The following is a 57,671-nucleotide window of genomic DNA, read 5'->3' on the forward strand; positions in this document are numbered from 1 at the left end:
TATACTTTTTTAATAGGTCAATTTGTTGTTTTAAATAAAGATTTTCTGTTTTCAACTTCTCGTTCTCATTTTGATATTCTGGTCCTTTCCCATAGGTATACTGCTTTCCAACCGGTTGATGAAATCGGTGGATTTCACCCTCGCGATACCATTTCATCCACGTTTTCACTTGTGTTCTATTCTTAATTCCTAACTTGTCCATGATTTCTTTTATCGGAATTCCAGCTAACCTCATTTGAACAGCCTCTTCTTTTACACTAATCGGATAACTAACTCTTTTTCCCATACAAAAAACACCTCCAAATTGTTTTCAGATATGCTATACCCGATTTTCAATTTAAAGGTGTTTTTATTTGTCTCACTTTATGGGGTCAATCCCCGAGGAGGCGGGTTCTTTTTTATGATCAATCTGAAATATAGACGCTTCGTCCAGCACGCATACCGGATAAAAACATGAAAAATAGAACGATGATAAAGATGATAATGGATGGCGTCCATGTATGTGTGACATCAAAAAGGATACCGATCATGAGTGGACCAACGGCGGCCAATAAATAACCGATAGACTGCGCCATTCCAGAAAGCGCAGCGGCTTGCTCCATATTGGTTGTCCGTAATCCGATAAATGTGAGGGCAAGACTGATGCTTGCACCTTGTCCAATACCGATCAATAAAACAGAGATCACCAGAATAGGCGTCGATCCTCCGAGAAGAAGTCCGATCATCCCAAGTAAATACACAAGGACAAGCCCGAAGACAAGCGGTCTTTGTGTTTTTAATTTTTCTGCAAAAACAGGTGCTAGAAAGGTGGATGGCAGCCCAACAAACTGCATAATGGACAGCATCCAACCGGCTGTTGATAGATTCATTCCATGTGATGTTAAGATATCAGGAAACCAAGCGATGCTGCTATAGAAAAGGAATGACTGCAGCCCCATAAATAAAGTTACCTGCCATGCGACACGTGAACGCCATATTGGCTGCTCTGTGAGCGAAATGCTTTTGACAGCCGCTGTGTTCTGATGAAGAAGCTGCGGAGCCCAGACCATCATCGCAAGAAGTGCAAGGCCAGCCCATACGAGGAATGATGTATTCCAGCCGCCAGGCATTGCATGGCTAAGCGGAACACTGACACCTGATGCAAGTGCCGCAAAGACGGACATCGAGGTCGTATAGACACTTGTCATTAAACCAGCATGTGCAGGAAATTTATGCTTCACGAGCCCCGGTAAGAGCACATTACATATCGCAATCCCGACACCGATAAGTGCGGTTCCGATCATTAAGAAGGTGATTGAACCAAACGAGCGAATCACAATCCCAAACAGAAGGACAGCGAGCCCTAGCCAAAGGGTTCGTTCGTTGCCCAGACGCTTTCCGATTTTAGGTGTAATGGGAGAAAGCAATGCGAATGAGAGCAGTGGTAACGTCGTAAGAAAACCTGCAAGTCCGTTAGACAACTGCAAATCGGAACGAATGGCACCGATGAGAGGGCCAACAGACGTAATGGCAGGTCGTAGGTTAAATGCAATAAGTAAAATCCCAGCAATCAGCAGGATGGTTTGTCCTTTACTGCGGGGATGTAAGGTTGATTGTTCTAGTTGTTGTTCCATGAATGTATACTCCTTTATTCTTTAAGAAGAACGATCTTTCTTCTGTTCAAGTTCTGCTAGTTTAGCGATTAAGATATGTTGCGGCATATGCATGATTTGTTCAATGGGTACATTGAGTGATGCCGCAAGTTTTTGTGCCGTGTCGGCTGAGATTTGTAAAGGTCTCATACGCAAATCTCCCTCCTCTTTCAATCTATAAGTTCCAATATATCATAACCGCTTTATGCCTTGCAGATAAAAAATTAGCGTTCTCTTTTATAAAACCACTTTAGGGCTGATAAGAAATTTTTTTGAAATTGTTTCAGATGATGGCCTTCTCCTTGTTCGATGTGATAGTGCAGCTGCCATTCCTGCATCCCTTTGTGTAATAAAAGGTCATGTAGTTGTCTATTGAATAAAGGCATGTGCTGTTGCGCAGATGTTTTGTCTTTACCTTCTTCACTGCCTACAGACAAATAAATAAGGTGATCCACATACTGAATGCTTTGTTGTTTAGCAAAAGGTAGAAAATCTTGATACCAAAAAGACCCGGAGATCGATGCGATGTTTTTAAAGAGAGCAGGGTGCATCAATAAAGTATAAATTGTAAATAGCCCACCTAATGAAGCACCTACGTGACTATGTTCTTGACAGGTCTGTTTGACTGGATATTCTCTTTTGATATATGGGAGCAAGTCATTTGCTAAAAACGACACATACGTCTGTGCCTCGCCTTTAAAGTCAGGAAACCCAGATCGCAGTGATGACGCCTTCCATGGTGTATATTCATTAAGTCGATTGAAGGGGTGGATGCCGACAATGATGATTGGAGAGATGGTTTTGGCTTCGATCAGTCTTTCGATCTCTAGCAGGTGTGTTCTAAACAAAGAAGAGCCATCTTGTACAAAGACAGCTGGAACATTAACATAGGTGTTCTGTGGAACGTAAATATCAAGCTGACGCCCGTTAAACTCGTCATATAGAAACGTTCCGTTCATATGTATTTCACTCCTCAAAATTCTCAACTACGCTGAAAAGAAGACAAAGGGCTAAACATTAACCCTTTGTCTTCTTTTTTAGTTGTTTTTCTCTAACCATTTGACAGCCTTATCAAGGAAGGTTGTTTTGCTTAGTGCAGTTCCTCCTTGGAGCATAGGATCAACGACATTTTCATTGATGTGCCCATTTTTCACAGCTTTTAGGCTTGTCCAAATTTTATTTTCCTCTAAGTCCTTTAATGCGTTAGGATTCGATGAGTTTTCCTCTTTAGAGAACTGAACAAAAATATAGTCAGGATTGAGTTCGCCCAGTCGCTCCAATGAGATCATTGCTTGTGCTTTGGCTTTTTTGATATCACTTGGTGCTGTAAATCCTAAGTCTCCATATAAGGTGGAGTTGAAGTATACGTCTTCAGGATACACGTACAGATCGCCTTGTCTAATGCGTAAAATGACAGCTGTTTTGTTGTTGCTTTTGTCTTTCAGGGTTTCTTTCGCTTGTTTGAGATCTTTCTGATAATCGGAAATGATGTTTTTGGCTTCTTTACTCTTTCCAGTTAGTTCACCGAGCAATAAAAGATTGCTTTCCCAGTCGGAAGAGACATGGGATACTGGGATCGTCGTTTGGACTTTTTCTAGTTTTTTAATTGTTGCAGGCGGGAACTTGGTTGATCCGAGTATCACGTCTGGTTTTAGTTTTAAGATTTTTTCTAGGTTCGGTTCTGTTTTTTCACCGATGCCTTCTGTTTTTGTTGTGATGTCTTTAAATAATTCAGGGAAAGTGCCACCTACAGTAGAAGCACCAATAGGCTCGATATCAAGTAATTTTGCATCTTCCATTGATTCTAGGCTTCCAGCTATGACGATTCGTTTCACAGGTGTTTTGAGTTTATACGTTTGATCTAAGTATTTGATGTTTGTTTCTGCTGCTTCAGCTGACTTGCTTTTGGTTGTGTTTGAAGCAGGTTTATTTTCTGCGGCACCACAGGCTGCTGCGATGATCGTCATGATACAAAGGATAAGCAATGCAAACCATTTTTTCATTTGTTTTCTCCTTTAACTGATAATTGTTCTCAATTAAAGATTGTAGTAGTCTTTCGTCCTTTTATCCATAGACAATGATCTGTCATATGATGGACTTTTTACGGAAAGAAAGATAAAAGGTCCTGAATGACTCGTTGATGACTGGCTGCTGTGTATTCACGCCAAGGGTCAGAAGTGAGCGGATAGACTGCTTGCTGCGTCACAGCCTTGAGATTTTGCCAAGCGTCTTGTTGCTTTAATTTTTGATAAAAAGCAATGGTTTTTGGCTCCTTATGTAACAAGAGGAAGATGGCATCTGGGTCTAACTGTTGTATGGAGCGAATGCTGATTTTTTTTTCTAATAGCTGACCATCATTCTGAAAAGCTGGCAGAAGGCCAATGTCCTGAAAAATTACTTCTGACATGGTGCGATTTACAGACAAGTAGAGCTGATCTTGAAAGATACGAAGAGGCAGGACGGTTTTTGGTCGATGATCAATAAGGCATGCCTTTTTCGCTTGAATGACTAGTTCCTCGTAATGAAGCAGCCATTCTTCTGCTTCCCTCGTTTCGTTTAAGAACATAGCTGTTTGTTTGAATTGAGCGCGCCAATCCAATTGTGTGAATGGAACAAAGTGAACAGGACAGATCGTTTTCAACACTTGTTTTTCTTCCTCTGTCACATGATCATTGGCAATGATCAGCTCAGGTTTTGTCTCCTTTAATAGCCGTAAATTGGCTTCAGCGTGCTCGTTGATCCGATGTGCACTCAGATGAATCGGAATTTCTTCTGCATGATGTTCAAAGTCATGTGCTGTCCATTTAGGGTGAAGAGGGGCAGCATACGGGATGATATGAATGGGTGTGAGCTGACCGAGTATAGAATGGCCATAGGCTGCAATTTTCCGCTGACGGCTTTTCATATAAGTAGAAGGAGTCATGCCCGTTTTTTTCTTAAAGATGCGGCTAAAGTAATAGGGATCTTGATAGCCAGTTTCCAGTGCAATGTCTTTGAGCTTTGCGTTGCCTTTTGCCATTAACTGTTTGGCTCTAGCCATCCTTTTCTTGGTGATATAATCGGTGACACTCACATTAAAATGCTTTTTAAATAGCTCACTGTAATGGCTGGCGCTGATGCCAGCCATTTGAGATAGACTTGTCAGGCTGAGGGGTTCTTCGGAATGTTGATCGATATATTGTTTTGTTTTGAAAAGGGCATGTGCTGTGTCACAAATATCTTCTTTATGCAGTGTGAAAAGCTGCATAATAAGCTGTTGAAAAAGAGTTTGGCTTCTAAAAAAGCTAATGGCTTCAGGTCTTTTCCATTCCTCTGTCATTTCTGGCAGTAAAGAATGAATCTGTTCAATTGAGCTAATATCGATAAATTGCCATACATTCAGTAAAGAACGGGCATGTTCAGTTGATACTTCCCGTATGTTTTGATCTTGCAGCATGTAAAGCTGAAAGCGAAACAGATAAAGCTCTTGTTTTTGATAAGGCTCTGTTTTCAACATAAATGTTTCTCCAGGAAGGATCGTATAGAGTGTCAGATGTTTCAATCGCCATTTTTGATCGTTCAATATGAGTAGACCTCTGCCGCTAATGCTGAAGAGGAAGCAGAATGTATCTGATAGCTGCTGCTCCGTATGCGGAAGCTCTGTATTATTTATTTTTTCAGTATATGTTAATCGATAGATGAATTGTTCGGCATTTGCCTTTGTACGTAATTGATTGTTGTTTTCCATTTAAACCACCTGATCTCTTATTGATTGATAAACATTCTCAATTAAATTGTAGCAGAATGAGCTGAAAGATGGTGATGTTTATTCTGTCAAAAAAGCACCCTGATCTCCATCAGGGTGCGATGATTTATTCCGTTTTTCCGTGCGCTAGTGCAGGTTCCTTTGCTAAGCTTAATGGCCGCAAGTCCTGCCAGTGTGTCTGGATATAATCGATGCAGGCATTTCTAGTGTCTTCACCAAAGACCTTTTCCCATCCATCTGGCACTGGTGCAAATGATGGCCAAAGTGAATGCTGTCCTTGTTCATTGACCAGCACAAGAAATACACCGTCTTCACGATCAAAGGGATTTGTCATTTGTTATCTCTCCTTTATTCTTAGTGCTTTGTTTGACCCGATGCAGTGCGTTGTCTAAGATGACACCAATTTCTGCTAAGGGTTTAGGCTGGCACATGTCTTTGTGCCGGCAATGAATGTCGTGCTGTTCGATTGTTCCGTTGATATAAGGTGCCCATGCTTCGGGATCAATTGGTGTAAACCAATCTGAGATAATGGTAGATCTAAAGAATAATATGTCCCCCTGATAAGTTTTTGGCTGATATTCTCCGAGCAATCGAACTGAATTCACATAGGTTTCTTTTAGATTTCTAATGGCATCTTCACTTAAGCTTGCTAGTGCACTGCCATCTTTTTTCAAAATGTCGACGGCACTTTTCATTGTGAGCGGTTCACCTGTTAAGGTATCTGGATCATAACCGCCGAGCGCAAGAAGAGCGATTAGTGCTTCTTCTTCATCAGGTGCTGCTTTAATCGGTAAGAAATGGTTTGGATAGGCATCCAGCATCGCAACGAGTGCAATTTCTTCACCTTGCTGCTGGAGCTGTGTAGCCATTGCTTGTACAACGTTTCCACCTAGTGACCAGCCAAGAAGATGATAAGGGCCTTTTGGTTGAATCGTTTGGATGTGCTTGATGTAATCCGCAGCCATATCATCTATTGTGTGCGGGTAGTTATCTTTTCTTGCGATTCCCCGTGCTTGTAATCCATAAATAGGGATGTCTTTTTCTAATGTATTCAAGAGACCGGCATAGCACCAGCTAAGACCACCTGCTGGGTGAACACAGAAGAGAGGATACCTTTCTCCATTTGTTCGCAGCGGCAGCAAGATGTCTAGTGCGTTTTCATCGCTTCCTGTTTCTAGTTTCTCTGTCAAACTTGCCACATTTGGTGCTTCAAACAATGTTCCGATGCTTAGTTTGACACCAAGTGCATCACGAATGCGGCTGATTAAACGAACTGCAAGTAATGAATGCCCACCAATGTCAAAAAAACGATCGTCAATGCTGATTTTAGGCAAATCAAGAACCTCTTCAAAGAGATGACATAGGATCTCCTCTTTCGGGTTTCTTGGGCCGCGGCCATCCGCTTGCTGTAAATGCAATTGAGGGGCTGGCAGTGATTTTTGATCAAGCTTCCCATTTGCTGTAAGCGGCATGGCGTCAATCTGTACATATGCTGCGGGCACCATGTAATCAGGAAGACTGGCTGCTGCAAAATGACGAAGTGTCTCTGTATCGAAACGGATTTCTTCAGTTGGGACGATATATGCGACTAGACGTTTGTCGCCAGGCTGATCCTCTCGCATCATGACGGTCACTTGTGCAACTGCATCATGGCGTGCCAGAACGGCTTCGATTTCTCCTAATTCAATGCGGAAGCCGCGTATTTTTATTTGATGATCAGCTCTGCCAATGTAATCAAGAGCCCCTTCTTCTGTCCAGCGCGCAAGGTCGCCTGTACGATACATCCTTGTGCCAGGTGCTCCATAAGGATCGGCAGGAAATCGATCTGATGTCAGGTCAGGTCTGCCTAGATAACCTCTTGCAAGGCCAGCTCCAGCTACATACATTTCACCTGTTGTCCCAGGGGGAACAGGCTGCAGGTATTCATCTAGTACGTAAACGTGTAAATCAGGAATCGGTTCACCTATTAAACTGCTGGAGTTCTTTGTGATTATGTCTCGATTGAGTTCATTGTACGTAACGTGTACGGTGGTTTCTGTAATGCCGTACATGTTAATTAGCTTTGGCTTACAGTCTGAGTGACGGCTGTACCAATCTTCTAATCTGCTAAGCTCTAATGCTTCACCGCCAAAGATGACATAGCGGAGTGATAATGCTTGACCTAGTGTTTGTTGTTCCTTGTCTATCTGCATGAGCTGATAGAAGGCAGAAGGTGTTTGATTAAGCACAGTCACACCTTCCTCGACTAGAAGCTGCAGCATCTCTTCAGGAGAGCGAGAGATGGTATGAGGTACAATGACAAGCCTGCCGCCATATAAAAGTGGTCCCCATATTTCCCATACTGAAAAATCAAAGGCATATGAATGGAACATTGTCCAAACATCTTCTTCATCATAATGGAACCAATGTTCAGTAGATGTCAGAAGACGGATGACATTTTGATGTGGGATGACCACTCCTTTTGGTTTCCCTGTAGAACCGGATGTATAAATAATATAGGCTGGATGCAGAGAAGATAGCGGTTCGATTCTGTCTATATCAGCCGGATTATGATTTGGCATAGTCAGCAATTGATCGCTCGTTTCTTTTTCGTCTAACAAAATCAAATCGCAATCAGCAGGGAGATGCACTGCATTTATTTTTGTTGTGATGCTGCAAACTGGTTTGGCATCTTGTATCATGTATGCCAGCCTGTCTGCTGGATAGTCAGGATCAAGCGGAACATAGGCTGCGCCTGCTTTATGAACGGCTAACAAGCTTACGAGCATGTCGATTGATCTAGGCAGGGCAAGTGCAACGAACTGTTCTGGTCCAACGCCTCTTTGTATTAATAAATGAGCAAGACGATTGGATTTGTTGTTTAACTCACCATAGGTAAGTTGCCTATTGCCATACGTTACAGCCACTCGATCAGGATATTGCTGCGCTGTTTTTTCAAATAAAGCTGGGAGACTATGTGCTTGATCTAACTGAGCGAATGTCTTTTTATCAGGGAGAAATGTTTGCCGCTCTTTATCTGATAAAATGTTCACTTGACCAATCGGCACATGTGGGCGCTCAGCTACCTCTGTTAAAAAGCGCTTCATTCTGTCAGCGATTGCTCGAATGGTGCTTTGTTTAAATACATCTGTGCTGAATTCAAACAAACCTGTTAATCCTGCTGCTGATCCAGTTTCAGTTCTTTGTTCTGTCAATTCGATGGTCAGATCAAATTTAGCTGACCCTACTGGTTTCACGTAAAGATCTGAGTCAAGTTGTGTCAGCTTCATTTCCGCCTTCGGTGTATTTTGGAAGGCAAGCATGACCTGGAACAATGGATTTCGTGATCTGGAGCGTGTTGGATTTAGGATTTCGACTAATCGTTCAAATGGCAGGTCCTGATGCTCATAGGCTGCTAAGTCAACGTCTCGCACTCGCTTCAATAGCTCACTAAAGGTTGGATTGTCAGCTGTGTTGGTACGCAATACTAGTGTGTTCACAAACAAGCCCACAATGTCATCAAGTGCATCGTCATTCCGCCCAGCAATCGGACTGCCAATTGGGATATCTGTCCCCGCCCCAAGGCGTGTCATTAACGCTGCAAGTGATGCTTGAAGCACCATGAACAAACTCACCTGTTGCTGCTTTGCAAGCTCAAGGAGGTTCTGATGTAAAGCGGGTTCAATCGTAAAGTCTATCGTCGCACCATTGAAGCTTCCTTCCTGTGGACGCGGGAAGTCATAAGGCAACTCAAGTTCTTCAGGCAGGTCATGTAAGGCACCTTTCCAATAGCTGAGCTGCTTGGCAAATAGACTATCGTTCTCTTCTTCACTGCCCAACAGCTTCTGCTGCCAAATAGCATAGTCAGCATATTGAACAGGTTCTGCTGGCAAGGAGATGGATTTTCCTTGTATACGGGCTTCGTAAGCAGCAGCTAAGTCTCGCGTCAATGGTGCAAGTGACCAGCCATCACCAGCGATATGATGTAGCAATAGAAGCAGTACGGATCGGTTTGCATCAAGCGTGAATAATTCTGCTCGCAGTGCAGGTTCTTCTTCAATTTTAAAGCTATAGCGAATGGCTTCGTTTAACTGATTCTCAATATGTTGATCGGTTGAAGCTGTGACATGGAGTTCAGGCTGGACACTTTTCGGATGTAAAATGACCTGTCTTGGCATGCCGTTCTTATTTGGAAAAATGGTTCTAAGGGTTTCGTGTTTTTCAGTGATATCTGCCAAAGCACCAATGAGAGCTGTTTGATCTAGTGTACCTGTCAGTTGAATGACAAGTGGAATATTGTAAGTTGGACTGGGCCCCTCAAGGCAATGAAGGAACCAGAGCCGTTTTTGGGCAAATGATAACGGAATCTCATCTGGCTTGTCTTCAACCTGAAGTGGCGGCCGAATGTCCTTCGCTTTGTCAATGTGCTGTGCAAGCTCAGCGACTCGAGGAAATTCGAAAATGGTACTCATGCTTAGGTCTGCACCAAGTGTATCGCGTATACGTCTAAGCAGACGAGCGGCGAGTAAGGAGTGTCCTCCTAAGTCAAAGAAACTATCATCTATGCCAATTTGAGATAGGCCAAGGGTTTCTGCAAACAAACTACATAACATGTCTTCTTGTGGTGTTCTAGGGGTCCGCTCAGAACTAACTAAAGACATATTTGGTATTGGTAATGCTTTGCGATCGATTTTGCCGTTTGGTGTAAGTGGAAGTTCTGGCAAAACGACAACAGCAGAAGGCACCATGTAATCAGGAAGTAATGAAGCCACAAACTGTCTGAGCTCTGAAGGGTGCAGAGAAGAGCCGTCTGTGAGTACAACATATGCACAAAGAAGCTGCTGCCCAGGTTGATCCTCACGAACGATAACAGACGTATGCTTTATGGATTGGTGCTGCATCATCACGGTTTCGATTTCACCTAGTTCAATACGGAAGCCGCGGATTTTAATTTGATGATCGGCACGGCTGATATAATCAATTGAACCATCTTCACGCCATCTGGCTAAATCACCAGTACGATACATTCTCGTGCCTTTTGTGCCGAATGGATCAGCGACAAAACGTTCAGCCGTTAAATCATATCGCCCAAGATACCCTCTGGATACTCCTTCACCTGCAATATAAAGTTCACCGATTGATCCTGCTGGGACTGGGTTTAGTCCTTCATCTAAAATGTAAATGCTCGTATTCCAAATGGGTTTACCGATTGCCGGCCCGCTATTCTCTCGATGTGCTGTGACATTTTCCATCGTAGACCAGATCGTCGTTTCTGTAGGTCCGTACAAATTAGTAATGTCGCATTGAAGAGATTGCAATGTGTGCAAAAGGGAAGCAGGGAGTGCTTCTCCTCCAACAAGAACACGCATACCTGTTATCACGTCAGGGTATTCATCTGCCAACGCATGCCACAACGTTGGTGTTGCCTGCATGATTGTGACGTGATGAGAACGAATCATGTCTGAAAGCTTTGCTGGTTCTTGTATGGTTTCTTTTTTTGCCAATAAAATAGCAGCCCCATGTAAAAGCGGGAGGAACATTTCTAGCCCGGAAATATCAAAGGCAATGGTCGTTACCGCTAAAAGCTGGTCTTCTTGATCTAATAAAAATGAATCTTGCATGGACAATATAAAGTTGATCACATTTCGTTTTGTTACAACAACACCTTTTGGTTTTCCTGTCGATCCTGATGTGTAGAGGATGTAAGCCGGGTGATGCGGGGAGCCTTCGCTCCAGGTCGGATTGAGATGCGGACTGCCTGCTATCTCCTGATGAACAGTTGCATCATCCAGTTGAACGATGTGCGGATGGTCCAAACCGTCTGCTCTCTCTTTGATTGTGAGCAAACACGCCGGTTTCGCATCCTCTAGCATATAAGTGACACGATCGTTAGGATAATCAGGGTCTAGTGGCAGATATGCGGCTCCCGTTTTGACGACGGCTAATAGACTGACGATCATATCGATGGACCGAGGCAGAGCAATTGCGACAAATTGTTCTGGTCCAATGCCGTGTTTTTTCAAATAATGAGCTAATTGATTAGCCCGCTGATTTAGCTCTTCGTAAGTCAAAGTGATTCCTTCAAACTGTAATGCTTGTGCTTGTGGTGTATTGCTCACCTGTTTTTCAAATAGTTCCCGTAAAGATTCCTTTGGTAATTCTCGTTTTGTATCATTCCAGTGCTTGAGGATGTTCTCTTTTTCTTTAGACAAAAGAAGATTGAATTGACTGATCGTCTGATCGTGCTCTAGTCCGGTTATTTCCTCCAGCAATTGAAGAAAACGCTGCTGATGAGCGTCAACTGCTTGCTCTTTGTAAACGGCAGGGTTTGCATCAAAGTCGATTTGAAATCCGTTCCCATCCGCGCGGTCGTATATGTTGATCGATATATCATCCACGGGTCCTGCTGAGAGGTTATGGGCTTGACCCATGCTCTGATCGAACATGAGATCATAATCAAATGGCATGATATTGATCTGCGGGCCAAATAATCGCTGATTTCTTCCGATAAGTTTAAAGTCTCTCCGCATGTCCTCGTGACGATATCTTTGATGAGGGCGAATGGCTTTTAGTTCATCAGATACTTGGCGAACAAGTGATAATAGTGTCATTTCTGGTTTGCATGTTAAACGAAGCGGTACCAGATTCATAACCATTCCGGGTGTTTGTAAGGCGCACGATCCAAGGCGCATCATAACAGGTAATCCTAAAACAATATCATGTGCACCAGTCATACGATGCATATATAAAGCGGATGCAGCAAGGATCATTTCATGCCACGTACCACCGAAGGTTGAAGCATTTTTTTTCATTTTGCTTACCTTTGCGGCATCGTAGCTCGCCGTTTTTCGGATAAAATGATCCGACGTTCTTGGGGCAAGCTCAGCAAGGCTGACAATTTCCGGTTGATCAGCAAAGCGACTTTTCCAAAACGCTTGATCATCTTCATATCGATTGGACTGTTGATAGGTGAGCTCCTCTTGGACTACGTCATGTAAGGATCCAAATGTTTGAGGGGGCATAGGTGTCCCTTTCGATAGAGCTGAATAGATCTCAGCAACACGACGCGCAATGAGCGAAAAGGCGAATCCATCAATGGCAATGTGATGAATGCGCTGATACCAGATAAATCGATCGTCAGCAAGTTGAAAAAGTACTTCACGGAATAATACATCTTTCTCTAAAGAGACTGGCGTTGAAAGATCTGCCCTCATCCATGCTATAGCCGCATCAAGCGGCTGTTTTTCATTTTGTAAATTGATTGATTGGAATGGAATTTCTTTCTTAGATGTCAACCATTGCTTTGGACCGTCAGTATCCTCAACGAATCGCATATACAAAGAATCTGTTTCTAAGACAGTTTTTCTAATGGCTGCTTCAAAGTGTATGGGATCAATAGGACCTTTAATATCTATATACTCTGCTGTATTGAAAATAGGATTAGATGGATCAAGCTGCTGCGCATACCAAATGCCTGCTTGGGCACCGGTTAGTGGGAATGAATCGACTGACTGGATCGACAAGGGTCTATACCTCCTTTACAAGTAATCGATATTTGGAATAGATGGCTGTTTTTCTGGGAAAAGAAGAGTCCGCCAATGAGCGAGCGTTGGATTTGCTGCAAGCTCAACGAAATTGACTGTCGCTCCTTGCTGTCTCCACTTTTCCGCTAGGCTCATCATTCTAATAGAATCAAGTCCAAGGTAGACGAGATTCTCGTCAAGCGGTATTTCATTCGGCTGAATTTGAAGATGCTCAGCTACTTGCTGAAGAATGGCTTCAAAGGATAGATCATCACTTTCTGCTTCCAATCCTGATAAACGACGAATGAGTTGATTTGTTGTTGTGGTGACCGCACAGCGTTCAGCTGCATAGGTCATGGCCATTTTGTGATGTTTCAATGAAAAGTCAGCGACGGCATCTGCGACAAAGAAGGTTTCAATATCGAGCATGAATGCTTCTGCGGCTGTCAACATACAGCCAATATGTGCATATACGCCAGTAATGATCAATTGATCACGCCCGCCCTCTTGAAGAATATCCAAAAAATTAGATTTTTTGAATGCGCTATAACGCCATTTTGTCAGCATTGTATCTGCCTCAGATGGAGCAAGCTGATCAATGATTTTTGTCAATGCTTCATCATCACCAAGTCCAGGTCCCCAAAAATCTGTTAATAGGGCACGATCCTTCGGGTCTTGGTCACCAGGCTGAGCTGTATAAACGACTGGAATGCCAAGTTCATTGCATGTGTCACGTAATTGTTCAATATGCTGAACTAACTCTGTGATCGGTGATGTATCTTGTTGAAAAGCATTTAAAAAATATTGCTGCATGTCATGTATCAGCAGAACAGCACGTTTCGGATCCGGTATCCAGTTCACTTTATTTTCAGGTAAATCATGTGTGCTTGGCATTGGATATGCAGGAATAGTAGGGATTGCCATGGTTTTCACTCCTCTTTTTTTTATACGTTGGCAGTATGGATTGCAGCTAATTCTCTTAATGCTTTTTTACTGACTTTGCCTACACCTGTTTGTGGGAACGCATCGATCCATTCAATGCGGTCAGGAATTTTATAGGCTGCGAGCCCTCGTTCTCTTAGAAATGATTTTAAGACATGCGGTGCTGGTTTGTTGTTTCCTTTCGCGATAACAAAGGCACATGAGCGTTCGCCAAGAAATGGATCCGGCATGGATACCATGGCGGCATCATGAATGTCAGCATGCGCAAGTAAATGGTTTTCAACTTCTTCAGCAGCAACCTTTTCACCGCCACGGTTGATTTGATCCTTGTCTCTACCTTCTACAACAACATTTCCTTCTTTGGTTAATCGTACGATGTCACCTGTTCTATAAAAGCCATCGGGTGTAAATGCTTTTTTATTTTGTTCATCGGCTTTATAGTAGCCGCGAATCGTGTAAGGTCCTCTTGTTAAAAGATGTCCAGCCACTTCATGCGGGACGGGCTTGTCCTCATCATCAACCACTAGTACCTCATCATATTCAGACATCGGGCGTCCTTGTGTATGAATAATGACATGTTCAGGATCACCTAATCTGGTATAGTTGACCAGACCTTCTGCCATGCCAAAAACTTGCTGTAACTTACATCCAAGGGCAGGCATCACTCGTTTTGCTGCCTCAGCACTGAATTTAGCACCACCGACTTGTAAGACTTCAAGACTCGATAAGTCATCTGATCGATGAGGAGCGGCTTCTAGCCAAATCAATGCGATAGGTGGGACGACAGCGGTAATGGTCGCCCGTTCTTTTTCAATGAGTGGAAAGACGACATCAGGGCTTGATCCAGGTGCAAGAACGACTCTTCCGCCTGCGTATAACGTCCCAAGGACTCCAGGCGAGCTTAATGGATAGTTGTGCGCAACTGGAAGTACAGCTAGATACACACTTTCTTGTGTGAGCTCGCACACCTCATTGCTTTTCCAAAGACTATAAATATAGTCATCATGCGTGCGAGGAATAAGCTTAGAAAGGCCTGTGCTGCCTCCAGATAACTGAAGAAATGCAATATCGCTTGCCTCTACATGAATTTGGGGATCAAGTGCTGGGTCCTTGCGCAAATCATCTAAGCCAAGGAATTCCTCAGCTTCCCCTGCAACAATGACATGAGGTAATGAGGGAAGCTTTTCTTTCACTTGACGTGCGAGCGTTCGATAATCAAAGCCGCCATCGATATCTGGTATGACATATGCGTCTGCTTCGGCAAACTCAATAAAATAAGTGATTTCACTGCTTCTATGAGACGGCAGAGAGAAGACGGGTAAAGCACCGATACGAAATAAAGCGAAAATGACCTCAAAAAAAGCAGGAATGTTCGGAAGCTGCACGACAACTCGACTTCCTTTTTGAATTCCAAGCTGATGAAAACCGGCGGCAAGACTGCTGACGCGCTCATTAAGTTCTTGGTAGCTCATGTGCGTATCAGCGTATGTAATCGCTGTTTTATTTCCTAATGATGCGGCGCGTTCACGAAGCATACCGCCAAAGGTTTCCCCACGCCAACAGCCGTTTTCACGGTAGCGTTTTGCAAATTCTTTTGGCCATGTAGGTGGTTGAACAAACATGTTTTTGTCATCTCCTATGTATTTTTATAGCTGATGGATGCCCATCGCACGAAGCATCGTGTTAAATTTTGCAGATGTTTCGGCTAGCTCATCCTCTGCTTTTGATCCTTTGACCACTCCTGCACCAGCAAAGAGGCGAAGGGAGTGACCCTCAGCTTCTGCACAACGAATGGTGACAATCCAATCACCATCACCATTATTATCTGCCCAGCCGATCATTCCTGTAAAAAATCCTCGATCGAAGGGTTCAATCGCACGAATGGCTTCACGTGCATCTGCTGTAGGTGTTCCGCATACTGCAGGTGTAGGATGAAGGCTAATCGCTAAATCAATAGAGGACACACTAGAATCTGTTAATTCACCTTTGACCACAGTAGACAAATGCCACATCGTTTCTGTTTGTATGACGGATGGTGATGCTGGCACATCTAATGTATGACAATAAGGAGTAAGCGCTTTAGTGACAGCTTCGACAACCACTGCGTGCTCGTGTAAATCCTTCGCTGAAGTAAGGAGTTCATCATGACGACGCTGGTCTTCTACTGGATCTGAACTGCGCGGCCGAGAACCAGCGAGTGGATTGGAAATCACAGATGAACCAGTTTTTGAAAGAAGCAGCTCAGGGCTTGCCCCAAGAAGTATGCGCTTTTGGGAAGCCTTCGGGTCAGCTATATTTGCAGCAAACGTATAGCCAGTCGTATTATGACGAGCCAGTCGTTCGAGTATTGTTTTCGTATGAATATCTCGATTTGCTTTGAGATGGAGAGATCGAGAGAGTACGATTTTGCTAAGCTCTCCGTTCTCAATTTTAGCTAATCCTTCGTTCACACCTTCCATGTAGACATCTGGAGCAGGGACAGGTGTCACCTCATAGGATGGCGATACCGCTTCTGACTCCTCATCACCTTGTTGAAATTCGAGTGGATCACTAAACTGTACATGGACTGGTACATTTAAACGAACGGGCTGCGCCGGATCAAATGGGACAGCACCAGCCACAATCGGTGTTTGAATTCCAGCTTGTTTGGCATCGTCAAATACATGCGCTACCCTTGTGGATAGTTCATTTAGCTGATTGGTTTCAATATGCTGGAAAATCCCTTCTGCAAGTATCGTGCGTTTAGGGGAAGCAAGGAAAAAAGCACCTGGCTGATAGTCTTGAAGCAACTGTACTTTTTCTTCTGACGACAATAATGAATGTTTCATGAAAAGGCCTCCTTTTGAATGAAATGCTAGATTCCGAGTGTTGCGCCGCCATCAATTGTGAGATTCTGCATCGTAATATGATTGGATTGCTCAGATGCAAAGAAAATGACTGCATCAGCGATGTTTTGAGGATTAGCGATTTTTTGTAAAGGAATACCGGTTTTATACGTCTCTAATGAGCCTTTAATCACCTGATCTTCTCCTTGTTCATCAGCCCATAAAGCCCATTGCATAGGTGTTGCGGTAGAGCCGGGAGAGACGACGTTGCACCTGATCCCGTAGGCTGCCAGCTCTAATCCAAGCGTTTTTGTAAAGGAAGTAGCTGCTGCTTTTGAAGCGGCATAGGCAGCCATATTCATTCTAGGAATGGCACCTGCGTTAGAGCTGACAGTCACAATGACCCCTTCTGATCTTTTCATCATGTATTTGGAGACAGCTTGAGATACGTAAAAGACACCGTGTGTGTTAACTGCGAAAGTTTGTTGCCAGTCGTCTGCACTAAGCTGGTCGATAGAACCCATTCGAAGAATGCCTGCTACATTGACCAGTAAATAAATGGGTCCAAGCTGCTTTTCAATTTGATCAACAATGTGCTGAACAGAAGTTTGATCGGTGATGTCACCTGGATAGGCAAAGGCACGTATGCCTTCATCATTCATTTGCCTGACGGTGCTTTGCAGCTGATCTTCATTTGCGTCAACTGCTGCAATAATCGCACCTTCCTCGGTTAGTCTTTTTGCGACTGCTTGTCCAATACCTTGTCCTGCGCCTGTGACCAGGGCTATTTTTTGAGATAGACCACTGTTTTTCATGTGTTCACTGCCTTTCCTTCATGTCTGTGGGTGTGAAAGGATCATCATGATAGAGTGCAAAACGAAAAGCGTCATTCATCAGCACCGGTAAAACGGACGTATGTCCTTCTTTAGGGAACTCGTGATAGGCTGTATGCAAGCCATATGAGGATAAAGGCAGCATACGATTTGCTAGTGCATGTGCATGATCATTCATTTGACATGGATGATGTTTTTCTAACTCACCTACACCTACAAGCAGCCTGACATCGATAGGCACCTGACGTATATGATTGATGAATTGGTGTTCTTTTTCTAAAAATAATTTTTTGTTCCAGTGGATAGAAGGACTGCCTGCAATATATGTCTGATAAGCATCAGGGTGCTCAAATAGTGTGTGTAATACAAAAAGACCGCCAAGAGAGTGCCCAAACAGTGTTTGACGACTCTGGTTGATCGGAAAGCGCTGCTCGATATAAGGCTTTACAACCTTTTCTAAAAAAGAAAAGAACGCAGATGCGCCGCCATATGTATGGGTGGAGAAATCCTTTCTTTTGCCACCAATGGAAGCGTCAGGGCCGGTTAGAGTGAGATCATAATGCCTGAGCGGATGATAGGGCGCGTCTGTCTGATAGCCAATTCCAACAATGATGGCAGGTACAACACCTGTTTTTTCGGGTTTTCTTGACTGTAAACGAATGGCTTCGACCATTGTGCCAAAAATTGAATTCCCATCAAGCACGTACATGACTGGAAAACCAGCCGCTGGAGGAGTAGTATTCGGTTTAAATATAAAAAGTCTGTATGGGTGTGCTGTGATATCCAGTTGCTCCGTCCCAGGTATAAAAAAAGGACGGCTTTCTCCGAAAAATGAATCCTCAGTACCCATTCCTTCGGGGCTTTTGGACATAAGTGACAAGTCTCCTTCCTCAAATTCGACTCTCATTCGATGATAAAAGTAGGCTTACGGATATTGATGAGTGTAGAAATTAAAGAATGGTTTCTTCAAATGAAAATGATTCTCAACTATCCGCAAGCAAAACAAATGATAATGGTTATCAATTATGAAGTCAAATGTTCATAATGTTGTGTATTTGATTTTTTTACCATAATATTCAGAAAATAAAGGGCTAAATTACTAACAAATGATTTGAAAAAGGGAATATCGGACCTTGTCATTTAAAAATAGGAGAAATGTCAAAAGACCTTGACTGCCTCGGATTTTTTACCATTTTCTTCTGTTTGATACAGGAATATATATAGGTTTTTCTTCTTGAAAAGATTTTAAGGAAAAATAAGTCTATAGACCTAATTGTATTTTTGGGGAAAAAGAGGAGAATTTTGAGAAAAGTTGGTGATCCCATATCTCAAAACTTATTCAATATTATGCGTAGCTTTTTTAGAGTGGAAAATTATACAATTAAAAAAGTAAGGGCTGTACCCTTACTTTTTGGTCAATTGGTGTACATGGCTGTAAACACCATTAAATTAAAATCCATCTGTGACATCATATTCGTAACGGATATCGGCTTTGACATTGCTCATAGTAGATCTTGCTGTAGCCTTTGCATTGTACTTAAAGCTCCATTTTTGAGCGACTTTTAATTGATTTTCCAGAGAAATACGGTAAGAACCACTTGTTGCAGATGAAACAATGGATTCGTTCCAAATCTTGTTTGCATCAGCCATCAGCTTGTGAGTGACATTTCCTTGGTTAGGCGATTGGGTACTAGTTGTTGAAATTGATTTAACGATTGCACTTCGGGGAATAGCCGTGTGTTTAGTTAAATCCATTGTAATGACAGAAGAATCAACTCCTAAAAAATTCAAAGAAGTGTTCCCCATGTTGGTAGCGACTCCCGTAAAATTGAATGTTCCATTTCCAGATTTGATGCGATCTTGAATGGAAACAGTAAAGTACATATTCCCTGTATATGTACCACGGGTCACTTTCACAAAATAAGTTTCTGAATTTGAAGTAACGTCACCGGTATTAGCAAAAATAAATGGTGTAACTGAATCAGGGTTAATGACTCTAGATCTACCATCAGAATATTTCGAATTGTAAACCTCTATTTTCATCCCAGTGTACTGCTTATCATATGAACTTCTAACATAAACTTTTTCACCCTTATTAATTGTGAACTGATAATACGCTTCGTTTTCACCTTCAGGTAAGATTGTCGTATCTGGACGACTATATTTCCAATATCCCATTGAGCTTGCTGTGTTAGGACTGTTATTCCCCGTAATCGCTGCTTCTGCTGAATTAGGTGCAAAAAAACTAGTAACAAGCACTAATAATAATGCAGGTAATAAAAAACGTTTGAAGATAGTATTTGTCATATTTTAACCCTCCTTGTAATAATTACTATATCGGCATTAAACTAACAATTTTTAACTTAATTGCCGATATATTTAATAATCACTATTTTTTGAAAAAAGGAGAATCAAAATGAATATTAATACGTCATACCCGACAAGTGCGCCTAACAATCAGAACCGAATCGACTATAAAGGTCAATCAGCTATTAAAAGTACAAATGAGGTGATGACCGAAGCTGATAAACGAATGAAAGTATTAGATGAAAAATATCAAAAAATAAATGAACAAAATAAACGTTTCAAAGATCCTCATGGCCATATATTTGATAAGTATCGAAATCCAAACTCCCCTTATTTCAGAAATGATTTAACCAAACCGGAAAGAGAGGCGGCTTACTCTATTGAAATTGGATGGGCTAATAGTGGAACAGGAGGGCATTATAATTCTAATGATGCCGCCTTCCGTAATGAAAAACGGTATGATCCAACCCAAGAAAGTGTAGAAAAGAAAATACTCAATCGTCAAAAGGTCAACGAACAATTACAAAGTTTATTCTCTAAAAACGGTATAACCATTCCTAAAAACACAAATTTAACTTTTACCATTGACCCGAACAATTTTAAATTAGTGGTAAGTGGTTCAAAAGACGAATCGCTGACTAAACAAATAGAAGAACTATTAAATACAAGCAACAATACAAGAGAATTATTTTTCCATATTATGAAAAGTAGAAATGATGATTCGACTCAATTCACGCCTGATTCTCTTGCTAAATTCCACCTTGTGAATCAAATCAAAACGGTGACAGGCTACAATTTAAAAGACTTAAATATTGTAAACGGTCAATTTGTAACGGATAAAGGGGTCAATATTTTTGATATATACAAAGAAGATCTCCTGAAAAACCCATACACAGCAGAACATGCACGAATTGCCGCTTCACATTACGGAGCACAGCTATTTGATCTAGCCAAAAACGGGTTTGATTCTATTCCCGATTTGGTGTTATCTATTGGTTATCAAAACGGGTCGTTACATGACATTGGACAAAAGGTGAATTACGGAGTAACAAAATGAAGATAAATACATCAAATGCTACAGCGGTTCTAAACAATCAGAACGTTACCGATTTCAATAGCCATCCAGCTATTAAAAGTACAAATGAGGTGATGACCGAATCTGATAGACGGATGAAAATATTAGATGAAAAATACGAAAAAATTAATGAACAAAATAAACGATTCAATGATCCTCAAGACCATATATATAATAAGTATAGAAACCCTTACTCTTCTTATTTCAGAAGTGATCTAACAAAACTGGAAAGAGAAGCTGCATACACTATGGAAATGAGTTGGGCAAGGAATAATAAGGGTGGTCAATATGACTTTAATGACGCCATCTTCCGTAATGAAAAACGGTACGATCCTACACAAGAAAGTGTAGAAAAGAAAATACTCAATCGTCAAAAGGTCAACGAACAATTACAAGATTTATTCTCTAAAAACGGAATATCCATTCCTAAAAACACAAATCTCACTTTTACCATTGATCCAAATAATTTCAAATTAGTAGTGAGTGGTTCAAAAGACGAATCGCTCATGAAACAAATAGAAGACTTATTAAATACAACCAACAATACAAGAGAACTATTTTTTCATATTATGAAAAGTAGAAATGATGATTCTACTCAATTCACACCTGATTCTCTGGCAAAGTTCCATCTTGTCAACCAAATCAAAACGGTGACAGGCTACAATTTAAAAGATTTAAGTATTGTAAACGGTCAATTTATAACGGATAACGGAGCGAATATTTTTGATCTATACAAAGAAGAACTCCTGAAAAATCCATATACAGCTGAAAATGCACGTATTGCCGCTTCACATTATGGTGCACAACTATTTGACCTAGCGAAAAACGGGTTTGATTCTATTCCAGATTTGGTGTTATCTATTGGTTATCAAAACGGCTCTTTACAAGACATTGGACAAAAAGAGAATTATGGGATTAAGAGAACAATAGATTAACAAAACGTGGACGACAACAGGTACAAAACCAGATACCGTTAATAAAAGACTCTATAACAATTGATGTTACAGAGTCTTTTCTATTGAGATGCGTTGGTTGGCTGTTCAACGAAACCTCCTCATGGTAATTTTGACTATAGACGATGTTTTTCACTTTTTTATTGGTGAAAATGTTAAAATGATGAGTAGCGTATTTTTTTATGAAAGGACGGTGCTTGGCATGACGGAACTTCTCGATGACCGGCTGCCGCCGCAAAATATAGAAGCCGAGCAGGCCGTATTAGGTGCTGTTTTTTTAGAACCATCTGCGCTCACGCTCGCTTCTGAGGTATTAATTCCAGAGGATTTCTATAGAATGTCGCATCAAAAGATTTATAATGCGATGCTTGTACTTGGTGATAGAGGGGAACCGGTCGATCTTGTTACGGTGACATCTGAACTGGCCAATACAGATTTACTAGAAGAGGTAGGCGGGATTTCGTATTTAACCGATATTGCGAACTCTGTCCCAACTGCCGCAAACATAGAATACTATGCAAAAATTGTAGAAGAGAAATCTATTTTAAGACGTCTGATCCGCACGGCGACAACCATTGCACAGGATGGATACACGCGTGAGGATGAAGTAGAGGATCTGTTGAGTGATGCTGAAAAGACCATTATGGAAGTGGCGCAGCGTAAAAACTCAGGAGCTTTCCAAAACATTAAGGACGTGCTTGTTCAGACATATGATAATATTGAACAGCTTCATAACCGAAAAGGCGATATCACAGGGATTCCAACAGGTTTCTCCGAGCTTGATCGGATGACAGCTGGATTCCAGCGAAATGACTTAATTATTGTAGCAGCTCGTCCATCAGTAGGGAAAACGGCTTTCGCATTGAACATCGCACAGAATGTTGCGACCAAAACGGACGAAAGTGTCGCCATCTTTAGTTTAGAGATGGGATCTGAGCAGCTAGTTATGCGTATGCTATGTGCTGAGGGGAATATCAATGCACAAAACCTAAGAACCGGTAATCTGACAGAAGAGGACTGGGGCAAGCTGACAATGGCAATGGGCTCGCTATCTAATAGTGGGATTTTCATTGATGATACACCTGGAATCAGAGTAAGTGAAATTCGCTCAAAATGCCGCCGCTTGAAGCAAGAAAACGGTCTTGGAATGATCTTGATTGACTACTTACAGCTTATTCAAGGGAGCGGACGATCAAGCGATAACCGTCAGCAAGAGGTTTCTGAAATCTCTCGGGCATTAAAATCGCTGGCAAGGGAGCTTGAAGTTCCAGTTATTGCTTTGTCTCAGCTTTCACGTGGAGTAGAGCAGCGTCAGGACAAACGTCCGATGATGTCTGATATTCGTGAATCAGGAAGTATCGAGCAGGATGCCGATATCGTGGCATTCCTTTATCGTGATGATTACTACGACAAAGAATCAGAGAATAAGAACATTATTGAAATCATCATTGCCAAACAGCGTAACGGCCCAGTGGGTACAGTATCACTGGCGTTCGTCAAAGAATATAACAAATTCGTCAACCTGGAAAGAAGGTTTGACGATGCGGGTGTTCCGCCCGGTGCTTAAAGCCCAGCTCAAGAAGCTGGGCTTTTTTTTAATGGATCTACATCGAAAGAATGATTGAAAAACGATCGAAATGAGGAGGAGAGAAAGATTGAGAAATCGTATACTAAAAGAAGAAAAGGAGTGATGACTGATGAAATTTCAACAGTTCGAAGCCGCTCAATTACGCATCGCACGCCCAACCGTCAACATGGAAGAGGTTGTGTCCTTTTATGAAGAAGGCTTAGGGCTCAAACGAATAGGCTCGTTTGATCAGCATGAAGGATATGATGGTGTCATGCTGGGGCTCCCTCATCAGCATGTTCATTTAGAAATCACAAAGCATGAAGAAGAAGAAAGTTTGCCCGCCCCGCATCCAGAACAGCTTCTTGTGTTCTATATTCCGGATGCTGAGGAATTTCAGCAAATGAAAGAGAGGTTGCTCTCATTTGGCGGACGGCAAGTCACCTCTACAAATCCATATTGGGAACGGGGTGGAGCAACCATTGAAGATCCAGATGGGTATCGCATTGTGCTCATGAACACAGATGGCATCACCCCTGTTTAAAAAGACTCCCATGCCCGGGAGTCTTTTCTGTTATGAACGAGGTGTGACACGCAGTTTCAGCTCTTTCAGTCCATACATGCTGCTGCTTGTCATCGGAACATAAGAAAGGAGCTCTAGCGCCTCATATCGTTCTATGAAAATCTTTATAGCTGTACATGCTTCAAGACGTGCTAGTGGTGCGCCAAGGCAGAAATGGATACCGTGCCCGAAACCAATATGAGGATTAGGATGGCGGTGTATATCGTATTCATGTGCGTTTGAAAATTGACGCTCATCTCGGTTGGCGGAAGCAAGAAACACAATCACATTGTCGCCCCTTTTCAACACTTTCTCTCCAAGTTCTGTATCTTTTGTGACATAACGAACAATCGCAGGAGCTGGTGCACGAAAACGGACAGCCTCTTCCACCGCACGTGGGATGAGTTCAGGAGATTGGGCGAGCGCTTCATACGCACCAGGCTGTTCTAACAAGCTGAACATCATATTGGAGATCAAGTTGGTGGTTGTTTCGTTGCCGGCTAAAAGAAGAAGATTACAAAATGGAATGAGTTCATCTGCTGACAGTTTGTCTCCATTCTCCTCCGCTTGAATGATGAGGGAAATTAAATCATCACCAAGGTTGTGACGTTTCTTTTCAATGGTGTCTGCAAAAAATGCCATCATGTCAGCTTCCCCTTTGTCACGTGTTTTCTGCCATTCAGCTACATCCTTCTCACTTTCACTTTTAGGCATGCTGACGAGAATATCTGACCATTCTTTAAAAGATTGTTTATGCTCTGAGGGCACACCTAAAAGCTCTGCAATGACAATGACAGGAAGCGGATAGGAAATGTCTTGCACTAGGTCAATCTCTTTTTTTCCTTCAAGTTGTGCCATCAGTTCATCCATTAATTCATGAATACGAGGCTCCCACAATTTCATGACTCGAGGGGTAAAGGCTTTGCTGACAATGGAGCGGATGCGAGTGTGATTGGGAGGGTCCATCATCACCATTGTTTTCATCAGTGAATGCTTCCGCTGGTTTTTAGGAGGCTGACTCGAAAAGGTATCTTTATCGATTGTCACGCGCCTTGCTTCCTCGTAGGTGAATACACTCCACGTTCGGCTGGCTTCGTCAAAATGAACAGGTGATGTCTTGCGCATGTTGGCATACCAATCAAATGGGTGATACGGGTCCTGCTTGTTTTTTCCTCTTAATAACGTTTTTTGCACGGCACTTGGGGACGTTGTTTCCATGATCATCACTCCTTATAGTTTGTCAGATGCTTCCTTTTTTTCGTTGTGTTAGATTAAAGTTAATTCATCAGCTTGGAGGATTCAACCAACAGAAAAGCGAAATCTGTTGAAGAAAGTAGGAAGGGGAGAGCGGCTTGTGGCGGATTGCTACAGAGGGGATAAGCGCGCAACGGAATCAAAGCAGCAATTAAGAAAAGCATTATTTCAATTATTAAGCGAGAAAGAATGGGGGAAGATTTCTGTACAGGATTTGACGAAAGTGGCAGGCATCCACCGCACAACCTTTTATCAGCATTATGAGGATAAATTTGATCTTGCCCAGCAGGTGATGGATGAGATGTTTGATGTGATGAAGTGCGCCATTTTTGCGCCTGTACAAGAAGATGATTTAGAAAAAGAGCATCCGGCATATGTATATATTTTTCGATTTTATCAGCATTTGCAAGAGCATGAAAAGGAGTATCAAATTCTCTTGAAACGAGGGCGAGAGCTTAATATTCATGAAACGGTTCGGGCTTTTTTTGAAGAAAGTTTTTCTTTGGGAAAAGAGGGGGTTGCAGGCTCAAAGCCTGATCCGCAACTCGTTCCTATCGACATGCAGAAGCAATTCGTTATTTCTGCTTACATTGGAACGGCTGAATGGTGGCTGAGGACAGGTAGACCGTATTCACCAGAATTTATGGCAAATTCGATGATTCATTTAATTGAAAATCAATAGAAAGTAAGAACTATCAAAAACATTGGTTTTACTCAAAATCTCCCTTTTTAAGCGCTGAAGAAGTGAGTAAAGCGCTTTTTCTCATATTTAAAACGAACAAAATTTGATTCCGAGATATTAATGTTCGGATTTCACGTTGACTTTTTCGGTTTGCATTGATAAAATAAATGTGTTTGAAAGAGATAACGTTTTGAAAGGTTAACGGAGGTGCACGATATGTCTTCAGTAGTCGTAGTAGGTACGCAGTGGGGTGACGAAGGGAAAGGGAAAATTACCGATTTCCTTTCAGAAAATGCAGAGGTGATTGCCCGTTATCAAGGGGGAAACAATGCAGGTCACACGATCAAATTTGATGGAGTGACTTACAAGCTACACCTCATTCCGTCCGGTATTTTTTATAAAGAGAAAACTTGTGTCATCGGTAATGGAATGGTAGTTGATCCTAAAGCGTTGGTCACTGAGCTTGCGTATCTTCACGAACGGAATGTGAGTACAGATAACCTCAGAATCAGCAATAGAGCCCATGTGATTTTACCTTACCATTTAAAATTGGACGAGGTAGAAGAAGAGCGGAAAGGGGCTAACAAGATCGGTACGACGAAAAAAGGAATCGGACCAGCTTATATGGACAAAGCAGCTCGTATCGGTATCCGTGTCGCAGATCTATTAGATCGTGAAGTATTTGAAGAGAAGCTTGCTCGTAATCTAGAAGAGAAAAATCGTCTTTTAGAGAAAATGTACGAAGCAGAAGGCTTCAAGATTGAAGATATTTTAGATGAGTATTATGAATATGGCCAGCAAGTGAAAAAATATGTCGTAGATACATCTGTTGTCTTGAATGACGCACTAGATGAAGGCCGCCGCGTGCTATTTGAAGGTGCACAAGGTGTTATGCTTGATATCGATCAAGGGACATATCCATTTGTTACGTCATCTAACCCAGTGGCTGGGGGAGTGACGATTGGTTCTGGTGTAGGACCAACGAAGATTCAACATGTGGTCGGCGTGTCAAAAGCGTACACAACACGTGTTGGAGATGGCCCATTCCCGACAGAACTCCATGATGAAATTGGTGATCAAATCCGTGAGGTTGGCCGTGAATACGGTACAACAACTGGACGCCCGCGCCGTGTTGGCTGGTTTGACAGTGTTGTTGTCCGCCATGCTCGTCGTGTGAGCGGGATTACAGATCTATCTCTTAACTCAATTGATGTACTGACAGGGATTGAAACATTGAAAATCTGTGTCGCTTATAAATTGAACGGAGAAATCACAGAAGAATTCCCAGCAAGTCTAAATGAACTAGCGAAATGTGAGCCTGTCTACGAAGAAATGCCAGGATGGACAGAGGATATTACAGGCGTGAAGAATTTAAGCGAACTGCCTGAAAATGCCCGTCATTATTTAGAGCGCATTTCACAATTAACAGGTATTCCACTTTCCATTTTCTCAGTCGGACCAGATCGTTCTCAAACGAATGTTGTCCGCAGCGTGTACCGTCCATAATCATAGACTGATCAAACACCAGTAAAATTGCACATTTTACTGGTGTTTTTTTGTTTAAATATTTCTTAATTTCTGTAGAACAGGCTTCCGATCATTACCAAAATATGATAACTGTATAGGGGGAAGGAGCGTTCTAGTGAAAGAAAGAATAAGATTATTAGATATTTTAAGAGGTTTCGCCATATTAGGCACATTGGGGACGAACGTCTGGTTTTTTGCGTATGCAGGGGATACCTTTGCGACAGATCAGATTGCAGATGAATATGAGAATGGCAGTTTTCTAGAAAGCCTTGTTTCCATGTTCGTCTATGGGAAAATGCTCTCGCTGCTCACCATCATGTTCGGTGTAGGACTAGAGCTCAAATACCAGCAGGCCAAAAGAAAAAATACGCTTTGGCCGGGTACATATTTATGGATTCTTTTATTTTTATTTATCGAAGGCTTTGTCCATTTTGCACTTGTGATGGAATATGATGTGCTCATGAGTTATGCTGTCACCGGTTTGCTTGTGGCATTTATTGTACGAGGAGGGAGCAAGCGTATCAAAAGAGGCATGATCTTCTCTGGAGTCATTCATCTGCTTGTTCTGTCCAGTCTGATGGTGTTCGCCCTCTCTGAAATGGAAACAGCATCGTATGATCAAGGGAGTGAACCCGCGCTGGAAGAGCAGATGCCAGAGACATGGATCTCGCAGGTTCAAGAACGATTGCAACACTTTTTCATGTACCGGGGGGAAGCGATCTTTATCATTCCAATGAACACATTTTTGTTTTTATTAGGTGTGCGGATGATGAGAGCCGGTGTATTTTATGCAAATGAACGCGGGCAGTCTCTACGGAAAAGACTATTCCGAGTCGGTCTGTGGGTGGGGTTGCCGCTGAATGCACTTGTCTTCGTTCCGAACGAACTAGTGGAATTCGTGGTGCGCTATGCGTTTTCGCCATTCCTTTCTCTTTTCTATATTGCTGTTATTGCGAAGCTCCTGGCTCACACAGAGTCATGGTTCATGTGGAATTGGCTTGAATATGTAGGGAAAATGGCGCTTAGTTGTTACATCCTGCAAAATGTCATCTGCTCGGTTCTTTTTTATAGCTGGGGATTGGGTCTTGGCGGACAAATCAACGCTCCTCTTATCGTATTGGCATGGCTGTTGATTTCTCTTCTGCAAATTACCATATCAGCGTTTTGTCTAAAGGTTTGGAGAATCGGTCCAATGGAATATATTCGTTCGCGGGCACTTCGCCGGGTGACGATGAAGAAAGCAGGATAAAGGGGAATCGTGACAATGTTTTTCAAAAAAAGTACGAAAAGAGAACAAGCGAATGCGCGTAAAGCAGCTGTGTCAGCATTTATCTTTTATCTTCTCGCATTAGGAGGACATGCGCTGTACTCTTATTTCCAGGATGATAAACCGCCCGTCACCTTTGTGATTCTCATGGCGGGTCTCCTTGTATTTTTCACCTCAGATTGGCTATACAATAAGAGACGTTCATAAAAGAAGCCCTCATGACGAGGGCTTCTTTCTTATTTCACGCTTTTATATTGACCTTTTAAGTTTTTGCGGATGTACTGAATGATTTTGCGCAATTCGTTGGCATGCGGTCTGCCAAACGGACTTGTTTGCCTTTGCTGATAGAGGACTTGGCCCTTTTCGTTTAGTAAGAAATAGGCAGGTTCTCCGTGCACCCCGTGATCTTCATAAGGAGCATCTTCCCCATGATAGTGGACTTCGTATGCTTTTAATGAAGTGAGATCCTTGTCAGACATGATGGGGAAGGATAGTCCTTCTTTATCGGCAAATTCCTTCAAGTCATCAGAATGATCTGTTGAAATCGCCATTAAGTGGATATCCTTGTCTTGAAAGTATGATTGCTGCTGTTCGAGCTCTTTTAATTCTTCTACACATACTGGGCACCATGAGCCTCTAAAGAAGACAATGAGGTGCCAGCTTTGATGCTCCTCTAGATGTTTGTGAAAATCAATATGTTCGCCCTGAATGGTTGGAAGTGAAAAATTGGGCATTTTATCTCCTAATTTGAATGAACTCATACTGCTTCCTCCTTTTTAAATCACAATGTCACTTGTTTCATGTATAACCAATTTCGTTCGGTCTAAAACGTTTCTATGTGTTTGAATAGTCAGAGGTCATGAAAATGAAGGCGATTGCAAGTAGAAGGAATTTGGCAGGAGATTTCAAATCCGACACTTTTTTTAAAAAAATGTCGAAAAACGTATTGCCATATGTAATTACTCTATGATATTATAAATCTCGTTGTTGCAAAGGTCTCTGAAACTTGTTAGGATGCGATGTTCCAGCTTTTTTAAAGCGATTGGTTTGACGCAATACAACTTCTTCAGAATTACTTTTCACAAACCGAGAGCCATTAGCTCAGTTGGTAGAGCATCTGACTTTTAATCAGAGGGTCGAAGGTTCGAGTCCTTCATGGCTCACCATGTATTGGCCCGTTGGTCAAGCGGTTAAGACACCGCCCTTTCACGGCGGTAACACGGGTTCGAATCCCGTACGGGTCATTGATTTACTTTAGCGTTAAGCTAATTTTTCCTCACTTGCTTGGAAGAGCACCACGATTGCTTTTTCGGGCAAGTTACTGAGGTCCGGTAGTTCAGTTGGTTAGAATGCCTGCCTGTCACGCAGGAGGTCGCGGGTTCGAGTCCCGTCCGGACCGCCATTTATATTTATTCATCTTTTTGATGATGGCTCGGTAGCTCAGTTGGTAGAGCAACGGACTGAAAATCCGTGTGTCGGCGGTTCGATTCCGTCCCGAGCCACTTCCAAACGCATCTGCAATCGCAGGTGCGTTTTTCTTATGAAAAGAAGGCATAAAAAGGGAGAAGCCGGACCTAGGTAGGGCCCGGCTCCATAAGAAGAAGACGTTACATTTATATAGACGATCGGTGACTGGAAAAGTTTCAATAAAAAAGGAAAAAAACCATCATTTTTTTGATCACTGTCTTCCTATCCAACGATTGCTAGAAAAGAAAGCCGTTATTATTTTTATCTTTGCCACGTAAAACGTTATAATAGACAGTGAGCCTTTTTTGCTCAAATGAAAAAGGTCTGATGAAACATGCAAAAATGGAATGACATAGATGCTAAAAATGCAGGAGGAAATCACAATGGAAAAAAAGATTCTTGTCGTAGATGATGAAAAGCCGATTGCTGATATATTGGAGTTTAACTTAAGAAAAGAGGGCTATGAGGTTCATTGTGCATATGACGGCAATGAAGCCCTTGAAATGGTAGAAGAAATCAAACCAGACATTATTTTGCTAGACATCATGCTACCGAATAAAGATGGCGTTGAAGTATGCCGTGAAGTGAGAAAGAAATATGACATGCCGATTATCATGCTGACAGCAAAAGACTCTGAAATTGATAAAGTCATCGGTCTTGAGCTTGGCGCAGATGATTATGTGACGAAGCCATTTAGCACGCGCGAGCTGCTTGCCCGTGTGAAGGCGAATTTAAGAAGACAAATTGCTACGCCGCAGACAGAGGAAGAATCTGAATCAAATGATATTGAAATTGGATCACTTGTCATTTATCCAGATGCGTATGTGGTGTCTAAGCGCGAGGAAACGATTGAATTGACGCACCGTGAGTTCGAATTGCTTCATTACTTAGCGAAACATATCGGACAAGTGATGACACGTGAGCACTTGCTGCAAACCGTATGGGGCTACGATTACTTCGGAGATGTCCGTACAGTAGACGTCACCGTCCGCCGTCTTCGTGAGAAAATTGAAGACAATCCTAGTCACCCGAGCTGGATCGTGACAAGGCGAGGCGTCGGCTACTATTTAAGAAACCCAGAGCAGGACTAAGATTCTTATGAGTAAAGTAGGTTTTTTTCGCTCGATTCACTTTAAATTGACCTTAATTTACGTGCTGCTGATCATCGTCGCCATGCAGATCATTGGCGTGTACTTTGTGAAGCAGCTAGAGCAGTCCTTAATTAATTCATATGATAATTCCTTGAATCAGCGAATCTACTCGTTATCGTATTACCTAGAACAAGATTCATCGAAAAGTAAGGCAGAATTAAAAGAGGATGCTCAAAAGATATTAAACGACTTTAATAACAAAGATGAGTCTAATGAAATTTCTGAAGTCAGCTATATTGACGAAAGCAGAGAGGTGATTGCCTCTGTGAATAACGGCAGTCAGGAGATTGCCGGCAAGAAAATCACAGATCAGATCATTAGCCGAATTTTCGCAGTAGGCAAAGACTATGAAAAGAAATTCTATGACCCAGAATCCAATAAACGGGTGCGTATTTCTGCGACAGCCGTGAAAAATGAAAACCAAGAAACTGTCGGTGTGATTTATGTTGTGTCTTCGATGGAGAGCGTGTTTAACCAAATGCGAACCATTAACACCATTTTGGCGACGGGTACACTGATCGCCCTTGGGACGACCGCACTACTTGGGATTTTCATCTTTAGAACCATCACTCATCCTATATCGGATATGAGAAAGCAAGCAATTGAGCTCGCCAAAGGGAACTTTTCCAGGAAGGTTCGAAAGTATGGACATGACGAGATTGGCCAGCTTGCGACAACCTTTAACCATCTGACGAGAGAGCTGGAGGAAGCGCAGCTCATGACAGAGGGAGAGCGGAAGAAGCTATCTTCTGTCATTGCCTATATGACAGATGGCGTCATCGCCACGAATCAAAACGGTGCGATTATTCTATTAAACAGCCCAGCATTAGAGCTGTTAAATGTTTCACGTGAAACAGCACTAGAGATGCCGATTACGTCCTTACTGGGCCTCGAGGACACGCATACCTTTGAAGATTTAGTCGAAAATCAAGATTCCATGCTGCTAGAAATAGAACGCGAAGATCAGCTGTCAGTTTTGCGTGTGAATTTCTCAGTGATTCAGAAAGAGCACGGGAAAATTGATGGATTAATTGCAGTCATTTACGACGTCACGGAGCAGGAGAAAATTGATGCAGAACGCCGCGAATTCGTTGCGAACGTATCGCATGAGCTACGCACACCGCTAACGACGATGCGAAGCTATCTTGAGGCGCTGGCTGAAGGCGCAATTGGAGATAAAGAGCTTGCACCAAGGTTCCTTAGTGTGACGCAAAATGAAACAGAACGCATGATCCGGCTTGTCAATGACTTGCTACAGCTATCTAAGTTCGACAGCAAGGATTATCAATTCAACCGTGAGTGGACGAATTTTATCAGATTTATCTCATTGGTCATCGATCGTTTTGAAATGACAAAAGAGCAGCATGTTGAGTTTATCCGCAATCTTCCGCAGCGTGAAATATATGTGGAAATCGATCAAGATAAAATCACACAAGTGCTCGATAATATCATTTCTAATGCGATGAAATACTCTCCAGAGGGTGGACATATCACGTTTACCGTTGATTTGGATGAGGAGAAGAGTCTTGTATTATTCAGCGTCAAAGATGAAGGAATCGGTATTCCGAAGAAGGATATGGATAAAATCTTTGAACGTTTTTATCGAGTGGATAAGGCGAGAACAAGAAAGCTTGGCGGAACCGGCCTTGGCCTTGCGATTGCAAAAGAAATGGTTCAGGCTCATGGCGGAGACATTTGGGCTGACAGCATTGAAGGAAAAGGAACCACAGTGACCTTTACCCTTCCGTACAATGAAGAACAAGAGGATGATTGGGATGAAGCGTGAGACCTTTAAAACCATAATATTGACAATCCTAATTGCGATCAGTCTTGTGTTTACGTGGAATATTTGGATGTTCCAGCCCGTCATGCAGGACCAGGCAGATGCCGGCACTCAGGTCGTAGAAACAAAGAAGATATCAAGCGATGAGCCTAGAAGCCTCATTGATGTCGTGAAGCCGCGGGAGATGTTCATCCATTCAAATGGGGAGCATTTGAAAGTGGATCAAAAGGAACTCTTTCAAAACTTCTGGAATGATGTGAGCCTTTGGGATGTGAAAGAGATTTCGGATGTGTCAGATCAATATTCTGAGCAGAAATTTAAGAATTTCTTCTATGGAAACGGAGGACAGGGGAAGACATTGGATCTTGTGTTCAATGACCCGATTCCGATTGATATATTCCAAGCGCTGTTTAAATGGCCGAACAAGTCCATCGAATACAACTCGTTTGATCGGATGATTGTGCCGTTCTCCCAGCAGGATAAGGCCAATAAGAAAGTTTATTTGGTTTCATACAGCAAGGAAACGGTGCTTGAGCTGACAATAGAGTCTGCTAACTATCGAAATCTCATGGACAGTATCGCAGCCGCTCAAAACGAGATGCCGCGCTACGATCTCTATACGTTCTCTGCGAATTCGAAACGAGATTTCCTCCTTCCGAGAAAGCAAGAGCAGCTTGAATCGAAAATGTTCTTTATCGAAACGATTAAGACAAGCAAATTCAAGGACGCTCTGTTTACGGACCCGAGTCTTGTTGGTGAGGAGTCTAATTTAAACCGAACGGTGTACACAGATGGCACAAGCCGTCTTGAAGCCAATCAAAAAGACCACCGCATCCAATATCAGCACCGCAACATCAACAGCAGCACCGTTTTCCAAACGGGCGATTTGATTAAGCGAAGTGTGAAGTATTTCAATGATACGGGGAGCTTTACCGATGACTATCAATACTTTGGCATCAATAGCAACCAGCAGCTTTCCTTTAATATGTTTATGGATGGCCTGCCGATCGTCAACAGTACAAAGCACCCATTCGGGATGACCTCTCTTGAAGTACAGTGGGCGAATGACGACATCTTAAATTACAAGCGTCCAAACTATATTCTAGGCAACAAAGCGAGTCAAAGTGAACAGGTCAAGCTGATGAACGGGACAGAGTTGAAACACTTAATCGTCAAGCAGACGAAATATGATGACCTTGAGAAAATTGAACAAATTTTCCCGGCCTATCAAGCTGCTTCCACCGCATCAGATCAAGATCAAGCGATGTTTGTCTGGCTGGAGCCAGTATGGTGCATGAAATACAACGGTAAAACCGTGATTCTATCGCATGATTTGTTGACAGAGGGGAGCGAGAATCATGGAGTGGAATAAGACCAAAACGATCTTTATCCTAGCCTTTCTCGTTCTCGATATCTTTCTAGGTTTTCAATACTTTGAAAAACGATCGACTGATCATTTTGCGATTATCGAAAAAACGGATACGCTGGAAGAAATGAAGGCAGACGGGATCAAATATGGCAATCTATCAGATGAAGCGAAGATTGGCTACCGCATTACAGCTGAAAAGAAGCAATATACGAAAAAGGATGTCGACGAATTAGCTGATCAAAAGGCGAAAAGCACATTCCCGAAAACAGACAAAGATGATCCTGTCACGCTGCTTGAAATGACCTTCAATAAACCAGTGGCCTTGCCGAAAAAAGATATGAAAACAGCGGCGGCAAACCTGGTGAACCAGCGTTTGCTAGATGGGAAGAATTATAAGCTGTGGAGTATTGATGAAGAGGCAGGGAAAATCGTCTTTTTCCAAACGTATAAAGGGAAATACATTTTCCAAGAGGGGCTTGATGACTCCGAAACCATCGGAAAAATCACCCTAGATCTAAATGATAAAAACGAGGTCGTATCGTATCAGCAGTCGATGGTGACATCGATTAATGAAGTGAGAAAAGAAACCCTTGTGCCAGCGCTTGAAACTGTGAAGGACTTATATACGCAAAACATGCTGAGCCAAAACACGACCGTGAAAAAGGTAGAGCTAGGCTACTATACGCAATATCCAGGTGCAAGCACGCAGGTTATGGTGCCTGTATGGCGAGTCGAGCTTGAGGGCGTATCAACTGGTTCAAAGAAAAAGACAGAAGAAGAATATTTGATCAATGCCATTGATGGCTCAACACTTGATCATATAGAGAAAGATGACAAATCTTCAATGGAGTGAGAGAACATGAGCTTGCAGTTCAGTGTACTAGCGAGCGGAAGTACGGGGAACGCTTTTTATTTAGAAACAGGCGAGCATGCCTTTTTAGTGGATGCTGGTTTAAGCGGCAAACAAATGGTCGAATTGCTGAGTCAAATCGACCGCAAGCCTGAAGACTTGGACGGTATTTTTGTGACACATGAGCACTCAGATCATATTAAAGGACTTGGTGTCATGGCAAGAAAGTACAAGCTTCCTGTCTATGCAAATGCGAAAACATGGAAGGCGATGGAGTCTCATATCGGGAAGATTGATACAGAGCAAAAATTCCATTTTGATATGGAAACTGTCCAATCCTTTGGCGGTCTCGATGTTGAGTCCTTTGGCGTCTCACATGACGCGGCTGAGCCCATGTTTTACGTGTTCCATTATGGAGGGCGCAAACTTGCCCTAATGACGGATACAGGCTATGTGAGTGACCGTATGAAAGGCATCATACAGTCAGCCAATACATTTGTATTTGAGAGCAATCATGATGTCGGTATGCTGCAAATGGGTAGATACCCGTGGAGCATTAAGCGCAGAATTCTGAGCGATGTCGGACATGTTTCAAATGAAGATGCCGCTCTTGCGATGACAGATGTCATTGGAGATGCCACCTCACGCATTTACTTGGCTCATTTGAGTCAAGACAACAACATGAAGGATTTAGCCCGTATGGCGGTCCAGCAAACGCTCGAGATGAAAGGCTTTGTTGTCGGGGATGGCTTTGATTTATATGATACGGACCCGAAAAAAGCAACCCCGCTTTGCGCCGTATGATTTTTATAATCGTATGATTAAGATAAGAGCTTCTTACCAACACTATATACATCATCTATTCACTGAAAGGAAGGAAACATAGTGGATTATCGCGATGTAGAGTGGAAGCCGAGACGAAGCAGAAAAGGATATTTCCTGTCTGGTCTGATCGGTGTATTGGTAGGAGCTTTTTTAATGGGATTCTTTTTCCCCTATGTATCAGGACAAAGCGGCAGTCCCTTTGGGTGGCAGCAGAACGGAGATGGGCAAGCAGCACAGGGCCCTTTAAAGACCGTCAATGTGAATGTCAATGATGCGGTCACAAAAGTCGTATCGAATATGTCAGATACGGTTGTCGGCGTTATTAATATCCAAAAGTCGAGCTTTTGGGAAGAAGGCGGAGAGGCAGGCAGCGGGTCAGGTGTGATTTATAAGAAAAAGGGTGACACCTTTTATATTGTGACCAACCATCATGTCATCAAAGGTGCCAACCAGCTTGAAGTGAGTCTTCAGGATGGGACAAGGATTGGTGCCAATCTTGTCGGAAGCGATCAGCTCATGGATTTAGCGGTTCTCACCGTCAAAAGTGATAAGATCAAGCAAACCGCAGCCTTCGGTAATTCAGACCATGTGAAGCCCGGTGAGCCTGTAATCGCCATTGGAAATCCATTAGGGCTTGAATTCGCAGGCTCTGTCACACAAGGTGTCATTTCAGGAACGGAACGTGCGATTCCTGTGGACTCGAATGGAGACGGACAGGCGGATTGGAATGCGGAGGTACTGCAAACAGATGCCGCCATCAATCCAGGGAACAGCGGTGGTGCCCTGATCAATATGGACGGAAAAGTGATCGGTATTAACTCAATGAAGATTGCCGAATCAGAAGTAGAAGGTATCGGACTGTCTATCCCAGCGAATCTCGTCATCCCTGTCATAGAGGATTTAGAGCGCTACGGAGAGGTGAAACGTCCGTACCTAGGTGTTGGCATGAAATCATTAGCAGATATTGCGAGCTACCACTGGGATGAAACATTGAAGCTGCCATCTAACGTCACATCAGGCGTTGTCGTGATGAGTGTCGAGCCTTTGTCTCCGGCAGGAAAAGCGGGGCTAAAAGAGCTGGATGTCGTCACTTCCTTTGATGGCAAGAGTGTACAGAATATCGTAGACCTTCGTAAGTATTTATATCAAAAGAAAGTCGGCGACAAGGTAAAGGTACAGTTTTACCGAAGCGGAAAGAAAAAATCAGTAGAAATCAAACTTTCTCAAACCGACCGATTCGGCGGATGACCAGTTCCTTGAGGGGACTGGTTTTTTTTGCATGCTCATCATATGATGGAGAAAAGGGGGCGATACGATTGGTTACACTGCAGCCAATGTCACAGACGGATTACGATGTATTGATGGAGAAGTCCATACAGCGGTACGCAGAAGAAAAGGTACGCGCAGGGACTTGGGAAGAGGAAGAATCACTTGCAAACGCCGAAGAACAATTTGATCGGCTCCTTCCTGAAGGTCTACAGACAGAGCATCATGAGCTATGGAATCTCTTGAATGGAGAAGAGGCGATTGGCTGGGTTTGGCTTTGTTATGACCCCAACCACCCACAGAAGGAAGGATTCATTTATAACTTTTTCTTATTCGAAACGTATCGAGGAAAAGGCTTTGCAAAGCAGGCCATTGCAGCATTAGAGGAAGAGGCAAAGTCATTAGGAGTGCAAAAACTTTCGCTTCATGTCTTTGCACATAATCAAATTGCGCGTTCACTGTATGAAAAGACAGGATTTGAAGAAACTGGAATCTATATGAGTAAACCTTTATGAAAAAGAAGAAGCACCGTGCGGATCGCATGCGGTGCTTTTTTATGAGGAGCTCATGGCATCTTCAGCCGTGACTCTGTATATATCGACTTTGCATTTCACGAAAGCGCGAATGATCGCTGGAACTTGAGCTTCTGAACGAATTAACAATGAGGTCTCGTCATCACTGATCACAAGATCTGTTCCGACAGTTTGTAAGTACTGCGTGAGAACAGGCTTCACCTCATCATCAATCCACGCATGCTTGAAGGTTGCACGTATGTTTGAGGATGTGATGGTTTTCTCTTGAGGATGTGTATGGGGGGACACTAATTTTCCTTCAGAAATAAAAGCCGTTTTGGTACAAATACTATTTGTGAACCTTGGGCGGTCAGCCGTTAAAAAGACGGTTTTCCCTTCATGTTTTAACGTGTCAATGACCTGCTGAATGTGCAAGATCGAATCTGCGTCAATATCGGCAAAAGGCTCGTCGAGTAAAACAAATTCAGGTCGATGGGCGATAGCCTGCGCCATGCCGAGTCGTTTCTTCATACCAGGTGTGAAGGAACCGACCTTTTCCTGATGATAGTGATCTAAGCCGACAAATTCGAGCAGCCCTTCATAATCACTCGTTTTCTGGCGCGTACCGGTGATTTTTGATAAGTAGGCAAGATGTTCAAGTGCCGTCAGCCCTTCATATAAATCCGTATATTCAGGCAGAACACCGATATGCTGCCTCACCTTTTTTAAAGAAGGCATATCCATCATCGTAAACGTTCCAGAGGTTGGCCGGCAAATTCCCGTAATGATATTGAAAAACGTCGTCTTTCCAGACCCCTTCGGTCCAATGAGTCCGAAGATATCGCCTCGATTGACATCAAGAGTAATGTGATCTATCGCGACTTTTGTCCGATATTTTTTTGTGAGTTCTTTTGTATGTAGCATTTAGACATCCCTCCTTTGAAATAGGAGTGCTGTTCCAATAAGTAATACAATGGTTAATGCTGTATTCATGAGTACATAGGTCAGCGGTTCACTCAAGCGCGCATAATAATAAGGCGTCATATATTGGAACCAATGAATCAATCGTTCTGAAGAAAGAACCGATATCATACTGACGATCGGGAAAAGAAAGGAAAACAACATCCCAACAAACATTGATTTCTGCGGGGTTGGAAAGAGCATGGACAAAAATAAAGCACATGAGATACCGACACTGATAAAGGTTAAGATTTTTAATGCATCAGAGAACAAAAAACGATGTGAAATCATCATATTCAGTACGTATGTTGTCATAATACAACTGAGCCAAAATAGCATCAGTCCAAGATATTTACCGATAATAATGTTCAAACGGGTGGTTTTACTAACGAGAAAACGAATGGTTTTCAAATGGATTTCTCGGCTCAAAATATCATGAGACAATAAGAAAATAAGGAAGAAACCAAATAGAGACATCACCAGTTCATTCCCAATGGAATAAGGATCCTTTGCCTGCTCCCATTTGTCCTGATGAGCAGCAATAAACGGTAGAGTTGAAACAAAAGTAGATAAAATGAAAATAATAACAATTGTTAAAATAGATTTTGTGCTTTTGAAGAGCTGCTTAAACTCATTCATACAGATGGTCCACACACGCTGTACCTCCCTTCATCTTTATTATACCGCTAGAAAAGAAAGACACCATATCTTGCTCTTTAACATTTGCTTAAATTTTATAAAAAGCAGACTCTTCCAGCAACAGTTGACTAACTTTTGAAAATGTTCAGAAAAATATCTTGATTTATCAAAAAACATCATGTATGATAGCTTTAATTCAAGATAGTTAAACAGGCAATGACGAGAGAAAGTACAATCATCAATTTTTCCACAGAGAGCTTCGGTAGCTGAAAAGAAGCAAAAATAATGATTCGAAAAATGGTCTCTGAGCCTCGTGCTGAACATATCTATGATATTAGTAGGACACGACGAGAGTTGGTACTCGTTATCAAAACCACAGTATATGAGCCAGATTGGAGCTTTGTACTTGTAGAGGCTGTTTAGCGCGAGCAAACAGTAAATAAAGGTGGTACCACGAGACAAATACCTCGTCCTTATGATTCAAAGATAAGGATGGGGTATTTTTTATTGTCCACTTTTTTCATACAAATGTTCAAATGTTCCACGTGAAACACCACATCCATTTTTTCAAATGAAAGGGAGATTGACATGAGTGAACATGCATTGGTTTTACAATCAGATTTCGGCATTGATGATGGAGCGGTCAGCGCTATGTACGGAGTGGCAAATACGGTCAGCAGCAGCATCCGCCTTTTTGATTTAACACACAATATTCCGCAATATGACATTTGGGAGGCATCTTACCGCTTGCTCCAAACCGTCACGTACTGGCCGGAAGAGACGGTATTCGTATCCGTCGTTGACCCAGGCGTTGGGTCAGAAAGAAAGAGTCTTGTCGTCAAAACCACAAGCTCGCACTACATCATTACCCCAGATAACGGGACACTCACGCACGTTGCACAGGATATTGGCATTGTAGAAGCCCGTTATTTAGATGAAACCATTAACCGGCTGCCAAAGTCGGGAAAATCACATACATTCCACGGGAGAGACATTTACGCGTATACAGGGGCGAGAATTGCTTCAGGAGTGATTTCTTTTGAAGAGGTTGGGCCAAAGGCGAATATTGATGATATTATTCACCTTCCAGTCGTACAGGCTTATGCGAAAGAAGAAGTGATCACAGGGACAATTGATATTTTAGACGTGCGGTTCGGAAACCTATGGACAAACATTCATCACACGCTATTTGAACAGCTTTCAATCAATTATGGGGATGCAATAGAAGTTACCATTGCCAACGGGCCAAAAAATGTGTATAAAAATATCATGACCTATGGACGATCTTTTGCCGATTTAAAGGTAGGCGAACCACTCGTATATGTCAATTCACTCGATCATTTAGGCGTGGCGATCAATCAAGGGTCATTTGCAAAGGCTTATAACATCGGTACAGGCACAGGCTGGCGCCTTTCGATTCGCAAAGCTCCGCGCATTATATACGAATAAGAGGAGGATACATCATGGCAGGTAAACAACTTTCAACGAAAACTGTCGTTGCCATCGGAATTGGCGCAGCCGTCTTTGTCATTTTAGGACGCTTCGTCTCCATTCCAACTGGGATTCCGAATACACAAATTGAGACATCGTATGCATTCCTTGCATTAATGGCCGTGCTATTTGGCCCTGTTGCAGGCGCACTGATTGGATTTATTGGTCATCTCATTAAAGATGCGACCACATTCGGCCCTTGGTGGAGCTGGATTATCGTTTCAGGTGTTGTTGGGTTATTGATCGGCTTCATTTCGAACCGTTTAAAAGTAGAAGAGGGCGACTTTGGCTGGAAAAAAATCACGCTCTTCAACGCCGTACAGGCAGGCGCACAAGCATTGGGCTGGTTTGTCATTGCCCCAGTACTCGACATTGTGATCTATGCAGAACCTACGAACAAAGTATTTGTTCAAGGCATCGTGGCAGGAATCTCAAACATTATCACAGTTGGTGTACTAGGCACCATCATCATTGCGGCTTATGCGAAAACGAGAAGCAAAAGCGGCAGTCTATCGAAAGAAACATCATGAAGCAAGGTGGAACACATAAATGAAGAAACCGATGATTCAATTCGAACATTTCGGATTCCAATATCGCAGTCAGGCAGAACCGACATTGAAAGATATCAACCTGACCATCTATGAAGGTGAAAAAGTCCTCATCGCAGGCCCGTCTGGATCGGGAAAAAGCACACTAGCCCATTGCATCAATGGGCTAGTTCCTGCGTCTTATAAAGGTTCTATGGAAGGAAGTCTTCACATCGGCGGGAAAAATGCAGAGAAAGAGAACATTTTCTCCCTATCACAGCTCGTCGGAACGGTGCTGCAGGACCCTGATGGTCAATTTATCGGGCTGACCGTTGGAGAAGATATCGCATTTACACTTGAAAATGATCAAGTCACACGCGAAGAAATGAAAGCACGTGTTGAAGAAGCGGCAAAATTAACAGAGGTAGATGGTAAGCTGGCATCGTCTGTCCATGAGCTGTCAGGCGGTCAAAAACAACGTGTCGCCATCGCAGGCGTCCTTGTCAATGATGTCGACATTTTGCTGTTCGACGAACCACTTGCAAGTCTTGATCCCGCAACAGGTAAAGAAGTGATCGATCTCATTGATCGACTACAAAAACAAACGAAAAAAACGGTCGTGATGGTCGAGCACCGATTAGAGGATGTTCTTTTCCGCCAAGTCGACCGCATCATCGTCGTCAATGACGGCACGATTGCAGCAGATATGACACCAGATGAATTGCTCGCCTCAAATGTATTAGAAGCGGCGTATTTACGTGAGCCTTTATATGTAAAAGCCATGAAATATGCAGGCATTCCGATTGAAGCAGGAGATCAAATTGCGAATTTACAGCATCTTATCTTAAATGATGAGGAAAAAATGAAAATCGAGCAGTGGGTGGAAGCGTCTGAGCCATCAGCCGAGCAGAATGAAGCGCAGGATTTACTAGAAGTACGTGAATTGAGCTTTGACTATCCGACAAGACCCAACACACTGAACAACATCTCTTTTACCGTCAAAAAAGGAGAAATGATCAGCATCGCTGGAGCCAATGGCGCAGGCAAGACGACACTATCCAAGGTGCTCTGCGCATTTGAAAAGCCAACAAAAGGGACCATTCATCTAATTGGTGATGACATCACAGGAGATACCATCAAACAGCGCTCCGAACGAATCGGCGTTGTCATGCAAAACCCCAATCAAATGATTTCTAAACAAATGATTTTTGATGAAGTCGCATTTGGTCTCGTTTTAAGAGGTGTAAAGGAAGACGACATCAAGGAACGGGTGGAGCGAGTCCTAAAAGTATGCGGCTTATATCCATTTCGGAACTGGCCGATTTCAGCCCTCAGCTTTGGACAGAAAAAGCGCGTTACCATCGCATCAATTCTTGTATTAGAGCCAGAAATTATCATTTTAGATGAGCCAACCGCCGGACAGGATTTTAGACATTACACAGAGATGATGACGTTTCTAGAGCAATTAAATCAGCAGGGCGTCACGATCTTGATGATCACCCATGACATGCATTTGATGCTCGAATACACAAAAAGAACCATTGTCATTTCCGATGGAGAAAAAATCGCAGATGATACACCGGCCAAAGTGCTGACAGATCAGCTACTTGTTCAAAAGGCGAGCTTAAAGGAAACGTCGCTATATGAACTGGCGCTGAAAGCAGACTGGCCAAATCCAAATGAACTCGTGGATCGCTTCATTGAGGTAGACAGAAAGGAACGAATGACATGGCTGTAGACATGCTGTCTTATATCGACCGCCCGTCACCGATTCACCGGCTGACAGGTGCCACCAAACTCATTTGCTTTATCCTCTGGTCGTCCGCAGCGATGCTCACGTATGATACAGGCGTATTAGTGTTTATGCTAGTTGCCAGTATCGTGTTCTTTCAGCTATCAAACGTACGATTTCGTGATATCTCTTTCGTAGTAATTGTTCTGGCGATTTTCCTTGTCATCAACAACATTGCCATTTACATCTTTGCCCCCCAGCAAGGTGTCGCGATTTACGGAGCAAAGCATGAGCTGTTTCACATTGCGGGCTGGTACAATGTCACACTTGAACAGCTTTTCTATCAGTTGAACATTACGCTCAAATACGTGACCGTGATGCCAGCAGCTCTTTTATATATTGTGACAACAAATCCAAGTGAATTCGCCTCATCGCTTAGCCGAATTGGGGTCAGCTACCGGATTTCGTATGCTGTAGCGATTGCATTACGCTATATTCCAGATATTCAGCGGGATTTTCGCACGATCGCGATTTCTCAACAAGCAAGAGGTATTGATTTATCGAAGAATGAAAAACTGGGAAAACGAATTAAAAATGCGCTGTCGATTGTGATGCCGTTGATTTTTTCTAGCCTAGAGCGGATTGAGACCATCAGCAATGCAATGGAGCTGCGCGGATTTGGAAAGCATAAAAAGCGCACATGGTTTACGGCGAAAGACTTTCAAAAAGCAGATTATGTGGCGTTCATATTTGTTGGTGTGGTACTGATCGTGTCGCTAGTGATTACAATTGTTAGAGGAACGAGATTTTATAATCCATTTTTATAGGAAGAAGCCTTCACAGGAGTGGAGGCTTTTTTATTGGTTTGTGGATAAAAGGTGTGGAAAATGGTAAAAGACTATTAACATGTGAATAAATCGGTTATATTGAACAATGAGCGAAACACTTGTGAATAACCAAACAACATATTGGAGGAATTAGAAACTTATGAACAAATCACTTTATGCTTGTGCAGAACATATAGAAACCGTATTAGACATGTACATAGATGATCACGAAACGCCGCCAGAATTCAGAAAAATCGAACATACACACAGCTTATCCACAACCTGTGAATTGTGCGATGAACCTGCAATATATATAGTGGGGAACGAATGATCGGACACAAAATACACAAATTTTATCCACAATTGTTGATAACTTATATGAATAACTTGTTCTTAAGGTGGGGATGACCTGTGAATATATCAATTATCACAGTAGGAAAATTAAAAGAGAAATATTTAAAGCAAGGCATAGCCGAATACACAAAACGATTACAAGCCTATGCGAAAATCGACATCATTGAGCTCCCAGACGAAAAAGCACCCGAACATCTCAGCGAGCAAGACATGAAAATCATCAAAGACAAAGAAGGCGAACGCATCCTAAGCAAAATCAACCCAGACGCCCACGTCATCGCCCTCGCCATCGAAGGAAAAATGAAAACTTCCGAAGAATTAGCCGATACAATAGATAAGCTGGCAACATACGGAAAAAGCAAGGTATGTTTTGTCATAGGCGGATCCCTTGGTTTAAGCGACGCCGTCATGCAGCGCGCGAATGAGAAACTGTCGTTTTCGAGGATGACGTTCCCGCATCAGTTGATGAGGTTGGTACTGGTGGAGCAGATTTATCGAGCGTTTCGGATTGTGCGGGGGGATCCTTATCATAAGTAAATGAGGTTTTTTGAAGACAATCTGATTTTTGTATAGTAAAATATAGTATAGAGAAAATATTAAAAGGACAACTTTTTCTCATCGGAGCTGAGTTGTCCTTTATTAATTACTGATGAGACTCCCAATCTAAAAAATTTTGCTTATAGTTTAGTAAATCATGAAGTTCTTCCAACTTTTCTGGGTCAGTTTCGGTATCGATTGATAGCTCTAACCACTCAAAGTAGGTAGACAAATCTATATAGTACTTATTTGCTTGGGTATATTTAGGATAATTTCTCCAATAATGTAAGTAAAGTTTTTCAGGAAGAGAAGCAAATGGACCGTTGGCATCTTTAAATTCTTGAAGATTTCTGAGTGAAATTGAACCAATATTATCGGTATTACCGCTTCCCTTCTTTTGTCCAGTGATGTTGATTTTCCTTTGGACAAAATATTCAACGTTATAATATGGGAAATCCAGAAGTCCTATATTTTCATAAGATGTAATTTGTCCTTCTTCTGCATCAGCATTTCTATCATAAAGAAACCCTATTACAAAGTGATCTTTATACTGGTTGTACGGAAATTCAATATTTTTTGTGTTATTTCGAAGGTAAGAAGTAAATGAACCAAGAGTGTATCCAAGTCTTTTACTGCCTTCTTTATATGTTGTTTTTACATCAATGGCAATTTTTTCAGTATCATCTTCACTTTTCATTAATGTAAAATCAGGATAGGTGTTTTGTTTTTCTGGAATTCTTACAATATAGCCATGCTCTTCAGCTATCTTTTTAATTACAGGGGCTGCAATGATTTCGAAGATTCTCCCTAAAAGTTTTGAGTCACTTCCAATAGCGTATACTTGATTGTTATTTCCGATTAGCCCTTTAACATTCCAATCGATATTCATGTCATCAACTTTTTTGTAGAATTCATCGATGAAATTAAATTGGTGGGTGTTTTCTGACATTATATCACCTCTAATGTTCGTTTATAACTATATTACCATAAAGGAGAACTAAATGTTACCATTAAATATAAATCATGTAAGAGTACCGCCAATAAAATGCCAAGGTATCAAAACTAAATTGATTAATTTTATTACAACCAATATTTCTTGGAACGGTGAAGGTAGATGGGTTGAACCATTCTTAGGTTCTGGAGTTGTCCTATTTAATGTACAACCGGAACGTGCTTTGGTAGCGGATAGCAATCCTCATATAATTAAATTTTATCAAGACATTCAAAATGGTGTTATTACACCGAATGTAGTTAGAGAGTTTTTATTTGAACAAGGACAGCAGCTTGAGCAAACAGGTGTAGACGCAAACAGTTACTATTATGAGGTCAGAAGGAGATTTAATGAAAATCCGAATTCTCTAGACTTCTTATTTTTATCGAGAGCATGTTTCAATGGTGTGATGAGATTTAACAAAAAAGGTGGTTTTAATGTACCTTTCTGTAAGAAACCTGAGCGTTTTAGACAAGCTTACATTACAAAAATTGCAAATCAAGTAGGATGGGTATCTGAGATTATGTATGGGAAAGATTGGATTTTTTTACACCAGGACTGGAGAGAAACATTGAACAATGTTGTCGAAAGTGATTTTATGTATTTAGACCCTCCCTATATTGGAAGATTTGCCGACTATTTTAACCAGTGGACAGAAGAAGATGCAAATGATTTAGCAACAATTACCCAAGAATTAAATGTAGGGTATGCACTGTCTATGTGGGCAAGTAGTGAGTTTAGAACTAATGATTATCTTGAACAATGGCATGGAGAAGTTGTTACTCAAGGGCATTTCTATCATATGGGCGCTACAGAAAATCTGAGAAATCAAATAAATGAGGCATTAGTTATATCTCCAAACAATGTTTTTAATGGAGATGTAAATGATATAGCAGTTAGAGGGAATATTACTGAAGATGAAGAAGACGTTCAATTAGAGCTTATCTAAAAATTAAACAAAGAGCTAATGATTTTCTCACTAGCTCTTTGTTAACTTAAGATTTCCATAAGGGTGTCATACATCTTACTAAAATTGACCCAGTTATGAAAAAACCAGTACATATTATAGTAATTTTCATCTTGTTTTAGAAGAATATATGGAAAAATATTGAGCGGATACTTAATGAATAAAACACTGGTGTTGTAAGCAATATGAAATTATTTTTACCGGAATTATTAAATGGAGAATATGGCTTAAAACATCATTTTGTATATCATAATGCAGTAAAACTTGATTATAAAACACAAAGACTGAAAATATTGATTTTCTAAATATATATTATTAACTTGTAATAAACCTTACCTCTTTCCATGGGGTGAGGTTTATTTATTTTATTTAAGAAAGGAAGTATGAAAGTGAGTAATGACAAAGTTCCAGCAAAAAGGGTTAACAATGTTTCGGTTAAATTGGTAAGAGAGTCCAGTATCCTTTATGAAAGTAAAAGTATCAGCTCACCTCAGGATGCGTACGAATTGGTTAAAAGTTTCTTGGAGGATAAAGACAGGGAGCATTTCATTGTGGCATCACTTGATACAAAAAACCAACCAATAGCTATAAATGTCTGTCATATTGGTAGCTTGAACGCTGTTCTTGTAAGTCCTCGTGAGGTCATGAAATCCGCAATATTATCTTCCGCAGCAAGTATAATTGTAGCTCACAATCACCCCTCTGGAGACATAACAGAATCGAGAGAAGATATTGAGGTGACTAGACGTCTTGTTGAAGTCGGTAAACTTATGGGAATTGCTTTCCTAGATCACTTACTTATAGGCGATGGAAAATATACAAATCTAAACGAAAAAGGATGTATTCGATAGGAGCGGAAAAATGAAAATAATCAAAAATATGATAAGGACAGAAGTTATTTACGATGGTAATTTAAACAATAAGTATTTAATAAAAAAAGAATGGAATCAGTACGAGAAAAAGGCTCTTGTCATCATGAAAAAGGCAGGCAAAGCAAATGAAATATTGTTAGATCACACAACCATGTATGTTACGAATAATCTCTTTAAATTGGGTTATGGTAGTGTAAATATTGTAAATCTGTTCCCTACAATCAAAGGAAAAGAAACAAAAGAATCTATAACGACAAATATGAAATGCATACAAGAAGTTATCCAAAATATGGATGATGTAATTATTGCGATTGGGAAAGGTGCTGGTATCAATAAGAGAGCGATGAAAAGACTAGACATGATTTTAGCTTTATTACTTGATAACAAAGCAAATGTTTTAGAGATAGAATCTAGTTCTGGAAGGAGAGGTTTTCATCCTCTATATCCAGCATTAAAGAATCAATGGAAGTTAGTTCCCTATAGTAGAGAGAAGGTGTGAGTAATTGGAAAAAGAGCAATTACTTCATTTATTTAAAAAGAGGTTTGGAGTAACAATAGAATTGAACAATTTAGGAAACGAGACAGTATTGCTGTATCATGACGAACTTGATAATGCTCTTTTTCCAAGTCATGTTTTAGAATCACTTCCGAATCCTGTTTTAATTCACACATACATTTATAAAGAAGAATCAGAGTGGTTGATAGGTATTGCTTACAAGGCAATAACGAATCAACCACTCTATTTAATTTGCTTAAAAGATGGGAGAAGAATATACGATAAAAAAATAGCTGTTATCTAATGAGCAATCCAAAAAAGAACTAGAGATGATGGTTTGTGATTAATGCATATGAAGAAGCAAACCATCTTTTTCTTTAATTAAAAATAAGGTCTTTGATTTTTTGTGTTACTATAGTCACAGCATAATTAAAGGAGAGAGAATTATTGGGGAGCTATGGTATTACTGAATTGACTAAAGAAGTATATAAAGAAGATTATTCAAAAGAGAATCATTTAAGAAGTCTAGAAGCAGATCGGAAAAAAATTGAACGGTTTTTAATTAAAATCGAGTTTTTTATGGGAAGACAACGAAAAAAAGGGGAAAAATTACGAATAAACAAAGAAAATTTTAAGATATATGCTGAGGTTATTAAAGTATTTTTTAAGCCTGAAAATGAAAGAGTATTCAACTTTTTCAAGAAAGTATTAAAGATGCAATTGGATAGCACTCTATCTGGAAAAGATAAATTCAACAAATATGAAGAAGATAATTATCAAGATTTATTTTATCAAGTGCATGAAATTATTGGGAATGCACAAGAAAAGTTCACACACAAAGAATTTATAGATACTAACAAGGAACATAAAGAAAATTTACGTTCTAATAAATACACTTCTAAAGCTAGAAACAAAATTAAGGAATTTGAAGCAACTATGTTTACAGACCTCTTTACTGAATTAAATATGAAGATAGATTATATTGAGCCTAAGATAAACTTGCTTGAGTTATATGAACATGAATTTAATGAGGCGAGAAAAAGATTTTATGAAAGTTTAGAAGAAACTCGATTAATGGAAATAGATATGAAAAAAGCAGCAGGAATAATGCAAGACATAAAAAGACAATCATAATAGGGTTGTCTTTTTTGCTGAATATTACCTGTCAAGGACAATTTTTGATCAAAAACCTCTAAAAAAAACGTCCGTGTTATTTTTTTTGTTTGATTATACAATCAGCTATACAGTCAAACATTAGGAGGAAACATTTATGATACGTAAAAATTGTGAACCAGTTATACTAGTACCACCCAGTGAGGACATTGAATTATTCCCTTATCGTGTTCAAGGGAATCAGTTATTTAAATTTGATAAAAAAACGGAGGAATACAGATATATCTCCAAAGCAGCTAAAATGAAATCCATAGAACGCTGTTTAGAGACAGGCGAATTAAAAATGAAAATCAGTTTTTGGTCAATTGATTGTTGGATCATAATGGATATTGAAAGATCGGATTTAGATGGAAAAAACACAAAGAAATTTTTGAATCAAGGCATGGATATTATTGGTGATAAAAAGACAAAAGAAGTCTTTTCATTCCTTAGTGAGCACGAGAAGAGCATTCATCCAAGATATTTCCATACAGGATTAGGATGGGATCGAATAAACGGATTTATGAACTATAAAAGCCATTCACTTATCGATAATAATGGAATTGAATCAAGGTATTCGGGTGAAATCAATTTACAACCAAAGGGATCTCTTGAAGGGTACGAAGATTTATTAAAAGAGTACGTTTTAGGACATGCTCCTCTCGAGCTAATGTTTTGCATAGGTCTCTCTGCTTCATTGTTAGGATTTCTTAATCAGTCAGGTGAATCATTATGGGATTGGTCGCTCATGTGTCACATCCATGGGTTCTCATCTACTGGCAAGACTACCGCTAGTATGCTTGCAGTATCACCTTTTGGTAATCCTAACAATAATCATCAAGGTCTTATCCGTTCTTTTAATGGAACAAAAAATGCTCTCATCTCCTCGTTGACTGGCAACTTTGGAATGCCAATCGTCTTCGATGAAACAACGATGAATGAGATGGAAAGCAAGAAATTAAGCTCCCTTATTTATGAATTTTCACAAAATCAAGAGCGAACACGCCTTAATCAAGATTCCACCATGAAGAAAAGTGGCACGTGGTGTACAACGATTATAACCACTGGAGAGCAATCCATTATTAATAGAGCAGAAAAAAATGCTGGGCTTCGGGTTCGATTGTTTGAATTTGAAGGGATCAACTGGTTTAAAGATGCCAATCATGCAGAAAATGTGAAAAAGGCAGTGAAACAAAACTATGGATTCTTTGGAGAAGCATTTGCAAGACTCCTTAATCGTTATCCATCTATGGAATTGGAAGAGTTGCTAGAAAGAAATAAAGAAGAATTAAAAAAAGAGATGCCTGTTAGTCATTTAGTTGATCGCATTTCTGGAAAAATGTCTCTTATATTAACAACTGTTGATCTTTTAGAAAAAGGATTTGGATATAAATTATGTCGTGATCAGATTAAGAGTATGCTAATTGATCAAGAGAATAAATCTTGTGCAGATCGAAATATTGGTGAAAATTTTCATAGACAGTTTATGGACCATGTCATTCAACATAGTAGAAAATATTATCAAAAAGGGTCTAGTGGAGGTGTCTCTGAAGTTTGGGGCACAATTGAATACGAAAAAGGTAAAACATACGTATACACTTTGTCCAACGTATTTAAAGAAGCTGTAACTCAATTGGGGTATCCAAATGACAAATTGGTACTACATGCATTAAAAGAAAAAGGTGTGCTACATCACGAAAATAACAAACTGAAAATTCGTAAAAATATAAAGGGAGCGAGTAATCAATCAAAAAATGGTGTTTATACGATCTGTATTGTTTTTTCTGAGGATATTTTATCTTTAGAAAAGCCATATGAGAATTTTATATGAGAAGCAGCAGGGGGGATTTTCCCCCATTCCCCCTTTTATTTAACTGAATGAATTAATATATTGTTCAAATATATATCATAAAAAAGGATGAGGATAATGGATTTATTTTACGAAGATAAGAATAAAGATTCTGATATTGTTATAGAAATGATGACTCATGTTGTAAGAGAAGCGATTAGTGATATTGACAAAGAATCAAAGAAAAGTGAGGAAGGAAGATGAATAATTCGACAAGACCAATAATGGATCTAAATACGACATTAGAACGGAAAAAGGCTGCGTTATATGTGAGAGTATCAACAACAGAACAAGCTGAGGAAGGGTATAGCATTGAAGAACAGATTAGAGTTTTGAAAGAAATGTGTGATCGTGAAGGATATGAGGTATTCAAAATTTATGATGATAGAGGTATAAGTGGCAAATCAATAAAAGGCAGACCTGCATTACAGCAATTACTTAGAGATGCAAATGAACATGCCTTTGATATGGTTCTTGTTTGGAAAATGAATCGATTTTCAAGGAAAACGTTAGATTTGTTAACTATCGTTGATTTGTTAAAGAAGAAGCATATTTCATTTCGTTCTTTAACAGAGCGTCATGAAACCGAAACGCCATCTGGTGTTATGCAATTCCAAATGATGGCGATTATAGCCGAGTTTGAAAGAGCGAACATAGCAGAGAACGTAAAGATGGGAATGATTGCAAGAGCAAGAGAAGGATCATGGAACGGTGGACAGGTTCTTGGCTACGATGTGGTTGGTCATTTTGATGATAACCGTAAAAGAAAACAATCTAAATTGGTCATTAATGAGGAAGAAGCGTCAATAGTAAGAGAAATATTTCACATGTATAACACAGGTCATGGCTATAAATCTATTGCTAATCATTTGAATAAAAAAGGTTTCACAACTAAAAAGAATAAATCATTTTCAATATCAGCGATAAAAACAATTTTAACAAATCCATTATATGTAGGCATGATTCGTTTTAATGTAAGAAGAGATTGGGAAGAAAAGAGACGCAATAATATTAATCCTCATCCAGTCATAGAGAAAGGCAAACATCAGCCAATCATTACCGAAGAAACATGGGAAAAGACAAAATCTATTATGAAAAGTAAATCGGGAAAACCAAATCGAATCCATAATGGCAAATTCCCTTTAACGGGCATTATGAAATGTCCTGTTTGCGGATCAGGAATGGTTATAGGAAGAACAACCAATAAGAGAAAAGATGGAACAAAAAGAATATTAGAATATTATGTTTGTGGTGCGTGGAAGAATAAAGGGTCTACTGTATGTCAATCAAATGGAGTGCGTGCTGATTATGCAGACAAATATGTTTTGAATCAGATTTCTAAAGTGGCGAATAATGAGAAGGTTATTAATGCTATTCTTTCTAAACTCAATAATAGTGAAAAGAATGAAATGCCTGAATTAGAGAAACAATATAGACAGTTGAAAATTGATCTATCAAACCTGCAATCAAAGAAACAAAAAGTAATTGGGATTTACGAGGACGGGACAATTACTAAATTAGATTTGCAAAATCGATTGAAAATCATCAATTCTGAACAAGAAAAGCTAGAGGAAAGAATGCGCCTCATTACAGAGAAGTTAGGTGAAAGCCAAACGAAACCAATAGATTATAATGTTGTAGCAGCCATAATGAAAGAGTTTCATACGAGATTAAAAAAACAATTGACCAACGAACAAATGAAACAGTTAATGAGGTTGATGATTGATCAAATCACAATATCTGATAAAAGGGAAATTGAAAGTATTCAAATAACGTTGAATCATCGAGTCTTAAAATATTTTCATAACGAAAAAGGAGTAGCGGAGTCATCCAATGAGGATGATTTTGCTACTCCTTTTTCTATTTGTTTTGATATCTGTCATTTGTGAGAGGAAGTGATGTTTGAAGGTATGTTTCAGAATCATAGGGGGAATGGGGGAATTTTAAACAGTCTAATGATTTTTTGGAATGGACATGTTGTGTCCATGTATTTGGTTATAGTAAAAAACAACCAACATAATTGCAGAAAAGGTGTATGTGTTGAAATTTGAAAGAAACAAAACTAATCGGATGCTGTTCTTGTATGAAAAACTTTTAAACAAAGAAGTGATTAAAAAGCAAGTTGAATCAGATCGTTTTCAAGTGACGCTCAAGACGATACAAAGAGACGTTGCTGATCTGAAATATTATATTGAAAGGTTTCATTATCAATTAGAACTCATCTATGATCGGCGTTTAGGAGGCTATACTCTATCAATAAACGAGAGTATGCAATTACATAAAGGTGAAATGATGGCTCTCTTTAAAATTGTGTTAGACAGTAGCAGCTTAACATCAAATGAATCAAGAAAATTATTAGAAAAGATTCTCTTCTCAATCCCTATCCAAGATCAACAAACAACTCAATTTTTTTCAAGGTACTTGCATGAATGTGATACTGAAAAAGATGCAACGTCAGTATTGAACACCTTAAAATTGTTGACTGAGGCAATTGAAAAGAAAAAATGGATACAATTATTAAGCTCAGAAAAGGGAAAGATAGTCTTTGCACCAGTAGATATTCTATTACACCAAAACTCTTTCTATCTTACAGGATTTTTGAAAGAAAAAATAACAAAAGAGCGTTTACCAAATGTTTTTCTCATACAGAAGGAGATGAAGATTGATGTATTATCGGAAAAATTTCAGGTTCCTTCTCATTTTAGAGTTGATGGAGAAATGCTAAAGAAAATGATTTAGATATAGAAAGGTGTAAATTCTATGGGGAAAGAATTAACTCAACACAAAATGGTGCAGCTACTTGACTGGTGTTTTGAGAAATCATTGAATGGTTTTTCAACCTCACTTTCTGCAAAGCAGTTAGCGGAAGATTATTTGAAAAAGCATCGATCTAGAGAAGATGCAGTAAGCGCTTTAATACGTTGGCAGACCGCAAAAGTCGGTGCAACTGGGTTTTTAACTGGTGTGGGTGGTGTAATGACTCTGCCTGTTGCTGTCCCAACAGATATGGTAACTAATTTATATAATCAAATTCGTATGATTGCGTGTATTGCTTATTTAAGAGGATACGACTTGCAAGACGATAAAGTGAAAACATTTGTATACATTTGTTTAATTGGAAAGAGTGGAATAGAACTAATCGAAAAATTGAGTTTAACTATAGGAGGAAAATTGGTTGTAACTACAATACACAAAGTCCCTAGACAACTACTAGTGAAGATTAATCAAAAAGTTGGTTTTAGACTTGTAACAAAGTTCGGATCAAAAGGTGCTGTTAACTTAATTAAACTTGTCCCAATTGCTGGTGGTGTGATTAATGGTTCGTTTAATGCTAGTGGAAATATGATCATTGCAAAGGTAGCAAAAGAAGTATTTGTTCCTTTTGACACATTACGAGAAAAAGCAGAGGGGGAAGAGACGTGTTAAGGTCAATGTATTCTGGTGTTTCTGGTTTAAAAGCCTTTCAAACAAAAATTGATGTTATAAGTAATAATGTTGCCAATGTAAACACTGTATCTTATAAGAAAGATCAGGTTACTTTTAAAGATATGCTGAGCCAAACACTGGAAACTGCTTCATTAAACAAGAATTCTAAACAAGTTGGATTAGGTGTATCTGTAGGTGCAATTCATACTAAACAGGCTCCAAACAGTCTTGAAACCACGGGAAGAACACTAGATGTATCGATCCAAGGAGAAGGGTATTTTATCGTTCAAAAAGGAGCTGATGATACAAGAACATTTACAAGAGCAGGTAACTTCTATATTGGAGCTGATGGTGTACTTGTGAATCAAGATGGTGTTCCGATTAAAGGATTAGCTAGAAATAATCAAACAGGTGAAATATTGCCACCATTTAATAACACGATTCTTCTAGAATCTATTATGATTCCAAAGCCATCTGATTGGGATGCTACTTCTGGAGAGGAACGCCCAAATGTTAATATTCAATCAATTGGGAAAGATGGAACGGTTTATTATACGATTGTCGGTGATGAAGGTACATTAAGAGAAGCAGGACCTATTGTTCTAGCAACCTTCAATAATCCAGCAGGACTGGACAAGATCGGTGGAAACCTATATCGTAAAACTGCAAGTTCTGGTGATGAGCAATATGATCCAAATGATGATAGCAAATTGAGATCAGGTACATTAGAAATGTCTAATGTAGATTTATCGGATGAGATGACCGAGATGATTATCTCTCAACGGGGGTTTCAATCAAACGCAAGAACACTGACAACCTCTGATGATGTATTGGCTGAACTTATGCAGCTTAAGAGATGATGTGAAGTAGGACAAAGTCGAATCCAGTGAAAACCTAAAAGTCACAAAAGGCTGCACAGCTTTAGCGTGTGGCTTTTTGCTATTTTTGTTAATGAACTCGAAATATTTCCAATTAATAGATAGAGATGGTAAAATAATACATGTGAATTAAATAAAGGGTGGTGACTTTCCCTGAATAAAATACTTGATGCAAAAGCACTTACAAAAGCCATGGATACAAGAGCAAAACACTATCAGGAACTTCGCGAACAAATGGTCGATTTAAAAAAGGCATTACAAGGTGTCGCAAACCTCGGTGATGACTTCACTGGGAAAGGTGCAGATAACATTAAAAGCTTTTATAAAGAGCTTGCTGGAAATGTAGACATGTTTATTAGCTTCATTGATAAGCAAAAAGCCTTTCATGAAGGTGTTTCTGGGACACTGGATGATACAAACTTTGGCGGCGATACCTTTGTAGAAGAGCACTTTTTAGACAATGCAGTACATATGGGTATCAAGAATGCCAAAAGCATTGTGAAGGATCAAAAAAAGGCACTCACAACGATTTTTCAAGACATAGACGACCTCATTTCTCTAGAGGTATTTGATAGTCAAACCTTTGATGAAAAAATAGAAGATGCGGAAGATGAACGAAAAAAGACGGTCAAAGAACTGGGAGAGCTTGATCAAAATTTAAAAGATGAATATGCTTTGTCAGAGACGGAGCAACAAGCTACAATGGCATTGTACGCTGAAATGATGAATGCAACAAATGACGGAAAAGCGATTTCGCCTATGAATTTTGACAAGAAAGCGTATCAAAATAGCGACATCTACAAGGCAAAAAGCGATATTGAGAAGCAAACTTCTGAATATCTCAAAATCAAAAAAGAACAAGAAGAAGCCCGAGAGATCGCAAAGGAACAAGAAGCCCTCGCCAACCGTCCTTGGTATGAAAAAGCTCTCGATTACGGTGGAAATATCGTTAATGAACTGACAGGTGTGAACGATGCAAAACGTGCCGCAACAGGCGTTGATCCAATCACGGGCGAGAAGCTCACCGCTGGACAGCGTGTCGCGGCAGGTGGAATGGCAGCAGCGGGTTATATCCCTATAGTCGGTTGGGCAGGACGCATTTTCAAAGGGGGAAAAGCTGTCTATAAAACCACCCAAGCCACATCAGCCGCAGTCAGGGCAGTTGACATCTACAAGACGTCCCAAAAGTCATTTGATGCCTTAAAAACATCTCAAAAAGGTTTATATGGCCTCACCGCCACAAACGGATTCAGCGAAGCTATTACGGGCCGAGATATGTTTGGAAACAAGGTTTCAAAAGAACAGCAGGAAGCGAGTATGAATGCAGCACTTGCAAGGATTTTGCCGTTTGGGGTGAGAGGGATTCCGGGGAAAATAGGGATTAAGGGGAATGCTCCAGTACCTACAAAGCCAAATGGTGGTACTAACCCTAAAGATTTTGTTAGTCCACATTCTGAAAAACATATGTATGACTCAAGTAGACCGTCAACTCCTAATAGGTCTCAATATGGTAAAGATGTAGATGTTTCTAAGTTAAGGGAAGAAACAATGGTTAATCCTGATAAGGCTTATTCAAACTGGCCAAATCCTAATAATCCGAATCCCAATAAAATAACCAAGTATTATAAAGAATTTGATGGGAATATCAGTACACCTGATACACCAACTGGGAGTCATAGGGTATTTGAAAACTTAGATGATCCAACAAGAAGTTCACACTTCCCTTACGTTCCAAGAAATAAATAGAGAGAAGGTGATTACATGAGTGACTTACTATACCATGCATATTTTCCCGAGAGTCATGAGTTTCATGTTTCACAGCAGGAAGTCATGAACAGTGGCATTAAATATTCTACGAAGTCAAATCATAGATATAGTAATGGTGGAAGAGTGAAATTAGAGAGAACAGAAAACTTAAGACCTTCGGATATTCCTAAATGGATTAATTTCAAAGAAGCAATAGGCGCTGATATAATTAATCGTTTTTCCGAGTCTTTTTGTTTCCCTATATTTACGGACAAGATATTTGTATTTGATAGTGAAATTTCACTTTCTATTTATGATCAAGCATTCTATGA

At 40.7% G+C, this 57,671-nt stretch carries 52 protein-coding genes, 4 tRNA genes, 1 pseudogene and 1 other annotated feature (1 of these 58 running past the window's edge); of the genes and pseudogenes, 38 read left to right on the forward strand and 19 right to left on the reverse strand.

The features are described 5' to 3' along the window. Positions 1-4: 4 nt before the first annotated feature. The 14 genes and pseudogenes from GPS65_RS00005 to GPS65_RS00070 all read right to left on the reverse strand — a co-directional run. Positions 5-286 (reverse strand): annotated as a pseudogene (locus GPS65_RS00005) (transposase); the annotation flags it as partial. Between the two features lie 118 nt (positions 287-404). Beyond that, positions 405-1,613, reverse strand: coding sequence for a CynX/NimT family MFS transporter (locus GPS65_RS00010; protein ID WP_012011895.1), 1,209 nt, complete (start codon positions 1,611-1,613; stop codon positions 405-407). Positions 1,614-1,634: 21 nt separating this feature from the next. Beyond that, positions 1,635-1,781: a YycC family protein gene (locus tag GPS65_RS00015; protein WP_003214589.1), complete on the reverse strand. Its 147-nt coding sequence runs from the start codon at positions 1,779-1,781 to the stop codon at positions 1,635-1,637. A gap of 74 nt (positions 1,782-1,855) precedes the next feature. Further along, complete coding sequence (locus GPS65_RS00020; RefSeq protein ID WP_119125659.1) at positions 1,856-2,590, reverse strand: alpha/beta hydrolase; 735 nt, start codon at positions 2,588-2,590, stop codon at positions 1,856-1,858. A gap of 78 nt (positions 2,591-2,668) precedes the next feature. Beyond that, the gene (locus GPS65_RS00025; RefSeq protein WP_119125658.1) at positions 2,669-3,634 is read right to left on the reverse strand and encodes an iron-hydroxamate ABC transporter substrate-binding protein; all 966 of its coding nucleotides are present in this window, start codon (positions 3,632-3,634) and stop codon (positions 2,669-2,671) included. A 98-nt stretch (positions 3,635-3,732) separates the two neighbouring features. Beyond that, positions 3,733-5,358 (reverse strand): helix-turn-helix domain-containing protein, encoded by a 1,626-nt coding sequence (locus tag GPS65_RS00030; protein WP_119125657.1) that lies wholly within the window; start codon positions 5,356-5,358, stop codon positions 3,733-3,735. Between the two features lie 124 nt (positions 5,359-5,482). Then, positions 5,483-5,710: an MbtH family protein gene (locus tag GPS65_RS00035; protein WP_119125656.1), complete on the reverse strand. Its 228-nt coding sequence runs from the start codon at positions 5,708-5,710 to the stop codon at positions 5,483-5,485. Continuing rightward, a complete protein-coding gene (locus GPS65_RS00040) occupies positions 5,694-12,878 on the reverse strand; it encodes an amino acid adenylation domain-containing protein (RefSeq protein WP_144468589.1) in 7,185 nt (2,394 codons plus the stop codon). Before GPS65_RS00040 ends, GPS65_RS00035 begins: the two co-directional genes overlap by 17 nt. Positions 12,879-12,893: 15 nt before the next feature. Next, positions 12,894-13,802, reverse strand: coding sequence for an isochorismatase family protein (locus GPS65_RS00045; RefSeq protein ID WP_119125654.1), 909 nt, complete (start codon positions 13,800-13,802; stop codon positions 12,894-12,896). 20 nt (positions 13,803-13,822) lie between these two features. Next, positions 13,823-15,442, reverse strand: a complete 1,620-nt coding sequence (locus GPS65_RS00050; protein WP_119125653.1) for a (2,3-dihydroxybenzoyl)adenylate synthase — start codon at positions 15,440-15,442, stop codon at positions 13,823-13,825. A gap of 24 nt (positions 15,443-15,466) precedes the next feature. After that, the gene (gene dhbC, locus GPS65_RS00055; protein WP_119125652.1) at positions 15,467-16,648 is read right to left on the reverse strand and encodes an isochorismate synthase DhbC; all 1,182 of its coding nucleotides are present in this window, start codon (positions 16,646-16,648) and stop codon (positions 15,467-15,469) included. 26 nt (positions 16,649-16,674) lie between these two features. Next, positions 16,675-17,460 carry a 2,3-dihydro-2,3-dihydroxybenzoate dehydrogenase gene (locus tag GPS65_RS00060; protein ID WP_119125651.1) on the reverse strand — a complete coding sequence of 262 codons (786 nt, stop codon included), beginning with the start codon at positions 17,458-17,460 and terminating at the stop codon, positions 16,675-16,677. A gap of 4 nt (positions 17,461-17,464) precedes the next feature. Continuing rightward, positions 17,465-18,349, reverse strand: a complete 885-nt coding sequence (locus GPS65_RS00065) for an alpha/beta hydrolase (RefSeq protein ID WP_119125650.1) — start codon at positions 18,347-18,349, stop codon at positions 17,465-17,467. 578 nt (positions 18,350-18,927) lie between these two features. After that, a complete protein-coding gene (locus GPS65_RS00070; protein ID WP_119125649.1) occupies positions 18,928-19,785 on the reverse strand; it encodes a hypothetical protein in 858 nt (285 codons plus the stop codon). Positions 19,786-19,894: 109 nt separating this feature from the next. Here GPS65_RS00070 and GPS65_RS00075 point away from each other — a divergent pair, with 109 nt between their 5' ends. From GPS65_RS00075 to GPS65_RS00090, 4 genes are all read left to right on the forward strand, one after another. Beyond that, positions 19,895-20,842: a DUF4885 family protein gene (locus tag GPS65_RS00075; RefSeq protein WP_119125648.1), complete on the forward strand. Its 948-nt coding sequence runs from the start codon at positions 19,895-19,897 to the stop codon at positions 20,840-20,842. Beyond that, positions 20,839-21,795: a DUF4885 family protein gene (locus tag GPS65_RS00080; protein WP_119125647.1), complete on the forward strand. Its 957-nt coding sequence runs from the start codon at positions 20,839-20,841 to the stop codon at positions 21,793-21,795. Before GPS65_RS00075 ends, GPS65_RS00080 begins: the two co-directional genes overlap by 4 nt. 220 nt (positions 21,796-22,015) lie before the next feature. Next, positions 22,016-23,380: a replicative DNA helicase gene (gene dnaB / locus GPS65_RS00085; protein WP_012011888.1), complete on the forward strand. Its 1,365-nt coding sequence runs from the start codon at positions 22,016-22,018 to the stop codon at positions 23,378-23,380. Positions 23,381-23,510: 130 nt separating this feature from the next. Further along, positions 23,511-23,924, forward strand: coding sequence for a VOC family protein (locus GPS65_RS00090; protein ID WP_012011887.1), 414 nt, complete (start codon positions 23,511-23,513; stop codon positions 23,922-23,924). 30 nt (positions 23,925-23,954) lie between these two features. Here the strand turns inward: GPS65_RS00090 and GPS65_RS00095 are convergent, their stop codons facing one another. Next, positions 23,955-25,160, reverse strand: coding sequence for a cytochrome P450 (locus tag GPS65_RS00095; protein ID WP_012011886.1), 1,206 nt, complete (start codon positions 25,158-25,160; stop codon positions 23,955-23,957). Positions 25,161-25,266: 106 nt separating this feature from the next. Between GPS65_RS00095 and GPS65_RS00100 the strand changes: the two genes are divergently transcribed. The 4 genes from GPS65_RS00100 (at position 25,267) to GPS65_RS00115 (ending at position 28,879) form a co-directional block, all read left to right on the forward strand. After that, the gene (locus GPS65_RS00100; protein ID WP_012011885.1) at positions 25,267-25,878 is read left to right on the forward strand and encodes a TetR/AcrR family transcriptional regulator; all 612 of its coding nucleotides are present in this window, start codon (positions 25,267-25,269) and stop codon (positions 25,876-25,878) included. A gap of 216 nt (positions 25,879-26,094) precedes the next feature. Then, a complete protein-coding gene (locus tag GPS65_RS00105; protein WP_012011884.1) occupies positions 26,095-27,384 on the forward strand; it encodes an adenylosuccinate synthase in 1,290 nt (429 codons plus the stop codon). 136 nt (positions 27,385-27,520) lie between these two features. Further along, positions 27,521-28,654 (forward strand): DUF418 domain-containing protein, encoded by a 1,134-nt coding sequence (locus GPS65_RS00110; RefSeq protein ID WP_119125646.1) that lies wholly within the window; start codon positions 27,521-27,523, stop codon positions 28,652-28,654. Positions 28,655-28,669: 15 nt separating this feature from the next. Next, positions 28,670-28,879, forward strand: coding sequence for a hypothetical protein (locus GPS65_RS00115; protein ID WP_012011882.1), 210 nt, complete (start codon positions 28,670-28,672; stop codon positions 28,877-28,879). Between the two features lie 29 nt (positions 28,880-28,908). On the opposite strand, the gene GPS65_RS00120 is transcribed toward GPS65_RS00115, so the two are convergent. Beyond that, positions 28,909-29,433, reverse strand: a complete 525-nt coding sequence (locus tag GPS65_RS00120; RefSeq protein ID WP_012011881.1) for a peroxiredoxin family protein — start codon at positions 29,431-29,433, stop codon at positions 28,909-28,911. A 329-nt stretch (positions 29,434-29,762) separates the two neighbouring features. Here GPS65_RS00120 and GPS65_RS00125 point away from each other — a divergent pair. The 11 genes from GPS65_RS00125 to GPS65_RS00175 all read left to right on the forward strand — a co-directional run bounded on the left by GPS65_RS00125 (position 29,763) and on the right by GPS65_RS00175 (position 37,898). Then, positions 29,763-29,838: transfer RNA gene (locus GPS65_RS00125), tRNA-Lys, on the forward strand. Between the two features lie 6 nt (positions 29,839-29,844). After that, positions 29,845-29,916, forward strand: a tRNA-Glu gene (locus GPS65_RS00130). A gap of 81 nt (positions 29,917-29,997) precedes the next feature. After that, positions 29,998-30,074, forward strand: a tRNA-Asp gene (locus GPS65_RS00135). 27 nt (positions 30,075-30,101) lie between these two features. Further along, positions 30,102-30,174, forward strand: a tRNA-Phe gene (locus GPS65_RS00140). A gap of 348 nt (positions 30,175-30,522) precedes the next feature. After that, entirely contained in the window at positions 30,523-31,230 is a 708-nt protein-coding gene (gene yycF / locus GPS65_RS00145; protein WP_003215017.1) for a response regulator YycF, read from the forward strand. 7 nt (positions 31,231-31,237) lie between these two features. Beyond that, complete coding sequence (gene walK, locus GPS65_RS00150; RefSeq protein ID WP_012011880.1) at positions 31,238-33,076, forward strand: cell wall metabolism sensor histidine kinase WalK; 1,839 nt, start codon at positions 31,238-31,240, stop codon at positions 33,074-33,076. Beyond that, positions 33,066-34,445, forward strand: coding sequence for a two-component system activity regulator YycH (gene yycH / locus GPS65_RS00155; protein ID WP_144459629.1), 1,380 nt, complete (start codon positions 33,066-33,068; stop codon positions 34,443-34,445). Before walK ends, yycH begins: the two co-directional genes overlap by 11 nt. Further along, the gene (locus GPS65_RS00160; protein ID WP_012011878.1) at positions 34,432-35,295 is read left to right on the forward strand and encodes a two-component system regulatory protein YycI; all 864 of its coding nucleotides are present in this window, start codon (positions 34,432-34,434) and stop codon (positions 35,293-35,295) included. Before yycH ends, GPS65_RS00160 begins: the two co-directional genes overlap by 14 nt. Before the next feature lie 6 nt (positions 35,296-35,301). Further along, the gene (locus GPS65_RS00165; protein ID WP_012011877.1) at positions 35,302-36,096 is read left to right on the forward strand and encodes an MBL fold metallo-hydrolase; all 795 of its coding nucleotides are present in this window, start codon (positions 35,302-35,304) and stop codon (positions 36,094-36,096) included. Positions 36,097-36,174: 78 nt separating this feature from the next. Next, complete coding sequence (locus GPS65_RS00170; RefSeq protein ID WP_372585396.1) at positions 36,175-37,365, forward strand: S1C family serine protease; 1,191 nt, start codon at positions 36,175-36,177, stop codon at positions 37,363-37,365. A gap of 68 nt (positions 37,366-37,433) precedes the next feature. Beyond that, on the forward strand, positions 37,434-37,898 hold the full coding sequence (locus GPS65_RS00175) for a GNAT family N-acetyltransferase (protein ID WP_041816084.1): 465 nt from the start codon (positions 37,434-37,436) through the stop codon (positions 37,896-37,898). 39 nt (positions 37,899-37,937) lie between these two features. Here the strand turns inward: GPS65_RS00175 and GPS65_RS00180 are convergent, their stop codons facing one another. Both GPS65_RS00180 and GPS65_RS00185 read right to left on the reverse strand, forming a co-directional pair. Continuing rightward, positions 37,938-38,819: an ABC transporter ATP-binding protein gene (locus GPS65_RS00180; RefSeq protein WP_012011874.1), complete on the reverse strand. Its 882-nt coding sequence runs from the start codon at positions 38,817-38,819 to the stop codon at positions 37,938-37,940. Next, positions 38,820-39,509 carry an ABC transporter permease subunit gene (locus GPS65_RS00185; protein ID WP_012011873.1) on the reverse strand — a complete coding sequence of 230 codons (690 nt, stop codon included), beginning with the start codon at positions 39,507-39,509 and terminating at the stop codon, positions 38,820-38,822. 192 nt (positions 39,510-39,701) lie between these two features. Further along, positions 39,702-39,972, forward strand: a binding site (T-box leader). 110 nt (positions 39,973-40,082) lie between these two features. Between GPS65_RS00185 and GPS65_RS00190 the strand changes: the two genes are divergently transcribed. The 6 genes from GPS65_RS00190 to rlmH all read left to right on the forward strand — a co-directional run bounded on the left by GPS65_RS00190 (position 40,083) and on the right by rlmH (position 44,962). Continuing rightward, positions 40,083-40,943, forward strand: coding sequence for an SAM hydrolase/SAM-dependent halogenase family protein (locus GPS65_RS00190; protein ID WP_012011872.1), 861 nt, complete (start codon positions 40,083-40,085; stop codon positions 40,941-40,943). A gap of 14 nt (positions 40,944-40,957) precedes the next feature. Further along, on the forward strand, positions 40,958-41,515 hold the full coding sequence (locus GPS65_RS00195) for an ECF-type riboflavin transporter substrate-binding protein (protein WP_119125642.1): 558 nt from the start codon (positions 40,958-40,960) through the stop codon (positions 41,513-41,515). Positions 41,516-41,534: 19 nt separating this feature from the next. Further along, on the forward strand, positions 41,535-43,250 hold the full coding sequence (locus GPS65_RS00200; RefSeq protein ID WP_119125641.1) for an ABC transporter ATP-binding protein: 1,716 nt from the start codon (positions 41,535-41,537) through the stop codon (positions 43,248-43,250). Then, positions 43,241-44,071, forward strand: coding sequence for an energy-coupling factor transporter transmembrane component T family protein (locus tag GPS65_RS00205; RefSeq protein WP_119125640.1), 831 nt, complete (start codon positions 43,241-43,243; stop codon positions 44,069-44,071). The genes GPS65_RS00200 and GPS65_RS00205 overlap by 10 nt, the downstream gene beginning before the upstream one ends. A gap of 160 nt (positions 44,072-44,231) precedes the next feature. Continuing rightward, positions 44,232-44,402, forward strand: coding sequence for a CxxH/CxxC protein (locus tag GPS65_RS00210; RefSeq protein ID WP_008360116.1), 171 nt, complete (start codon positions 44,232-44,234; stop codon positions 44,400-44,402). A gap of 80 nt (positions 44,403-44,482) precedes the next feature. Further along, the gene (gene rlmH / locus GPS65_RS00215; protein WP_161985294.1) at positions 44,483-44,962 is read left to right on the forward strand and encodes a 23S rRNA (pseudouridine(1915)-N(3))-methyltransferase RlmH; all 480 of its coding nucleotides are present in this window, start codon (positions 44,483-44,485) and stop codon (positions 44,960-44,962) included. Between the two features lie 106 nt (positions 44,963-45,068). On the opposite strand, the gene GPS65_RS00220 is transcribed toward rlmH, so the two are convergent. Further along, positions 45,069-45,911: a type II restriction endonuclease gene (locus GPS65_RS00220; protein WP_144459631.1), complete on the reverse strand. Its 843-nt coding sequence runs from the start codon at positions 45,909-45,911 to the stop codon at positions 45,069-45,071. Positions 45,912-45,963: 52 nt separating this feature from the next. Between GPS65_RS00220 and GPS65_RS00225 the strand changes: the two genes are divergently transcribed. The 13 genes from GPS65_RS00225 to GPS65_RS00280 all read left to right on the forward strand — a co-directional run. After that, positions 45,964-46,902 carry a DNA adenine methylase gene (locus tag GPS65_RS00225; protein ID WP_144459632.1) on the forward strand — a complete coding sequence of 313 codons (939 nt, stop codon included), beginning with the start codon at positions 45,964-45,966 and terminating at the stop codon, positions 46,900-46,902. Between the two features lie 401 nt (positions 46,903-47,303). Beyond that, positions 47,304-47,771, forward strand: coding sequence for a JAB domain-containing protein (locus tag GPS65_RS00230; protein ID WP_161985295.1), 468 nt, complete (start codon positions 47,304-47,306; stop codon positions 47,769-47,771). Positions 47,772-47,781: 10 nt separating this feature from the next. After that, positions 47,782-48,291, forward strand: coding sequence for a DUF1643 domain-containing protein (locus GPS65_RS00235; protein ID WP_144459634.1), 510 nt, complete (start codon positions 47,782-47,784; stop codon positions 48,289-48,291). A gap of 4 nt (positions 48,292-48,295) precedes the next feature. Beyond that, entirely contained in the window at positions 48,296-48,592 is a 297-nt protein-coding gene (locus GPS65_RS00240; RefSeq protein ID WP_144459635.1) for a hypothetical protein, read from the forward strand. Positions 48,593-48,735: 143 nt separating this feature from the next. Further along, positions 48,736-49,422 carry a hypothetical protein gene (locus GPS65_RS00245; protein ID WP_144459636.1) on the forward strand — a complete coding sequence of 229 codons (687 nt, stop codon included), beginning with the start codon at positions 48,736-48,738 and terminating at the stop codon, positions 49,420-49,422. A gap of 136 nt (positions 49,423-49,558) precedes the next feature. Then, a complete protein-coding gene (locus GPS65_RS00250; protein ID WP_144459637.1) occupies positions 49,559-51,271 on the forward strand; it encodes a DUF927 domain-containing protein in 1,713 nt (570 codons plus the stop codon). A gap of 96 nt (positions 51,272-51,367) precedes the next feature. Continuing rightward, the gene (locus GPS65_RS19590; protein WP_260851644.1) at positions 51,368-51,493 is read left to right on the forward strand and encodes a hypothetical protein; all 126 of its coding nucleotides are present in this window, start codon (positions 51,368-51,370) and stop codon (positions 51,491-51,493) included. Next, positions 51,490-53,178 (forward strand): recombinase family protein, encoded by a 1,689-nt coding sequence (locus tag GPS65_RS00255; RefSeq protein ID WP_234898358.1) that lies wholly within the window; start codon positions 51,490-51,492, stop codon positions 53,176-53,178. The genes GPS65_RS19590 and GPS65_RS00255 overlap by 4 nt, the downstream gene beginning before the upstream one ends. A 151-nt stretch (positions 53,179-53,329) precedes the next feature. After that, positions 53,330-54,028, forward strand: coding sequence for a helix-turn-helix transcriptional regulator (locus GPS65_RS00260; RefSeq protein ID WP_144457309.1), 699 nt, complete (start codon positions 53,330-53,332; stop codon positions 54,026-54,028). A gap of 21 nt (positions 54,029-54,049) precedes the next feature. Continuing rightward, positions 54,050-54,715 (forward strand): EcsC family protein, encoded by a 666-nt coding sequence (locus tag GPS65_RS00265; RefSeq protein ID WP_144457307.1) that lies wholly within the window; start codon positions 54,050-54,052, stop codon positions 54,713-54,715. Further along, entirely contained in the window at positions 54,709-55,575 is an 867-nt protein-coding gene (locus GPS65_RS00270) for a flagellar hook-basal body complex protein (protein WP_144459638.1), read from the forward strand. The genes GPS65_RS00265 and GPS65_RS00270 overlap by 7 nt, the downstream gene beginning before the upstream one ends. Positions 55,576-55,785: 210 nt before the next feature. After that, positions 55,786-57,339 carry a ribonuclease YeeF family protein gene (locus tag GPS65_RS00275; RefSeq protein ID WP_234898357.1) on the forward strand — a complete coding sequence of 518 codons (1,554 nt, stop codon included), beginning with the start codon at positions 55,786-55,788 and terminating at the stop codon, positions 57,337-57,339. A 15-nt stretch (positions 57,340-57,354) separates the two neighbouring features. Next, positions 57,355-57,671: the 5' portion of a DNA polymerase III gene (locus GPS65_RS00280; protein ID WP_144459639.1), read on the forward strand. Its footprint extends 190 nt past the window's final position; 317 of the gene's 507 nt are visible here — the first part of the coding sequence; the start codon lies at positions 57,355-57,357; its stop codon lies beyond the right edge, outside the window.

Origin of the sequence: Bacillus pumilus (assembly GCF_009937765.1) — a bacterium.
Taxonomy (GTDB): domain Bacteria; phylum Bacillota; class Bacilli; order Bacillales; family Bacillaceae; genus Bacillus; species Bacillus pumilus_O.

What these genes read in the sequence shown, in the direction of transcription:
- GPS65_RS00210 (WP_008360116.1), top strand. Translation starts at nt 44,232, where the DNA reads ATGAACAAATCACTTTATGCTTGTGCAGAACATATAGAAACCGTATTA.
- yycH (WP_144459629.1), top strand. Translation starts at nt 33,066, where the DNA reads ATGAAGCGTGAGACCTTTAAAACCATAATATTGACAATCCTAATTGCG.
- GPS65_RS00275 (WP_234898357.1), top strand. Translation starts at nt 55,786, where the DNA reads ATGGATACAAGAGCAAAACACTATCAGGAACTTCGCGAACAAATGGTC.
- yycF (WP_003215017.1), top strand. Translation starts at nt 30,523, where the DNA reads ATGGAAAAAAAGATTCTTGTCGTAGATGATGAAAAGCCGATTGCTGAT.
- dhbC (WP_119125652.1), bottom strand. Translation starts at nt 16,648, where the DNA reads ATGAAACATTCATTATTGTCGTCAGAAGAAAAAGTACAGTTGCTTCAA.
- GPS65_RS00025 (WP_119125658.1), bottom strand. Translation starts at nt 3,634, where the DNA reads ATGAAAAAATGGTTTGCATTGCTTATCCTTTGTATCATGACGATCATC.
- GPS65_RS00075 (WP_119125648.1), top strand. Translation starts at nt 19,895, where the DNA reads ATGAATATTAATACGTCATACCCGACAAGTGCGCCTAACAATCAGAAC.
- GPS65_RS00120 (WP_012011881.1), bottom strand. Translation starts at nt 29,433, where the DNA reads ATGAGTTCATTCAAATTAGGAGATAAAATGCCCAATTTTTCACTTCCA.
- GPS65_RS00165 (WP_012011877.1), top strand. Translation starts at nt 35,302, where the DNA reads ATGAGCTTGCAGTTCAGTGTACTAGCGAGCGGAAGTACGGGGAACGCT.
- GPS65_RS00020 (WP_119125659.1), bottom strand. Translation starts at nt 2,590, where the DNA reads ATGAACGGAACGTTTCTATATGACGAGTTTAACGGGCGTCAGCTTGAT.
- GPS65_RS00220 (WP_144459631.1), bottom strand. Translation starts at nt 45,911, where the DNA reads ATGTCAGAAAACACCCACCAATTTAATTTCATCGATGAATTCTACAAA.
- GPS65_RS00105 (WP_012011884.1), top strand. Translation starts at nt 26,095, where the DNA reads ATGTCTTCAGTAGTCGTAGTAGGTACGCAGTGGGGTGACGAAGGGAAA.
- GPS65_RS19590 (WP_260851644.1), top strand. Translation starts at nt 51,368, where the DNA reads ATGGATTTATTTTACGAAGATAAGAATAAAGATTCTGATATTGTTATA.
- GPS65_RS00045 (WP_119125654.1), bottom strand. Translation starts at nt 13,802, where the DNA reads ATGGCAATCCCTACTATTCCTGCATATCCAATGCCAAGCACACATGAT.
- GPS65_RS00230 (WP_161985295.1), top strand. Translation starts at nt 47,304, where the DNA reads ATGAAAGTGAGTAATGACAAAGTTCCAGCAAAAAGGGTTAACAATGTT.
- GPS65_RS00015 (WP_003214589.1), bottom strand. Translation starts at nt 1,781, where the DNA reads ATGAGACCTTTACAAATCTCAGCCGACACGGCACAAAAACTTGCGGCA.
- GPS65_RS00060 (WP_119125651.1), bottom strand. Translation starts at nt 17,460, where the DNA reads ATGAAAAACAGTGGTCTATCTCAAAAAATAGCCCTGGTCACAGGCGCA.
- GPS65_RS00035 (WP_119125656.1), bottom strand. Translation starts at nt 5,710, where the DNA reads ATGACAAATCCCTTTGATCGTGAAGACGGTGTATTTCTTGTGCTGGTC.
- GPS65_RS00090 (WP_012011887.1), top strand. Translation starts at nt 23,511, where the DNA reads ATGAAATTTCAACAGTTCGAAGCCGCTCAATTACGCATCGCACGCCCA.
- GPS65_RS00080 (WP_119125647.1), top strand. Translation starts at nt 20,839, where the DNA reads ATGAAGATAAATACATCAAATGCTACAGCGGTTCTAAACAATCAGAAC.
- GPS65_RS00115 (WP_012011882.1), top strand. Translation starts at nt 28,670, where the DNA reads ATGTTTTTCAAAAAAAGTACGAAAAGAGAACAAGCGAATGCGCGTAAA.
- GPS65_RS00265 (WP_144457307.1), top strand. Translation starts at nt 54,050, where the DNA reads ATGGGGAAAGAATTAACTCAACACAAAATGGTGCAGCTACTTGACTGG.
- GPS65_RS00160 (WP_012011878.1), top strand. Translation starts at nt 34,432, where the DNA reads ATGGAGTGGAATAAGACCAAAACGATCTTTATCCTAGCCTTTCTCGTT.
- GPS65_RS00190 (WP_012011872.1), top strand. Translation starts at nt 40,083, where the DNA reads ATGAGTGAACATGCATTGGTTTTACAATCAGATTTCGGCATTGATGAT.
- GPS65_RS00180 (WP_012011874.1), bottom strand. Translation starts at nt 38,819, where the DNA reads ATGCTACATACAAAAGAACTCACAAAAAAATATCGGACAAAAGTCGCG.
- GPS65_RS00255 (WP_234898358.1), top strand. Translation starts at nt 51,490, where the DNA reads ATGAATAATTCGACAAGACCAATAATGGATCTAAATACGACATTAGAA.
- walK (WP_012011880.1), top strand. Translation starts at nt 31,238, where the DNA reads ATGAGTAAAGTAGGTTTTTTTCGCTCGATTCACTTTAAATTGACCTTA.
- GPS65_RS00095 (WP_012011886.1), bottom strand. Translation starts at nt 25,160, where the DNA reads ATGGAAACAACGTCCCCAAGTGCCGTGCAAAAAACGTTATTAAGAGGA.
- GPS65_RS00010 (WP_012011895.1), bottom strand. Translation starts at nt 1,613, where the DNA reads ATGGAACAACAACTAGAACAATCAACCTTACATCCCCGCAGTAAAGGA.
- GPS65_RS00070 (WP_119125649.1), bottom strand. Translation starts at nt 19,785, where the DNA reads ATGACAAATACTATCTTCAAACGTTTTTTATTACCTGCATTATTATTA.
- GPS65_RS00200 (WP_119125641.1), top strand. Translation starts at nt 41,535, where the DNA reads ATGAAGAAACCGATGATTCAATTCGAACATTTCGGATTCCAATATCGC.
- GPS65_RS00050 (WP_119125653.1), bottom strand. Translation starts at nt 15,442, where the DNA reads ATGTTTGTTCAACCACCTACATGGCCAAAAGAATTTGCAAAACGCTAC.
- GPS65_RS00225 (WP_144459632.1), top strand. Translation starts at nt 45,964, where the DNA reads ATGTTACCATTAAATATAAATCATGTAAGAGTACCGCCAATAAAATGC.
- dnaB (WP_012011888.1), top strand. Translation starts at nt 22,016, where the DNA reads ATGACGGAACTTCTCGATGACCGGCTGCCGCCGCAAAATATAGAAGCC.
- GPS65_RS00065 (WP_119125650.1), bottom strand. Translation starts at nt 18,349, where the DNA reads ATGTCCAAAAGCCCCGAAGGAATGGGTACTGAGGATTCATTTTTCGGA.
- GPS65_RS00250 (WP_144459637.1), top strand. Translation starts at nt 49,559, where the DNA reads ATGATACGTAAAAATTGTGAACCAGTTATACTAGTACCACCCAGTGAG.
- GPS65_RS00030 (WP_119125657.1), bottom strand. Translation starts at nt 5,358, where the DNA reads ATGGAAAACAACAATCAATTACGTACAAAGGCAAATGCCGAACAATTC.
- GPS65_RS00195 (WP_119125642.1), top strand. Translation starts at nt 40,958, where the DNA reads ATGGCAGGTAAACAACTTTCAACGAAAACTGTCGTTGCCATCGGAATT.
- GPS65_RS00205 (WP_119125640.1), top strand. Translation starts at nt 43,241, where the DNA reads ATGGCTGTAGACATGCTGTCTTATATCGACCGCCCGTCACCGATTCAC.
- GPS65_RS00235 (WP_144459634.1), top strand. Translation starts at nt 47,782, where the DNA reads ATGAAAATAATCAAAAATATGATAAGGACAGAAGTTATTTACGATGGT.